The 56,471-nt window shown below is 56.9% G+C and carries 51 protein-coding genes and 1 tRNA gene (2 of these 52 running past the window's edge); 34 read left to right on the top strand and 18 right to left on the bottom strand.

The window, feature by feature from the left end:
* Positions 1-306: the 5' end (the start) of an NAD kinase gene (locus CPY64_RS12365; RefSeq protein WP_042488463.1), read on the bottom strand. It extends 594 nt beyond the left edge of the window; only the first 306 of its 900 coding nucleotides appear in the window; it begins with the start codon at positions 304-306; its stop codon lies beyond the left edge, outside the window.
* A 127-nt stretch (positions 307-433) separates the two neighbouring features.
* Between CPY64_RS12365 and hrcA the strand changes: the two genes are divergently transcribed.
* The 5 genes from hrcA to dnaJ all read left to right on the top strand — a co-directional run bounded on the left by hrcA (position 434) and on the right by dnaJ (position 6,651).
* A complete protein-coding gene (hrcA, locus tag CPY64_RS12360) occupies positions 434-1,447 on the top strand; it encodes a heat-inducible transcriptional repressor HrcA (protein ID WP_009459549.1) in 1,014 nt (337 codons plus the stop codon).
* A 63-nt stretch (positions 1,448-1,510) separates the two neighbouring features.
* Positions 1,511-2,596: a ferrochelatase gene (gene hemH, locus CPY64_RS12355; RefSeq protein WP_042488458.1), complete on the top strand. Its 1,086-nt coding sequence runs from the start codon at positions 1,511-1,513 to the stop codon at positions 2,594-2,596.
* A 116-nt stretch (positions 2,597-2,712) separates the two neighbouring features.
* Complete coding sequence (gene grpE / locus CPY64_RS12350) at positions 2,713-3,303, top strand: nucleotide exchange factor GrpE (protein ID WP_042488457.1); 591 nt, start codon at positions 2,713-2,715, stop codon at positions 3,301-3,303.
* Between the two features lie 186 nt (positions 3,304-3,489).
* Entirely contained in the window at positions 3,490-5,415 is a 1,926-nt protein-coding gene (dnaK, locus tag CPY64_RS12345; RefSeq protein ID WP_042488454.1) for a molecular chaperone DnaK, read from the top strand.
* A gap of 102 nt (positions 5,416-5,517) precedes the next feature.
* The gene (gene dnaJ, locus CPY64_RS12340) at positions 5,518-6,651 is read left to right on the top strand and encodes a molecular chaperone DnaJ (RefSeq protein ID WP_042488451.1); all 1,134 of its coding nucleotides are present in this window, start codon (positions 5,518-5,520) and stop codon (positions 6,649-6,651) included.
* An 89-nt stretch (positions 6,652-6,740) separates the two neighbouring features.
* Here dnaJ and CPY64_RS12335 read toward each other — a convergent pair whose 3' ends face one another.
* The 7 genes from CPY64_RS12335 to CPY64_RS12305 form a co-directional block, all read right to left on the bottom strand.
* The gene (locus CPY64_RS12335; RefSeq protein ID WP_042488448.1) at positions 6,741-9,590 is read right to left on the bottom strand and encodes a M16 family metallopeptidase; all 2,850 of its coding nucleotides are present in this window, start codon (positions 9,588-9,590) and stop codon (positions 6,741-6,743) included.
* Between the two features lie 172 nt (positions 9,591-9,762).
* Positions 9,763-10,215 (bottom strand): MarR family winged helix-turn-helix transcriptional regulator, encoded by a 453-nt coding sequence (locus tag CPY64_RS12330; protein ID WP_240513937.1) that lies wholly within the window; start codon positions 10,213-10,215, stop codon positions 9,763-9,765.
* Between the two features lie 84 nt (positions 10,216-10,299).
* The gene (locus CPY64_RS19030; RefSeq protein WP_123794760.1) at positions 10,300-11,346 is read right to left on the bottom strand and encodes a hypothetical protein; all 1,047 of its coding nucleotides are present in this window, start codon (positions 11,344-11,346) and stop codon (positions 10,300-10,302) included.
* A gap of 103 nt (positions 11,347-11,449) precedes the next feature.
* Complete coding sequence (locus tag CPY64_RS12320) at positions 11,450-13,534, bottom strand: collagen-like triple helix repeat-containing protein (RefSeq protein WP_226791375.1); 2,085 nt, start codon at positions 13,532-13,534, stop codon at positions 11,450-11,452.
* Between the two features lie 233 nt (positions 13,535-13,767).
* The gene (locus tag CPY64_RS12315; RefSeq protein ID WP_026483238.1) at positions 13,768-14,358 is read right to left on the bottom strand and encodes a MarR family winged helix-turn-helix transcriptional regulator; all 591 of its coding nucleotides are present in this window, start codon (positions 14,356-14,358) and stop codon (positions 13,768-13,770) included.
* Positions 14,355-16,154 carry a collagen-like triple helix repeat-containing protein gene (locus CPY64_RS12310; protein WP_042488399.1) on the bottom strand — a complete coding sequence of 600 codons (1,800 nt, stop codon included), beginning with the start codon at positions 16,152-16,154 and terminating at the stop codon, positions 14,355-14,357. Before CPY64_RS12310 ends, CPY64_RS12315 begins: the two co-directional genes overlap by 4 nt.
* Before the next feature lie 337 nt (positions 16,155-16,491).
* The gene (locus CPY64_RS12305; RefSeq protein ID WP_069833399.1) at positions 16,492-18,243 is read right to left on the bottom strand and encodes a ShlB/FhaC/HecB family hemolysin secretion/activation protein; all 1,752 of its coding nucleotides are present in this window, start codon (positions 18,241-18,243) and stop codon (positions 16,492-16,494) included.
* 683 nt (positions 18,244-18,926) lie between these two features.
* Here CPY64_RS12305 and CPY64_RS12300 point away from each other — a divergent pair.
* The 15 genes from CPY64_RS12300 to CPY64_RS12230 all read left to right on the top strand — a co-directional run bounded on the left by CPY64_RS12300 (position 18,927) and on the right by CPY64_RS12230 (position 33,454).
* A complete protein-coding gene (locus tag CPY64_RS12300; protein WP_042488432.1) occupies positions 18,927-19,112 on the top strand; it encodes a Flp family type IVb pilin in 186 nt (61 codons plus the stop codon).
* 60 nt (positions 19,113-19,172) lie between these two features.
* On the top strand, positions 19,173-19,682 hold the full coding sequence (locus tag CPY64_RS12295) for an A24 family peptidase (protein ID WP_226791374.1): 510 nt from the start codon (positions 19,173-19,175) through the stop codon (positions 19,680-19,682).
* A complete protein-coding gene (locus CPY64_RS12290) occupies positions 19,664-20,203 on the top strand; it encodes a TadE/TadG family type IV pilus assembly protein (protein WP_226791373.1) in 540 nt (179 codons plus the stop codon). The genes CPY64_RS12295 and CPY64_RS12290 overlap by 19 nt, the downstream gene beginning before the upstream one ends.
* Positions 20,200-20,688 (top strand): TadE/TadG family type IV pilus assembly protein, encoded by a 489-nt coding sequence (locus CPY64_RS12285; protein ID WP_042488392.1) that lies wholly within the window; start codon positions 20,200-20,202, stop codon positions 20,686-20,688. Before CPY64_RS12290 ends, CPY64_RS12285 begins: the two co-directional genes overlap by 4 nt.
* Positions 20,688-21,641 carry a Flp pilus assembly protein CpaB gene (cpaB, locus tag CPY64_RS12280; protein WP_042488389.1) on the top strand — a complete coding sequence of 318 codons (954 nt, stop codon included), beginning with the start codon at positions 20,688-20,690 and terminating at the stop codon, positions 21,639-21,641. The genes CPY64_RS12285 and cpaB overlap by 1 nt, the downstream gene beginning before the upstream one ends.
* 84 nt (positions 21,642-21,725) lie before the next feature.
* Complete coding sequence (locus CPY64_RS12275) at positions 21,726-23,060, top strand: type II and III secretion system protein family protein (protein ID WP_042488387.1); 1,335 nt, start codon at positions 21,726-21,728, stop codon at positions 23,058-23,060.
* A 41-nt stretch (positions 23,061-23,101) separates the two neighbouring features.
* The gene (locus tag CPY64_RS12270) at positions 23,102-24,355 is read left to right on the top strand and encodes a CpaE/TadZ family protein (RefSeq protein WP_226791372.1); all 1,254 of its coding nucleotides are present in this window, start codon (positions 23,102-23,104) and stop codon (positions 24,353-24,355) included.
* Between the two features lie 27 nt (positions 24,356-24,382).
* Positions 24,383-25,717, top strand: coding sequence for a TadA family conjugal transfer-associated ATPase (locus CPY64_RS12265; RefSeq protein WP_042488385.1), 1,335 nt, complete (start codon positions 24,383-24,385; stop codon positions 25,715-25,717).
* Complete coding sequence (locus CPY64_RS12260; protein ID WP_042488381.1) at positions 25,718-26,641, top strand: type II secretion system F family protein; 924 nt, start codon at positions 25,718-25,720, stop codon at positions 26,639-26,641. It abuts the gene before it with no gap.
* A gap of 9 nt (positions 26,642-26,650) precedes the next feature.
* Positions 26,651-27,631: a type II secretion system F family protein gene (locus CPY64_RS12255; protein ID WP_042488379.1), complete on the top strand. Its 981-nt coding sequence runs from the start codon at positions 26,651-26,653 to the stop codon at positions 27,629-27,631.
* A 5-nt stretch (positions 27,632-27,636) separates the two neighbouring features.
* Entirely contained in the window at positions 27,637-28,635 is a 999-nt protein-coding gene (locus CPY64_RS12250) for a tetratricopeptide repeat protein (protein ID WP_052363026.1), read from the top strand.
* Between the two features lie 25 nt (positions 28,636-28,660).
* Positions 28,661-29,149, top strand: a complete 489-nt coding sequence (locus tag CPY64_RS12245; RefSeq protein ID WP_052363023.1) for a DUF3613 domain-containing protein — start codon at positions 28,661-28,663, stop codon at positions 29,147-29,149.
* Positions 29,150-29,183: 34 nt separating this feature from the next.
* Positions 29,184-31,256, top strand: coding sequence for a pilus assembly protein TadG-related protein (locus CPY64_RS12240; protein ID WP_042488376.1), 2,073 nt, complete (start codon positions 29,184-29,186; stop codon positions 31,254-31,256).
* A gap of 20 nt (positions 31,257-31,276) precedes the next feature.
* Positions 31,277-32,680 (top strand): sigma 54-interacting transcriptional regulator, encoded by a 1,404-nt coding sequence (locus CPY64_RS12235; RefSeq protein WP_042488373.1) that lies wholly within the window; start codon positions 31,277-31,279, stop codon positions 32,678-32,680.
* A gap of 60 nt (positions 32,681-32,740) precedes the next feature.
* Positions 32,741-33,454: a DUF2968 domain-containing protein gene (locus CPY64_RS12230; protein WP_042488419.1), complete on the top strand. Its 714-nt coding sequence runs from the start codon at positions 32,741-32,743 to the stop codon at positions 33,452-33,454.
* Positions 33,455-33,576: 122 nt separating this feature from the next.
* Here the strand turns inward: CPY64_RS12230 and CPY64_RS12225 are convergent, their stop codons facing one another.
* Genes CPY64_RS12225 through CPY64_RS12215 form a run of 3 tightly spaced genes read right to left on the bottom strand, consistent with a single transcriptional unit; the run spans position 33,577 to position 36,218 of the window.
* Positions 33,577-34,749 carry a vWA domain-containing protein gene (locus tag CPY64_RS12225; protein ID WP_042488369.1) on the bottom strand — a complete coding sequence of 391 codons (1,173 nt, stop codon included), beginning with the start codon at positions 34,747-34,749 and terminating at the stop codon, positions 33,577-33,579.
* Positions 34,739-35,359: a GNAT family N-acetyltransferase gene (locus CPY64_RS12220; RefSeq protein WP_042488366.1), complete on the bottom strand. Its 621-nt coding sequence runs from the start codon at positions 35,357-35,359 to the stop codon at positions 34,739-34,741. Before CPY64_RS12220 ends, CPY64_RS12225 begins: the two co-directional genes overlap by 11 nt.
* Position 35,360: 1 nt before the next feature.
* A complete protein-coding gene (locus CPY64_RS12215; protein ID WP_009456767.1) occupies positions 35,361-36,218 on the bottom strand; it encodes an AAA family ATPase in 858 nt (285 codons plus the stop codon).
* 217 nt (positions 36,219-36,435) lie between these two features.
* Here CPY64_RS12215 and CPY64_RS12210 point away from each other — a divergent pair, with 217 nt between their 5' ends.
* Positions 36,436-36,792, top strand: coding sequence for a c-type cytochrome (locus CPY64_RS12210; protein ID WP_009456766.1), 357 nt, complete (start codon positions 36,436-36,438; stop codon positions 36,790-36,792).
* 16 nt (positions 36,793-36,808) lie between these two features.
* A complete protein-coding gene (locus CPY64_RS12205) occupies positions 36,809-37,177 on the top strand; it encodes a c-type cytochrome (RefSeq protein WP_042488363.1) in 369 nt (122 codons plus the stop codon).
* Between the two features lie 15 nt (positions 37,178-37,192).
* Here the strand turns inward: CPY64_RS12205 and CPY64_RS12200 are convergent, their stop codons facing one another.
* Entirely contained in the window at positions 37,193-37,621 is a 429-nt protein-coding gene (locus CPY64_RS12200) for a DUF1841 family protein (RefSeq protein WP_042488361.1), read from the bottom strand.
* 267 nt (positions 37,622-37,888) lie between these two features.
* Between CPY64_RS12200 and icd the strand changes: the two genes are divergently transcribed.
* From icd to CPY64_RS12185, 3 genes are all read left to right on the top strand, one after another.
* Positions 37,889-39,145: an NADP-dependent isocitrate dehydrogenase gene (gene icd / locus CPY64_RS12195; RefSeq protein WP_042488358.1), complete on the top strand. Its 1,257-nt coding sequence runs from the start codon at positions 37,889-37,891 to the stop codon at positions 39,143-39,145.
* Positions 39,146-39,453: 308 nt separating this feature from the next.
* Positions 39,454-40,689 carry an acyl-CoA dehydrogenase family protein gene (locus tag CPY64_RS12190; RefSeq protein ID WP_042488355.1) on the top strand — a complete coding sequence of 412 codons (1,236 nt, stop codon included), beginning with the start codon at positions 39,454-39,456 and terminating at the stop codon, positions 40,687-40,689.
* 3 nt (positions 40,690-40,692) lie between these two features.
* Positions 40,693-42,027 carry a carboxylesterase family protein gene (locus CPY64_RS12185; RefSeq protein WP_042488353.1) on the top strand — a complete coding sequence of 445 codons (1,335 nt, stop codon included), beginning with the start codon at positions 40,693-40,695 and terminating at the stop codon, positions 42,025-42,027.
* Between the two features lie 14 nt (positions 42,028-42,041).
* Here the strand turns inward: CPY64_RS12185 and CPY64_RS12180 are convergent, their stop codons facing one another.
* Positions 42,042-42,938 (bottom strand): PaaX family transcriptional regulator, encoded by an 897-nt coding sequence (locus CPY64_RS12180; protein ID WP_052363022.1) that lies wholly within the window; start codon positions 42,936-42,938, stop codon positions 42,042-42,044.
* A 147-nt stretch (positions 42,939-43,085) separates the two neighbouring features.
* Positions 43,086-43,391 (bottom strand): Dabb family protein, encoded by a 306-nt coding sequence (locus CPY64_RS12175; protein ID WP_042488350.1) that lies wholly within the window; start codon positions 43,389-43,391, stop codon positions 43,086-43,088.
* 291 nt (positions 43,392-43,682) lie between these two features.
* On the opposite strand from CPY64_RS12175, the gene CPY64_RS12170 reads away from it, so the two are divergent.
* The 4 genes from CPY64_RS12170 (at position 43,683) to CPY64_RS12155 (ending at position 47,228) form a co-directional block, all read left to right on the top strand.
* Entirely contained in the window at positions 43,683-44,180 is a 498-nt protein-coding gene (locus CPY64_RS12170; protein WP_042488347.1) for a flavin reductase family protein, read from the top strand.
* A 59-nt stretch (positions 44,181-44,239) separates the two neighbouring features.
* Positions 44,240-45,571, top strand: a complete 1,332-nt coding sequence (locus CPY64_RS12165) for an MFS transporter (RefSeq protein ID WP_226791371.1) — start codon at positions 44,240-44,242, stop codon at positions 45,569-45,571.
* A 68-nt stretch (positions 45,572-45,639) separates the two neighbouring features.
* Positions 45,640-46,686: a 2,5-dihydroxypyridine 5,6-dioxygenase NicX family protein gene (locus CPY64_RS12160; RefSeq protein WP_035272122.1), complete on the top strand. Its 1,047-nt coding sequence runs from the start codon at positions 45,640-45,642 to the stop codon at positions 46,684-46,686.
* A gap of 215 nt (positions 46,687-46,901) precedes the next feature.
* The gene (locus CPY64_RS12155) at positions 46,902-47,228 is read left to right on the top strand and encodes a tetratricopeptide repeat protein (RefSeq protein ID WP_042488340.1); all 327 of its coding nucleotides are present in this window, start codon (positions 46,902-46,904) and stop codon (positions 47,226-47,228) included.
* A 249-nt stretch (positions 47,229-47,477) separates the two neighbouring features.
* Here the strand turns inward: CPY64_RS12155 and CPY64_RS12150 are convergent, their stop codons facing one another.
* Both CPY64_RS12150 and trxB read right to left on the bottom strand, forming a co-directional pair.
* On the bottom strand, positions 47,478-48,245 hold the full coding sequence (locus CPY64_RS12150; RefSeq protein WP_052363021.1) for a Smr/MutS family protein: 768 nt from the start codon (positions 48,243-48,245) through the stop codon (positions 47,478-47,480).
* Entirely contained in the window at positions 48,232-49,188 is a 957-nt protein-coding gene (gene trxB / locus CPY64_RS12145) for a thioredoxin-disulfide reductase (protein WP_042488332.1), read from the bottom strand. Before trxB ends, CPY64_RS12150 begins: the two co-directional genes overlap by 14 nt.
* Before the next feature lie 43 nt (positions 49,189-49,231).
* On the opposite strand from trxB, the gene CPY64_RS12140 reads away from it, so the two are divergent.
* From CPY64_RS12140 to serS, 4 genes are all read left to right on the top strand, one after another.
* On the top strand, positions 49,232-51,607 hold the full coding sequence (locus CPY64_RS12140) for a DNA translocase FtsK (protein ID WP_042488329.1): 2,376 nt from the start codon (positions 49,232-49,234) through the stop codon (positions 51,605-51,607).
* Positions 51,597-52,223, top strand: coding sequence for an outer membrane lipoprotein chaperone LolA (lolA, locus tag CPY64_RS12135; protein WP_042488326.1), 627 nt, complete (start codon positions 51,597-51,599; stop codon positions 52,221-52,223). Before CPY64_RS12140 ends, lolA begins: the two co-directional genes overlap by 11 nt.
* Before the next feature lie 124 nt (positions 52,224-52,347).
* Positions 52,348-53,661 carry a replication-associated recombination protein A gene (locus CPY64_RS12130; protein ID WP_042488323.1) on the top strand — a complete coding sequence of 438 codons (1,314 nt, stop codon included), beginning with the start codon at positions 52,348-52,350 and terminating at the stop codon, positions 53,659-53,661.
* A gap of 142 nt (positions 53,662-53,803) precedes the next feature.
* Positions 53,804-55,150, top strand: a complete 1,347-nt coding sequence (gene serS, locus CPY64_RS12125) for a serine--tRNA ligase (RefSeq protein WP_042488319.1) — start codon at positions 53,804-53,806, stop codon at positions 55,148-55,150.
* Positions 55,151-55,230: 80 nt separating this feature from the next.
* Here the strand turns inward: serS and CPY64_RS12120 are convergent, their stop codons facing one another.
* On the bottom strand, positions 55,231-55,539 hold the full coding sequence (locus CPY64_RS12120; protein ID WP_042488316.1) for a hypothetical protein: 309 nt from the start codon (positions 55,537-55,539) through the stop codon (positions 55,231-55,233).
* 184 nt (positions 55,540-55,723) lie between these two features.
* Complete coding sequence (locus CPY64_RS12115; protein ID WP_042488313.1) at positions 55,724-56,134, bottom strand: hypothetical protein; 411 nt, start codon at positions 56,132-56,134, stop codon at positions 55,724-55,726.
* 301 nt (positions 56,135-56,435) lie between these two features.
* On the opposite strand from CPY64_RS12115, the gene CPY64_RS12110 reads away from it, so the two are divergent.
* Positions 56,436-56,471: transfer RNA gene (locus CPY64_RS12110), tRNA-Ser, on the top strand; it runs 54 nt beyond the window's last position.

Raw genomic sequence — 56,471 nt, 5'->3', positions numbered from 1 at the left:
AATATCGGTAATAAAACCCAGGCGGCCATGGTTAATCCCGATCAGGGGCACTTTGCTGTGGGCTAATTCGCGGGCAGCGCCTATCATGGTGCCGTCCCCGCCCATGACGATTGCCAGATCGGCGCGTTCGCCAATTTGGGCATAATCGCCGATGGGAAATTCGGTAATACCGGCATTCTGGGCGGTTGTGGCCTCAAGCAGCACCGAGCAACCAGTGTTGACCAGGGTGTTGGCCAGCGATCGGATGGGCGCATCCAAGCCGGAGTCCTGGTATCTGCCAACAATGGCAACCGTTTTGAAATGCATGGGGCGAAAACCTTATGATTAATGAAATAATGACGATCAGTGGATTATAGAGTTGCCACTCTAGGCTTGGCTGTAAGATTCTCCCCTTTATCATGCAGAGCTGGTGTTTTTAAGTGACGTACGCGACATGGATGACAGAGCAAATGCCTTGTTGAAGGTGCTGATCGAGCGTTACATCGCCGATGGTCAGCCGGTAGGGTCCCGCACCTTATCGACCATTTTTGATTTTTCCCCGGCCACAATCCGTAATGTGATGGCCGAGCTGGAAGGCCTGGGCCTGATTCATAGCCCCCATACCTCGGCGGGGCGTATCCCCACGCCCAAGGGCTACCGCCTGTTTGTGGATCGTCTCCTGGCTGCCGAGCGTTTCGAGCGGCCGGATGCACGCAACCTTAGCCAGTATCTGCCTTTTGACGAGCCTAACCGCGCGGTCAGTTCTGCCGCTTCCTTGCTGTCGAATCTGTCTCAGTTTGCCGGTGTGGTGCTGGCGCCGAAAAAAGCGCAGACCTTCAGGCAGATTGAATTCATCCGCCTGTCCGACAAGCGGGTGTTGCTGATTATCGTCACTCCAGATGGTGATGTGCAAAACCGCATTCTGTTCGTGCCGCGCGATTATCTGGAGCAGGAGTTGGTCGAGGCCAGCAACTTCTTCAATCAGCATTTCTCGGGCATGTCCTTCGAGTCGGTCAAGCTGGCCTTGTCGCAGGAGCTCAGCTCCTTGCAGGCGGACATTTCGCGCCTGATGCAACAAGCGGTGGATGTGGGTAGCCATCAGCCCGATAGTGAAGAAGCCGTGGTGATCGCTGGAGAAAGCAAGCTGTTGAACGTGACGGAAATGGTGGCGGATATGGACCGTTTGCGCCGCCTGTTTTCCCTGTTCGAGAAAAAAACCGATCTGCTGCACCTGCTGGATGTTTCCAGCCAGGCCGATGGCGTACAGATTTATATAGGCGGAGACTCCCAGCTTTTGCCTTTGGACGATGTGTCCGTCATTACTGCGCCGTATGGCGTGGATGGCAAGGTCGTGGGCACGCTGGGTGTGATCGGGCCATCGCGGATGGCGTATGATCGTGTGATTCCTATCGTGGACATTACGGCCCGGCTATTGTCCAATGCCTTGAGCCATCACTCTGCCAGTTAAGGGATGGACCTTCGGCCTGCTGTTGGGCTGAGGGCCATCTGGCTGTCTAACGTACTAATCATCATGCCCAAGTTGTTTGCTTCTCCTTATTTGCCCGAAGCGCAGGACGCCGATATGTTCAATGATCAGGCTCCGGTACGCGAGGCCGGGTCCATCGGTATCTTGCTGGTCAATCTGGGCACGCCGGACCAGCCCGATGCTGCGTCCATTCGTCGCTATCTGGGTGAGTTTCTGTCTGATCCTCGGGTCATTGAGATTCCGCAGCCGGTCTGGCAGATTATTCTGCGTCTGTTCATCTTGCCGCGCCGCCCCAGCAAGCTGGCGCCGCGTTACAAGGACATCTGGCTGCCGCAAGGCGCGCCCTTGCTGGTTTACAGCCAGGCGCAGGCAGATGGTTTGCAGGAGCTGCTGCAAGCGCAAGGTCACGATGTGAAGGTGGAACTGGGCATGCGTTATGGCAACCCGTCCATTGCCAGTGGGCTGGATAAATTGAAAGCAGCGGGTTGCGAGCGAATTTTGAGTCTGCCCCTGTATCCGCAATATGCGGCCAGCACCACGGCCACTGCGGTTGACTGTGTCGCCGCGCATCTGGGCAAACAACGCAATCAGCCTGAGCTTCGCTTCCTGAAGCGTTACCACACGCACCCGGATTACATCGGTCCGCTGGCGGCGCAGATACGCCGTTATTGGGACGAGCATGGCAAGCCAGAGCGCCTGCTATTGAGTTTCCACGGCTTGCCACGGCGCTGTGTGGAACTGGGTGATCCTTACTACCGAGATTGTCGCGAAACGGCCAATGCCTTGCGTGCCGCACTTGATGAGCCTGCCGTGGAGGTGCACATGGCTTTTCAAAGTCGCTTTGGCGCACAGCGCTGGCTGGAACCCTATACCGAATCCACGTTGCGTGAGTGGGGCAAACAGGGTGTAGGGCGTGTGGATGCCGTGTGCCCCGGCTTTTTGGCCGATTGTCTGGAAACGCTGGAAGAAATCCAGGTGGAATGCCGTGACGCGTTCCTGGAGGAGGGCGGTCGCGAATTCCATTACATTCCTTGCCTGAATGACGATCCGCAATGGATCGAAGGCCTGGGACGGCTGGCCCTGCAGCATTTGGCAGGCTGGTTGCCTAGCCGCCTGGTGCCAGCTCGTTAAGGCTAACAAAAGGTTTTTACGGGCCTGAACAGCAAAATACGAAAGCAGGTCTTGAACTGGGGGCAGATGCCCCCATTTTCATGCGATCAACGAATTCTGTAGTGGAGATAAATCGAATGGCTACACATGCCGATCCCAATAAGCCTCTGGACGGGGAAGTGACGGAAAACACGCCTGAGCAGGCACAAGCGGGCGCTGTCGAGCAAGACCAGCCAGAGATTTTGGCCCAGCAGCCCGAAGAAAGCGCGGCTGATCTGGCCACCGAATTGGCCCAGGCCCAGGAAAAAGTGTCGCAGTACTACGACCAGTTGCTGCGTGCCAAAGCCGAAGTGGAAAACATCCGCCGCCGTGCGGATGATGATGTTGCCAAAGCCCGCAAGTTTGGTACCGAGTCCTTTGCTGAAAGCCTGATTCCAGTGCGCGACAGCCTGGAGGCTGCCTTGGCCCAGACCGAGCAAACTCCTGAAGCCTGGAAAGAAGGGGTGGAAACCACGTTGCGCCAGTTGAACAAGGCTTTCGAGCGCAACAGCCTGAAAGAAGTGGCCCCGCAAGCTGGCGACAAGTTTGACCCGCATCTGCATCAGGCTATCTCGGCAGTGCCTTCCGAGTTTGAAGAAGGCGCGGTTGCCCAGCTGCTGCAAAAGGGCTACACCATTTCGGATCGCGTTTTGCGTCCTGCTTTGGTGATGGTGTCGGCCCCCAAGTAATTGAGCCAGCCTGACTGTGCCAGCAGGCTGTCCGGAATTGACGCGTGTTCAAATGCTTTTTCGGACTTGCTGCTTGCACAGTGAAAAAAATAAGGCTGTTGCTCTTGAAATGCACGCAGAGTTCCCCATATGCATTTCATCAAATAATTTGCTTTCGCAATCAATCTTTTAGTCAGGTAAAAAATCATGGGCAAAATCATTGGTATTGACCTTGGAACCACCAATAGCTGTGTATCGGTGTTGGATGGCGACCAGGTTCGTATTATCGAAAATGCCGAAGGCGGTCGCACGACCCCTTCCATCGTGGCTTACATGCAGGATGGCGAAATCCTGGTTGGCGCTCCTGCCAAACGCCAGGCTGTGACCAACCCTGCCAACACCATCTTCGCGGTCAAGCGTTTGATCGGTCGTAAGTTCACCGAAAAGGCAGTTCAGACAGACATCGACCACGTGCCTTACACCATTGTTGCCGCCGATAACGGCGACGCATGGGTGGAAGCACAGGGCAAGAAGATGGCACCTCAGCAAGTGTCTGCCGACATCTTGCGCAAAATGAAGAAAACCGCCGAAGACTATCTGGGCGAAGAAGTAACCGAGGCCGTGATTACCGTGCCTGCTTACTTTAACGACAGCCAGCGTCAGGCAACCAAGGACGCAGGCCGCATTGCCGGTCTGGACGTCAAGCGCATCATCAACGAGCCAACCGCTGCGGCTTTGGCTTTCGGCCTGGACAAGGCCGAAAAGGGTGATCGCAAGATCGCTGTGTACGACTTGGGTGGCGGTACGTTTGACGTGTCCATCATCGAAATCGCCGACATCGACGGTGAGAAGCAATTCGAAGTGCTCTCCACCAACGGTGACACCTTCCTGGGTGGCGAAGACTTTGACAAGCGCATCATCGACTACATCATCGACGAGTTCAAGAAAGAAAGCGGCGTTGATCTGTCCAAGGATGTGCTGGCCTTGCAGCGCCTGAAAGAGTCCGCTGAAAAAGCCAAGATCGAGCTGTCGTCCACGCAGCAGACCGAAATCAACCTGCCTTACATCACGGCAGATGCTTCTGGTCCCAAGCACTTGAACCTGAAGATCACTCGCTCCAAGCTGGAAGCGCTGGTCGAGGACCTGATCGAACGCACGATCGAGCCTTGCCGTGTTGCCATCAAGGATGCTGGCGTGAAGGTTTCGGAAATCGACGACGTGATCCTGGTCGGCGGCATGAGCCGTATGCCCAAGGTGCAAGAGCGCGTTAAAGAGTTCTTTGGCCGTGACCCACGTAAAGACATCAACCCTGACGAAGCTGTTGCCGCTGGTGCAGCCATCCAAGGTTCTGTCCTGTCGGGCGACCGTACTGACGTCTTGTTGCTGGACGTGACTCCTCTGTCCCTGGGTATTGAAACCCTGGGTGGCGTCATGACCAAGATGATCCAGAAGAACACCACGATTCCTACGCGTCATTCGCAAGTGTTCTCCACGGCTGACGACAACCAGCCTGCGGTGACCATCAAGGTGTTCCAGGGCGAGCGTGAAATCGCTGCCGGTAACAAGGCACTGGGCGAGTTCAATCTGGAGGGCATTCCACCAGCAGCACGTGGCCTGCCACAAATTGAAGTGACCTTCGACATCGACGCCAACGGTATCTTGCACGTGTCCGCCAAAGACAAGGGCACGGGTAAAGAGAACAAGATCACCATCAAGGCAAACTCCGGTTTGTCCGACGAGGAGATCGAGCGCATGGTCAAGGATGCCGAAGTGAACGCGGCTGAAGACCACCGTATCGCCGAGCTGGCTGTTGCTCGCAACCAGGCCGAGGCTTTGATTCACTCGACCCGCAAGTCCTTGACGGAATACGGCGACAAGCTGGAAGCGGAAGAGAAAGAAGCCATCGAAAAGGCAATCGCTGATCTGGAGGAAACGCTGAAAGAAGGCGATAAGGAAGCCATCGACGCCAAGGTGGAAGCACTGGGTGTGGCCTCGCAGAAACTGGGCGAGAAGATGTACGCCGACATGCAGGCCCAAGCCGCAGCACAGGAAGGTGCTGAAGGTACGGCCCAGCAGCCCGCCGACGAGAACGTGGTCGACGCTGACTTTAAAGAAGTCAAACGCGATCAGTAATTGCGAGCCTGAGTAAGGTTCCCTGGCCCGATCTTTGGCGGCATACGCTGGAGATCGGGCATTATTATTCAAACAGCGGCGTTTGGACGTCGTTAATCAAACATGGCAAAACGCGATTTATACGAAATTCTCGGTGTGGCCAAAAATGCGACGCAGGATGAAATCCGCAAGGCGTATCGCAAGCTGGCCATGAAGTTCCACCCTGACCGTAATCCAGATAGCAAGGACGCCGAGGAAAAGTTCAAGGAAGCCAAGGAAGCGTACGAGATCCTGTCCGACGAACAGAAACGCGAAGCCTATGACCGCTATGGTCATGCCGGAGTCGATCCCAACGCTGGCATGGGCGGTATGGGTGGCGGCATGGGCGGGGCCGGATTTGCAGACGCCTTTGGCGATATTTTTGGCGAAATCTTTGGTGGCGGCGGCGGACGTCGCGGCGGTGGCCCTCAGGTTTACCGTGGCGCGGACTTGCGCTATTCGCTGGATATCAGCCTGGAGCAGGCAGCAGCCGGTTTTGATACTGAAATTCGCGTACCCAGCTGGGAAAACTGCGAAACCTGCTCGGGTACGGGTGCCAAGCCCGGTACTTCTGCACAGACCTGCCGCACCTGCCAAGGCAGTGGCGCAGTGCGCATGCAGCAGGGCATTTTCAGCATGCAGCAAACCTGCCCGACCTGTCACGGTAGCGGCAAGGAAATTCCTGATCCCTGCGTGGTGTGTCACGGCGAAGGCAAGGTCAAAAAGACCAAGACTTTGCAGGTCAAGATTCCAGCCGGTATTGATGATGGCATGCGCATCCGCTCCAGCGGCAATGGCGAGCCTGGCGTGAACGGTGGTCCTGCCGGTGACTTGTATGTGGAAATCCGCATCAAGCCGCACGGTATTTTCCAGCGTGATGGCGAGGACCTGCATTGCGAGCTGACCATCCCCTTTACCACGGCGGCCTTGGGCGGAACGGTGGAAGTGCCTACCCTGACAGGGCGTGGCGAAATCACCATCCCTGAAGGTACCCAAGTGGGCAAGACATTCCGCTTGCGCGGCAAGGGTATCAAGGGCTTGCGCTCCAGCTACCCCGGTGACTTGTACTGCCACATTCAGATTGAGACACCTGTACGTTTGAACGAAGAGCAAAAGAAATTGCTGCGTCAGTTTGAACAGGCCTTGAGTGATGGTGGCGTCAAGCACTCGCCCAAAAGCGAGTCCTGGACGGACAAGGTGAAGGGTTTCTTCTCCTGAATCCTACAAGGGACAGCGAAATAAAAAGCCCGGTACATATGTACCGGGCTTTTTTTATGCCTGCCTGAGCAGGCCCTGGGTTTCAGCTATCAGGGCTGGGCTTCCAATGCAGCCGGAGCAGTGGGAGCCGGAGCGGGTGCCTGCCCTTGCTCTGCTTCCTGGGCCTCAGGAGCGGCAGCACCTTGTTTCTGACGCTCGTGGTCAGCGGCAATCGCCACGACCATTTCCTTGGGCTTCAGGTACTTGCGCAAAACGGCATTGACCTGCTGTGCATTGAGCTTTTGCAGATCCTGATCCATCTTCTCGGACCATTCAAAGCTGCGACCCAGATCCAGGTAATTCAACCAGGCGCTGCTGACCACGGTGTCCTGGCTGCGTGACAAGCGGCGGTAGTTCAGCAAGGCATTGACGCCTTCCTTGATCTCTTGCTCGCTAAAGCCGTCTTTCAGTGTTTGTGCCAGCACTTCGTCGATGGTCTTGGCCAGCTTGTCACTGTTGCTGGGAGCGTGGATGGCATACACCGTCCACGAACCATGGGGCTCGTAGCTGGACGCATCCACCTGGCTGCGTACGTTGTAGGACAAGCCATCTTCCACACGCACGCGGTTCCACAGGCGCGAGGTTTCAGACAGACCCAGCAAGTAGTTGGCCAGATAGACAGCGGGGAAGTCGGCATCGCTGTCTTGCAGCTTCAGGCCCAGATCCGCCAGATAGAAGGCGTTGGCCTTGTCCGGGGTGTTGATATCAAAGACCTTGGGAGCCACGGTTTGCAGTGGGTCGTCCGGACGCTGGTAGGTCGGGGCTTTGCGCCAGCCTTTCAAACCATCGGCCAAAGCCTTGCGAACCTCGTCCTTGTCAAAGTCGCCCACAGCGCTAAAGGCGACATCCCCCGTCCCGTAGAACTTTTGGTGGAAGTCACGTACCTGTTTGATGCTTACCGCCTGGACGCGCTCTATGCCTTCTTCAAAGCTGGGCGTGTAGCGGATATCGTCCTTGGGCCATGGGTTGGTATAGCGTTCAATTGTCTGGCTAGCCAAAGCAGCGGGCTCGGTGCTGGCCGATTTCAGGTCGGTAACCACGGCTTGCTGATATTTTTTCAGCTCGTCCTCGGGGAAGTTTGCGTTGCGCAGCACGTCCAGCGCCAGCGCAATGGCTTTAGGCAGGTTCTCGCGGTTCGAGGACAGGCTCAGGTACAGACGACCATTGGAGCCGCTGGTGCTGAACTGGGTTTGCATGGCGGTGAACTGGTCGGAAATCTGTTCCCGATTCAGTTTCTTGGTGCCGGTGCTCAGCAGGCTGGCGACGGCTGCAGCGGTAGCGGTCTGGTTCTTGAGTTGATCAGGTGAGCCAAACTTGAAGGACAAGCGGGCTTCCACACGTTCCGCACGAGTTCCCTTGGGCAGCAGTGCCATTTTCACCTCACCCAGATCCTTGCCCAAGGACAAGGGCTGCAGATCGGTGCGAGCCATGATATTGGCAGGGCTGGGGTCAAAGGCCTCTACCGCTTTGCCACTGTCCTTGCCGGTGTAGTCATGGACCAGCTTGGCCACATCCACCGTAGTGGCTTCAGGAGCGCGCAGCGGTTTTTCCGTGGGGATGTACAAACCATTGCTGCGGTTGCTGGCGACCAGCCAGGTTTCCAGCGCCTTTTGAACTTGGGGCAGCTTGGCAGCTTCGACCCGGTCTCGTTGCAGGAAGAACAAACGCCAGTCGCCGCTGGCCGCCGCTTCAGATAGCGCGCTGGCCAGGCGGGAGGGGTTGGCATAGGTTTGTGTCCAACCCGTCATCCACTGGCTGCGGATGCGTTCCAGATCCGTTTCTTTCAGCGGGGATTTGGCCAGGCCTTCCAGCGTGTCATTCATGGCCTTCAAGGCTTTTTGCTGATCCATATCGGGTTTCAGCTCGGCACCAAACAGGGCGTAGCCTGGATCGTGACTTTCGGAATCAAAGCTGAATACGCTGGTGGCCAGGTTCTTGTTGACCAGATTCTTGTACAGCTGTCCGCTGGGAGTGTCACCCAAGGCACTGATACCCAGGCTCAAGTCCATGTACTCCGGGCTGGCTGCGCTGGGCAGGTGATACAGCGACATGATCAGCGGTGCACCACCGTGACGGCGCAAGGTCACCGTGCGGGTGCCGTCCTGTACAGGTTCTACCGTGTACTCAGGACGCAGCGTGCGAGTGGGCTTGGGGATGGAGCCAAAAGCCTTGGCAATGTTTTCCAGAGTCTGCTCGGTATCGAACTGCCCGGTCACAAACAGCACGGCATTATCGGGCTGATAATAGTCGTGGTAGAACTTGCGCAGCTGTTCAATATCCACGTTTTCTACGTCGGAGCGGGCGCCAATCGTGGTCTTGCCGTAGCTATGCCATTGGTACGCAGCGGCTGTCAGCTTTTGCATCAGAACACGGAAAGGGCTGTTCTCACCGCTTTCCATTTCATTGCGCACCACGGGCATTTCCGCTTCCAGATCCTGCTTGTCGATCAGGGCGTTGACCATCACGTCGGCTTGCCAGTCCAGATACCATTTCAGGGTTTCGGGGTCAGCGGCGAAGCTGGCAAAGTAATTGGTACGGTCACTAGACGTGGTGCCGTTGGCTTCCAGACCGCGCTTGGAGAATTCGCCCAGCGCATTGCGCAGGGTGGGCGTGCCGCGAAAAAGCATGTGCTCCAGCAGGTGAGCCATGCCGGTTTGCCCGTAGTTCTCGTGTCGCGAGCCGACCAGGTAGGTCATGTTGACGGTGGTCGTCGGTTTGGAGTCGTCGGGGGCCAGAACAAGGCGCAGGCCATTGTCCAGAGTGTATTGAGTGACGCCTTCGACAGAGGGGCCTTGGGCCAGACCTGCGGGCAGGGCATAGGCAGCCAGTGAACTGGACAGCAGCGCAGCCCCTGCAAGATGGCGCAGGCGCAGGGCGGCAATCAGTACAGAGAGTTTCATGAACACATCCTTACGGTTTTAGCGATGAAAAAGCCAGCTAAGCCGACCAGTGTCTTTTGTAGCATGGGGCCGTTTGGCTGGGTAGGCAGCGCTCCCTGCAATTAGCGGGGCTTAACAAAAAAAGCCCACCAGGGACACTGGTGGGCAAAACAGCAAGAAAACAAGGCCGCTGCTAATTGGGTTTATGTTTCAGTCTCTCCAGCGCATCCTTGCGCAGGTGGCCAAGACTCTTGGAAAGAAAGTCGTAAAGCGCAGTTAACTGCTTGGGGTTGTAATGTGCCGTGGCATTCATGATGTGATGCGCGGGCAGATCCATATCGGCAATCAGGCGTTTGCAGCGCTCCTGGTTGGGATACAGGCTGGTCATGCGTCCGTCGCGCGGATGCGGCTTGCGCAGCAAATAGCCAGCGCTTTCCAGACGAGCGATCAGGGCTTGCGTACCACTGGGGCTCAGGTCCAGTAACTGGGCCAGTTTGCCGGGCGACAGGGGTTTGAGCTCCAGCACAAACTCCAGTGCCTTGTATTCATTCAGGCTCAAACCCGCTGCTTGTGCCAGCAGGTGTTTGTTGGCTTCCAGATAAACATCAAATTGGCGCAACATCATGCGCACAATGTCGTTTTGCATATGCCCTGACAAAACTTCGTCCCTTGCTTCTGGCTCGGTCCATTCAGTTGTCAGGGGCTGTTTATTGGGCATATGCACATATCCTTAGCGCGGGGGAGCGCCCAGCAAACCGTTAACCAGGCCTGTGACGGGGCTTAGCAGACCAGCATTGGTGGCAGCCACCGTATTGGCAGGAGGTGTTTCGGTTACGGCCGTGGAGGGATTAGCCGGGCCATTACCCAGCAGAGCCGTAATAGGGGCCAGCAAACCCTGATTATCGGCATTGCCACCACCAAGTCCGCCCGTTACGCTGCCGACCAGGTTGGTCACCGGAGCCAGTAGTCTAGCGTTTGCTTCCGTGCTGCCTGTCAGCCCACCAGTCAGGGAGTCGGCCAGATTAGTGACGGGAGCCAGAAGGCCATTCGTGCCGGTATTGCCACCAGTCAACCCGCCTGTCAGCCCATCGACCAGATTGGTGACAGGGACTAGTAAACCAGCATTGCTATGGAGTGCCGTGGTTTGAGCACCAAGCAAAGGTTGTAGCTGATTGCCGCCATTCAAGAGAGCATCGGTTGTAGCAGCAAGGCTGCCCGTTAAGTTGTTCAGCGTGGAGCTGATCGAGTAGGGATTGCTGTAAAGCAGACCTCTTGCGCTACCGACGGTGTCGCTGACTCCATGCAGCAAAGTGCCAGCTGCTTGTCCTGCGTTGAGTGGGAGATTTGTGTTTTCAATGAGACTGCCTAGGATATCGATGCCGTCTTCAGCTGTGTCGAGTGTTACTTCAACTCCACTACTATCGACTATGTGGCTTAGGTCAATGGCAGAAATAATTCGTTCTCTCAAGCGCTCCAGTATCTCGATATCGACAGCGGCTTCATCGCGAATTAGCCCAATGGGGCGGAGAGTATCTGCTATTTCTAGTGGAGCAATGTTATCTACGGCCTGGCCAATATTTGCAACACTTGTCTCGAACGGGCCGGGCGGGGTAGTCAGGACATTGATAACGCCTGGACTTTGATTGAGCTTCAAGCTGGCAGGAATAGCTAGGGCGCTATGGCTTAGCAAGTCAGCCTGTGCAGTCATGGAAACCAGACTGGCTGTCAGGCTGAGCAAAACGATCCTGCTGGATGTAAAACGTGTCTTCGTAGTCATTGACTTGCTCCATCTGAAGATCAGGATTGCTCAGGCATTTCAGAAGTTACTGAGTGAGTTTCTGGGGATAGCGGATGGGGCGGTGTCCGCCCCATCCTGTCGCTTAGCGGGGGCCGCCCAGCAGTCCACCGAGCAGGCCGGTCACCGGGGCCAACAAGCCACCGTTATTGGTGCCTGCAGCGGCTCCACCACCAGCGCTTACGTTGCCAGAGGCACCCACCTCAACCGAGGCAGTAACACCGCCCAACAGTCCACCGACCAAGCCGGTGACAGGCGCCAGCAGGCCACCGTTGGCAGCATCACCACCGCCCAGGCCGCCGGTCAAACCGCCGACCAGATTGGTGACAGGAGCCAGCAAACCACCGTTAGCGGTGTCACCGCCACCCAGGCCGCCGGTCAAACCGCCGACCAGGTTGGTAACGGGGGCCAGCAAACCGCCATTGGCGCCTTCACCGCCGCCCAAACCACCAGTCAAACCACCGAGCAGACCTGTGACGGGGGCCAGCAATCCACCGTTGGCAGCATCACCACCGCCCAGGCCGCCGGTCAAACCGCCGACCAGATTGGTGACAGGGGCCAGCAAACCACCGTTGGCGCCTTCGCCACCGCCCAAGCCACCAGTCAAACCACCGAGCAGGCCTGTCACAGGAGCCAGCAAGCCACCGTTGGCCGCATCACCACCACCCAAACCGCCCGTCAGGCCGCCGAGCAGGCCGGTGACTGGAGAGAGCAGGCCACCTTCGCCATTACCCGTCAGCCCGCCGGTCAGGGATGCGACGGCTTGGGTGGCGTGATTCAGGGTGTTGCCCAGCGGGTTGGTATTGCTATCAGTTTGGTGAACCAGTCCGCCGACCGAGGCAACTGCCTGACTCAGGTGTCCCACTACCCCGCCCAGACCCAGGGGGGCAGCGCCGTCCAGTTGGTTACCTACATTGCCCAAGGCACTGCCTACCCCGCCCAGCAGAGCATTGATGGGTTGGCCAACGCCCAGTCCATCACCCACTTGTTGAGTGACATGCGTGACTACGGCACCTACGGGAGCTACTACGGTATCCAGGGTCTCACCTACATTGCCCAGGATAGGGTTCAGGCCAATCGGCAAGATGTTGTCGACTGTCTGGCCTACGTTGGCCAGCGAAGGTTCAAGAATGGGGGCGGCATCCGTGCCGTTCAGCAAACCGCCCAGCCCCAGTTGGCCAGTGATGGGGTACAACAAACTGCCTTCACCCAGCAGGGAGTCGGTCAGGGCGGCGACACCACCAGTTGCGTGACCCAGTACCGCGGTCAATGGGTTGGGGTTGTTGGCATCCGCATGCAGCAAGCCGCCTGCGCTGCCTACCGCATTGCCCAAACCATTTAAGAGACCACCTACGCCCTGACCCAGATTCAGGGGTAGACCGCTATTGCCCAACTGTTCGCCCAGATTGGCAACGACGCCACCTGTTTGACCCAGCAGGCTGCTCACGGGTTGGCCCAGGCCAGTAGCGCCACCAATTTGTTGAGTCAGGCCAGTTGCGGTGTCCACAACAGGAGCGACTACGGTATCCAGTGTCTTGCCCAGCTTGCCGCCGGTATCTTGCAATCCGACTGGCAGAACGTTGTCGACGGCTTCACCGACATTATTCAGCGTGGTTTCCAGTGGTCCTGGAGTGCGAGTGGGAGGATTGCCGCCGTTGTCGCCGCCACCGTTGTCGCCGCCGCCGTTGTCGCCGCCACCGTTGTCGCCACCGCCGTTGTCGCCACCGCCGTTGTCGCCGCCACCGTTGTCGCCGCCGCCGTTGTCGCCGCCACCGTTGTCGCCACCGCCGTTGTCGCCACCGCCGTTGTCGCCGCCACCGTTGTCGCCGCCGCCGTTGTCGCCACCGCCGTTGTCGCCGCCGCCGTTGTCGCCGCCGCCGTTGTCGCCGCCACCGTTGTCGCCACCGCCGTTGTCGCCGCCGCCGTTGTCGCCGCCGCCGTGATCGCCACCGCCGTTATCGCCGCCGCCGTTGTCACCACCACCGTTGTCACCGCCACCAGGGCCGCCAGTGCCCGGGCCTGGGTTGGTGGGGGTTTCTCCACCGCCACCGCTACCGCCGCCGCCACCGGTCAAACTGCCGCAGGCGGTCAAGACCAAAGTGCTGGCCATCAACGTAGCCAGGAGTGTCAGGCGCAGGCCTGGTTTCTTGCTGTCTGTATTGTTATGCATTGCTTGCTCCAATAAATGATCGGGGTACTTGCTTGCTTTCTGAATCTAGTTAAAGCAATTCGCGTGCCAATTTATCGGTCCGTCTGCAAGCCGCATGCAAGCTGCATTTGGTGAAAAGTAAGAGAAAAAAAGAGGGATATTTGTTACGTGTTTTGGGCCTTGTGCGGAACGTGTTACGTAACAAAAAAAGAACCGCTGGCAAGCAGCGGTTCGGTAGAGGTAGAGCAGGGTGCTCAGGAGCTTCGTGGCACCAAGGCCTTGGCATCCAGCCAGGCTTTGGTGTTCTGCCTGAAGGTGCTCATGCTATCGACCAGAAAGTCGTACATGGCGATCAACTGGGCGGGGTTTTGATTGGCCGCTGTGTTGATGGCCTGATTGATCGCACGCTCCTTCACGGCCAGGACTTCTCGACACTTGTCCATCACCGGGTGCAGGGCGATCACGCGCTTGTCCAGAGGGTGACGGCCGCGGGTGATATAGCCCCGATGTTCCAGACGGTTGATCAGTGCGCTGACACCGCTGGCACTCAAGTCCATCAAGTGAGCCAGCTGGCCAGTTGGCAGTGCATCGAACTCCATGATGTATTCCAGGGCCTTGAAGTCATTCAAGGGGATGTTGGCTTCTTCGGCCAAGCTGGCTTTCAGGGCTTCCGCGTAAATGGTGAACTGACGACCCAGCATCTTGCCCAAATCCATCAACATCTTCTCTGACAACATGCTGTGCTCATCGTTGTGCGAGGACCAGTTTGACCGGGCCCCGGCGTTTTGCGCGCCAGGGTGAAAGTTCACTGGCAAATTAACCGGGTTCATGACTTTATTCATCATTTCCGGCCACCTCCCAGCAGACCGCCGACCAGGCCAGTGACGGGGGCCAGCAGGCCGCCATTTGCTTGTCCACTACCGGCTTCGCCAGCATTTGCCTGTACGTTGACGCCACCTGTTAAACCGCCGACCAAGCCACCGACCAAGCCGGTGACGGGTGCCAACAAGCCGCCGCTTGCCTGGCCTTCTGCTGCTGCACCACCACCAATTGCAACACTGCCTGTGATGCCGCCTAAAAGACCCGTGACAGGAGCCAGCAATCCACCGTTGGAGGCGTCGCCGCCGCCCAGGCCGCCCGTTAATCCACCGACCAGATTGGTGACCGGGGCCAACAAGCCGCCGTTCGCACCTTCGCCGCCGCCCAGGCCGCCCGTCAAACCGCCGACCAGATTGGTGACTGGGGCCAGCAGGCCGCCGTTCGCACCTTCGCCGCCACCCAGGCCGCCTGTCAAACCGCCGACCAGATTGGTGACTGGGGCCAGCAGGCCACCGTTAGCAGCATCGCCACCGCCCAAACCATCAGTCAAACCGCCCAGCAAACCAGTGACAGGAGCCAGCAGGCCACCGTTTGCCGTATCACCACCACCCAGGCCACCTAACAGGCCGGTCACGGGTGCCAGCAATCCACCACCTTCACCGCCTGTAATACCGCCCAGCCCACCCGTCAGGGAAGTGACGGCTTGAGTGGCGTGATTCAAGGTATTACCTAGAGGGTTGGTGTTCGCATCGGTCTTGTGCAGCAGGCCACCTGCCGAGGCGACTGCCTGGCCCAGATGTTCCACCACACCGCCCAGTCCCAGCGGTGCTGCGTTGTCCAGTTGGCTGCCAACATTGCCCAAAGCGCTACCGACCCCACCCAACAAGGCGTTGATAGGTTGTCCTACCCCCAGACCATCACCTACCTGTTGAGTCACGTTGGTGACGGTGGCAGCAATAGGTGCCACCGTGTTATCCAGGGCACCCCCCACATCACCCAGGATCGGGTTCAGGCCCAATGGCAGAATGTTGTCCACGGTTTGACCGACATTGCCCAGCGCAGGTTTCAGGATGGGCTCACCGCCATCCGCCAGCAAGATACCGCCCAGCCCCAACTGCGAGGTCAATGGGTGCAGCAGGCTGCCTTCACCCAGCAAGGAACCGGTCAGCACTTCTACGCCTTTGGTGGCGTGGTGCAGGGTATTGCCCAGTGGGTTGGGGTTCTTGGGATCGTTGACCAGCAGGCCGCCGACCGAACCCACGGCTTGACCCAGATGGGACAGCAGGCCGCCAGCACCTTCACCCAGATTCAGGGGCAGGCCTGTCTTGCCCAATTGATCGCCCAGATTGGTCACGACACCACCGACTTGATTTGTCAGGCCGTTGACAGGCTGGCCCAGTCCAGTGACGCCACCGACGGTGCGTGTGGTATCTGTCACGATATCGGTGACGGGCTTGAGTGCGCCATCCAGCGTTTTGCCCAGTTGATTACCCGTTTTGCTCAGGTTCAACGGCACCACGTTGTCGACGGCCTGGCCCAGGTTGCCCAGCGCATTTTGCGTCAGGCTCGTGTCCTTGCCACCTCCGTTGTTTCCGCCGTTATTGCCCCCGCCATTGTTGCCACCGCCGGTGCCGCCGTCGCCGGGGTTGGGCAGGTTGGGATCAACCACGGGTGGGCGGACCGACACATCCAGACCATCGCGCACACCGCCGCGCGAGGAGCAGCCAGCCAGAACGGCGGCGCTGATGACCAATGTAGCGACAACGGCACGTTGCAAGTTGCGTTGTACCGAGGCGTTTCTTGCTGAATTCCTTGCTTTCATGTCTAACTCCGATTTGAAGTGTAAGCACGCCCTCAAGGGGCTGTTGATAGACATGAAGCAAGTAGCGTGCCATGTTTTTTTGCTTTCCTTTTGTTTTATTTTTATCTTTATTAATCAGCGACTTATTCTTTTCTCTTATTCTTTTTTTGGTTGCTGTAGCCAAAATCAAAGAGCAATTTGAGCTTCTTTGGGGCTGTTTTTGCAGGGTGTTCCGTTCCCGTTACGTAACGTTTTTCGTAACACCTGGGGGCAAAATACGCCGGGATGGGAAACAAAAAAGGCCATCTTGCGATGGCCTTGGGGAAAATCGGCAGTAGTCGCCGCAGTGAAGCGGGCTTTAAAAACCGTCGTAAAAGAACAGAAAGTTGGTGTTCAAGCGTACTTTGCGCTTGTCGGAGTTAACCGGCAAATCGCCCAGCGGTTTGGCAACGTTGATATCAAACAAATAGTGTTTGTTATTGGACAGTCGAACCCCAATTGCCGCGGAGCGCAGGCTGCGGTTGTTATAGCTGTTGAGCCGCTCCAGGTTGTACCAGGCGCGAGCCCAGTCATACGCAATATAGGGCTGGATGTTATTGAGCCAGCTGGAGGAGTTCGTAAAGCGGCGGTTGATCTCCAGGGTGGCGCCCAAGCCCTTGTCACCCGCCAGTTCGCCTTGCGGATAACCGTAGCCATGCCGCCAGGCACCAAAAGACACCTGTTCGGAGTTCGGCAGTACATCGGAGCTGTACTGGCCACTGGCCGAGAAGCTCATGCCAAACTGGCCCGGCAAAGCCAGATTCTGTTTGAAGGACGCTGTCCAGCGAGTGAAGTTCAAATCCAGATCCGATTCGGCATCACGCTGCAAATAGGTGTTCAAGGATTTGCGGGCCCCCATGGCGTCCAGACCTTTATACACCCCGAAATTGACTTCGCGCGACTGCCGCGGCGAGGCATCGGTATAGCGTAATTCAGCTTTCAGCGCGCGCACATCTGTGGTGTTTTCAATCCAGACATTGTCCAGCGTCTTGTGGGTGTAGTCATCCAGAGAGCGGCTGGCATAAAAGCCTGCCGTGCCCTTCAGGCTGCGCTGATTGTTCAGGATGAAGGGGTAACTGATGGCTGCCCCGATACGTTCGTTGATGACCTTGCGGTTCCAGCCCTGGCTCTCCAGTACCTCGTCGCGTGGCTCAGAGCGGTAGTGATAGCCATCAATTTCCAGGTTCAAACCATTGCCGGTCAGGGGAATGGTCAGGTTGCCGCTGATGTACTTCACATCCTCAGAACGGGTGGGAATGGCGGCAGTCAGTTTCAGCTCTTCGCCTAAAGGCGTCAGGCTATTGGCACTCAACTGCACCAGAGCCTGTTTGCTGGACCCCATTTCCGCAACGCTGGCATTTGCGCTGAAGGATTTGTGCTGAGCATTGATGACCAGCTCCGAGGCGCCATCAGTGCGTACGGGCATGTCCAGCTTGGGATCGATTTTCAGGCCAGGGACGGTGCGAAGCAGATTCATGGTGCGCTCCAGCGTGCGCTGGGTAAGCGGCTTCTCATCCACCATGGCTTGGGCAATACGCTCGATGCGGGCCTGGCTGCGGCCCGGATCCCCTTCGATACGGACACTGCCTACATGACCTTCTACCACGGTGACCTTGATATGCCCTTGCGAGAAGTCCTGCTGCTGCAAGATGGCAAAAGACAGGGGGTAGCCCTGCTGCTGATACAGGGCGGTGATCTTGTTCACCTCGTTGATCAGCTGGGCAATGCTGAGCGTTTTACCGGCCAGGGGTTCCAGAATGGCGGTGATTTGCTCGAAAGGGATGCTGCGGCTGCCGCTGACATCAAAGCTGCGCACCACCAACTGCAGTTGCAGCTGCTGTTGCAACTGACTCTGGGCTGCGGCGGGAGGAATGTTCAGAGACGGGGCGCGGGTGCTCGGTGCCGGTGCATTAATGGGCGGCAAAGAATCAACCGGGTTCCCCCGCAACGGGGCGTCCGCCCAGCTTTCTGAACCGGTCGTGGCCAGACCCATAAATAATCCCAAGCTCACCATCAGGCTGGGATTTTTTTTTCTAAGGAAGGCCAGTGACAAGTGGTGCTTGGGATTCATATTCATTAATCGTTATTCGCTAGAAATCGGGCGCTTTTTTCTACTGTGCCGTAGTTTATCTTCGCTGTCACTTTTTGCTGTTTGAAAGCGGGGTATTTCTCTATAGCGTTTTAAAAAGCGTTAACTATTACATTTTGAAACGCAAAAAAAATAGGCCTGATTTAACTCGTTGGCAAACAGTCCTTTACAGCCGTATTCATGTGCACTTGGGCTTACAGGGGTTTTCCCTTGTACCCGGCAATAAACTGAAAGAAATCCACTTTCTTTCAAGTAATTAAAGTGGCTGTTCGACAAGGATTCTGCTGTCGGGAGCAGGAGCTTGTGTTGCATTCTGAAATGATAAAAATAGTAACATTAACAAATTTAGACACAATATAGGTAAGTAAAGATTTCAAATTATCCGTTTTTTGGTGTTTTCCCATGAGAATTTGGCTGTTGTAAATACACAATCATGCGTTTTTCGTATCTTTGGGATAGAATTCGTTTGTGTATTTGATGTCTGTTACACGTAAACCCTAGTAAAAACATGGACATACATGGGTTTAAGATGATTTCAACTGAAAAATACAAAAATTGATAACAGTTAGCAGTGGAAGTTGCCAAAGTTGGCAAAGTGTTGTGCCCCAAGGGGCCTTGAATCCTCGCTGTTGAGGGTAATTTTTTCTTTTTGAATGGGGACAGTCATGAAGACTCAACTTCAGCAATTCTGGAACGATGAAGACGGTGCAACGGCTATTGAGTACGGCCTGATCGCAGGGCTAGTTGCAGTAGCGATCATTGGGGTTTTGGGGCTCCTAGGTGATGGTTTGAAGGGGTTGTTTACCAGGGTAACTGGTGAATTGAATACTGCTTCCGAGGTAAGCGAGTAGGCTCTTTGTTTGAGCATCAGCCAATTCAAGTCTGGCTGAGCCTTTTAGCTTGAATGGCTGATGCTTATGCCCGTTTTAATTAAGCTTTCTTTTATTTTTATTCTGCTTTTCTTTTCCGCTCAGATTATCTATAGCGATCTGAAGCTCCGGAAAATCCCGAATTCTTTACTTGTTTTTTACGGTGTAACGGTTCTGCTGCACAAGGTTCTTGTCAGTGTGTCCTATGGCCTTCCCTGGGGATGGGTGGCGGGCTGGGGAGACTCCCTGATCGGTTTTGCAGCCGCCTTGATTGTGTTTTATCCAGTCTGGTTATTGCGTTTGATGGGCGCCGCCGATGTGAAGCTGATGGCTGTGCTGGGCCTGGCCCTGGGGTGGAAAGAAGCAGGCATGGTGGTGTTGTTTGGCACGGTACTGGCCGGTTTGCATGCCTTGGTACTGGTGCTGATCCCATCCTTGGAACGTAAGTACGGATTTGCTTTGCCGGGAACCCGCGTCAAGGCACGTAGTGTGCCCTTAGGGGCCTGGTTATCCCTTGCAACAATGGGGTGGGTATGGATTCAAAATCAATAAAGCCCCCACGAGAGGGCCAATTAGCAACACGGCGTGGCGTAATTAAAAAGTACCAACAAGGGGCTTACGCGCTGGAGTTTGCATTGGTCTTTCCTTTGTTGTTTCTCTTCATGTATGGCTTGCTGACTTTCGGTCTGATCATGACCGCGCAGCAGTCCCTGAATTTTGCTGCCGAGTCCGGCGCCCGTGCTGCCTTGATTGAGCCAGGGGCCGGGCAAGATGGCCCCATGCTCAGCCCGGACCGTTTGCAGGCACGTGCGGCTCGCGCCAAGGAAGTGGCGGCCGATCAGGTGCAGTGGTTAAGCAGCTGGGTGGGCAGTGAGCATGTACGTATCACTACTGATTTGCTCAGTGACGAGCTGCGTGTCGGCATTGTGTACGACTACCTGCAAGCCCCGCTGATTCCGCGTTTTGCACCCGACACCTTGTTTGCGCTGGTTGTGCCTGAGCAGTTAAAGGGCCATGCGCAGATCAATCTGCTGGTTGCCGGCGAAGTGGGCGCCACGGGAGGCACGCCATGACTCGCGTCACCCAATTCACTCCTGCCGCACAACGCCAGCAAGGCGTTGCCGCTATCGAGTTTGCCTTGATGGTGGGGATTCTGTTGCTGATCTTCAGCGGCATCATCACTTTCAGTTCCTTGTTTCTGGCCAAGCAAAAAATGGATCATCTGGTCGGTGACCTTTCTCGACAAGCGACGATGCAGGTCAAAAACGCTGATGAGATCGCGCCCTTTGTCAATCAGGAACTGGCCAAGAACTATGGCAGGGGCCAGGCCAAGAGCGATGCGTTCTTGCACTGGTTTGGCGACCTGAGTGCGGATGTTCAATCTCAGGCCTGTGCCTCGGAGCCTCAGTACGACTGCGCCCAGCTTTCCCTGAAGCTGGAGATTGAACCCGGAATTCTTTCTACAACCCTGGATCTGCTCAGACCGCAAGAGGAACAGGCAGATCAATTGCGCAGCTTAAGCGCCAAGACATTACTCGTACTCAGGAGACCAAATTAATGAGCGGCATCATGAAGGGGGCGGCAGTCCTTTTATTGCTGATCGCAGCCGTACTGGTTGCGTTTGCCTTGTACCTGGGCATGAAGCCCAAACCCGAGGTGGTCCAGCCTGTAGTCAGCACGCAAAGCACAGAACCAGCGGCGACCTTGCAGGCAGTGGTCCTGGTCAAACGAGATATGAAAGCCGGGGAAACCTTGCAGGCTGATGCGCTGGAGCTGGCGCAATGGCCGGCAGCACCCGCTCAGTCTTTCAATACATTGGAAGCCTTGACCGGCAAAACCTTGCGTTTTGATCTGGGCCAGGGCCAGCCTGTGCTGAGCAGTTTCATCGCGAAAAGCCTGGCGAGCTATCTGGAAGATGGCGAGCGGGCCGTCACCATTCCTATTGATGTGATTACCGGCGCCAGTCACCGGGTGGAGCCGGGTGATCTGGTGGATATCTTCATTACCTTCAACAGCGGCAACGAGGTCAATGACACACAAGCCCGTTTGTTGATGCCGCGGGTGCGCGTGCTGGCTTATGGCGGTGCCTCCTTGTCCGGGCCAGATCCGGCAGAAGCCAGTGCCACCAATCGTGCTGAAACCCAGGCGCGCCATGCCATGCTGGCCGTCCCTGTGGAGTCGGTCAATGAGCTCTTGCTGGCCAGCCGCGGCGGCAGCCTGCAACTGGTCTTGCGTGCGCCCAAGGACGAGAACTTGCCAGACGCTTCTTTATTCCCCGAATTTGCAGGCTTGATCCCGGCACGTGCTGGGCTGGACGCGGATCAACGCGACGCCTTGAAGTTGCCGGAAAACCGTGCCATGGCCGGTTTGGGCTTGCGTGAATTTGCAATCAGCCAGACTGAAAAAGAACAGGTGCAGGCACGAGCCAAGGCCAGTGGTGAACCGTATGCTGCGCCACCGCGCCGTACGGAAGTCATCCGCGGGGGCCGGTTAGAGGTCATTCAGTACTAAGCAATACAGAGCTTGTTGTGGGGACGGGTCAGCCTGCGTGTCTGGGCTGACGGGAAGCGACGCAAGGCAGCATGGATTAAACACATGAGACAGAAAATCAAAAAAGCGGGTCTGGGTTTGGGGTGCTGGTATGCGCTCTGCTTGTCGGGTCTGGCGCCGGTGCCAGTCATGGCGCAAACGACGCAGACCAGTGCCAGTCAAAAGGTGATACGCCTGGTGGCCAACGATCAGGATATCTTGCGCTTGTCGCAAGTCCCGCAGCGTGTGGCGATCAGCGATGAAAGCGTGGCGGATGTGCAAATCCTGTCCGCCTCGTCCGGGCAGCGGGGCGAAGTCCTGCTGATCGGCAAGCGCGCCGGTACGGCCGATTTGCGTGTGTGGATGCCGGGTCGAAGCAACCCGGATCGCTGGACCATCGAGGTGACCAGCCAGGTGCAGCAGCAACTGGCGCAATCGGGCAGTCCCATGTCGGCGCAGGTCTCCAGTGCGGGACAGCAGCCTTTGATTACCGGGAGCAGCCCCTCCTTGCTGGATCACCAAAATGCCATGGCCGCTGCACGCTCCGGCGCGGGGCCGGATGCGGCTGTGCTGGACCTGTCCGAGGTCAGCGCCAGCGGCATGGTGCAGGTAGAAGTCAAGGTGGTGGAAGTCTCCCGCGAAGTGATGAAGGACATTGGCTTGAGTGCCAATGCCATTGGCGGCAAGCCCTGGTCGGGCGGTATGAACCTCTTGCCCCAGGCCTTGAGCGGTGGCCTGAGCCTGGCGTATAACTCGCGCAACTTTAGTGCGGCTTTGAATCTGCTGGAACAAAACGGCCTGGCCCGTGTGTTGGCCGAGCCGACCTTGGTAGCCATGTCTGGCCATAGCGCCAGCTTTCTGTCCGGTGGCGAAATCCCCATCCCCAGTTCGGGCGGATTGGGAACGACTACGGTGGAATACAAGCCTTTTGGTATCGGTTTGACGGTAACCCCGACGGTGCTGTCTCCCGAACGTATTGCCCTGAAGGTCGCCCCTGAAGCCAGTGATCTGGATTATTCGCGTGTGGTGGAAATGCCCGGTGGCGGCGTGATGCCTTCCCTGCGCACCCGCCGTGCCGATACCACGATCGAGCTGGGTGATGGCGAGAGCTACATCATCAGTGGTCTGGTGTCGCGCCAAACCGCCGCTGCCGTCAAAAAGATTCCCTTCCTGGGTGATTTGCCGATCTTGGGCAGTTTTTTCCGCAACGTGCAGTACAGCCAGAAAGAGCTGGAACTGGTCATTGTCGTCACTCCTCGCCTGATCAAACCTATCCAGAAAGGCGCCACGATTGCCTTGCCGGGGGGACGTCAGGAAAAGCTGGATGACGCACCCAATGCCTGGGGCTACTTCTTGCTGGGCCGTCATGGTTACGAGCAGATGCCGGGGTTTTCGCGCTAAGCGCGTGGAGTGGTGACGTGCAACGATACCGGGAATATCTCTTGTGTACAGAGCACCCCGAGCTGGCTGTGATGATCAACACGGCAGCCGCTGGGCTGCTGACGGTAAGGGCGATTGAGCCTACGCCCGAGAGTTTGCGTCGGGAGCTGGCCAAGCAAGCGGAACCCTTGGTGTTTTTTGACTTTGTTCATGGGCAGCATGGGGAAGAGAACGGACAGATAGTGACCTTGGTGCGCAGTTTGGCTCGGCTCGATGCCAGTGTGCAGCGTGTGGCGGTGGGACGGGCTTCGGTGCCGCAGGGCCCGGTGAATGCCTTGCGCGCAGGCGCCAATGAGTTCCTGAATCTGGATACGAATGAAGATCTGCATCATCAGTTGCAGGTGTTGATTGAAAAAATGGGCCAGACCCAGCACAGCCCCTTGCTGGATAAACCCTTTCGCAGTGTCTTGTTGTTGGGGGCGCGTATTGGAGTCGGTTGCAGCACCACCGCCAGTAGCCTGGCCTGGCTCTTGCAGCAAGAGATGAACCGCATGGGCAAGGAAGTCCGTGGTGTGTCCTCGGCCAAGCCCCTGCCGGTTGAGCTGGTGCCGCTGTCCGAGCGAGTCGGTTTGCTGGACCTGGGCGCACCGACAGGGGACTGCGCCTTGTACATGGGCCTGGGTTCGAATTTTGATTTCATTCAGGCGGCCTCACAGCGTCATCGCATGGACGACACCATGCTGCATTCGGCATTGGCGCAGCACAGCAGCGGTTTGAACCTGCTGTCTTTGCCAGCCGACGTGAATACCTTGAATCAAATCAGTCTGGAAGATTCGCTGGGTCTGTGCAGTTATTTGCGTGAACGCATGGGCTGTCTGGTGATTGATGCTGGTGGTTTTCCCAACCCGCGCTTTCTGGTGGAACTGGAATCGCTGGTGGACGAGGTGCTGGTGGTAACTGACCAAAGCATGGGGGCCCTGGTGTCCCTGGCCGAATTCATGGCCTTGCGCGCGCAGTTCGATGCGTTGGCCAATGTGCGTCTGGTCGTGAATCAGTTTGATCCGGCTTACGGCTTTTCAGGGCAAGCCATTGCAGAGCGCTTTGATCTGGATTTGGCGGCCGTGCTGCCTGATCGGCGTCTTGGGCATATGCGCAGCGCGAGCCTGGGCAAGATTCTGGTGCAAGTTGATGAGAAGGACCCGTATACCCGTGCCTTGCAAAGTCTGGCATCGGGTTTGGCGGGGCGCAGGCAGGGGCTGTCGCAGAACAAGGTCAGTACGGTTCTGGGGCGGTTGAAATTCAGGTTCGGGGGCTGAACAGGCCCAAGCATGGAAAAGTAAGGCATGAACAATACTTCATTGCTCGGTGGGCGTCCCGACCTGATTCAGGTCCGGGAACAGGCTCATGAACATTTGCTGGCCCGCATCGAAGAGCTGGGGGCCGAGTTTGGCCGCTGGACACGGCAGGCCATACAGGATTTTGTTGGCATTGAACTGGCCAGCTTTGTGCGTTTGAAACGGGTGCCCGTCAACGAACAGGAAGTGCGCGAGATCGTGCAGGCGCTGACCCGTGAACTGGCGGGCCTGGGGCCGTTGGAAGACCTGCTGGAAGATCCGGCGGTTGAGGATATTTTGATCAACGGCTACGACAAGCTGTTTGTGTCGCGCGGCGGCGTGCTGGGCCAAGAACCCAGTGGGTTTACGGATGACCAGCACGTGCTGCGTATCGTGCGCCGTATTCTGGCTCCGTTGGGACGCAGACTGGACGAGTCGGTCCCGATGGTGGATGCCCGCTTGCCCGATGGTGGCCGCCTGAACGTGGTCATTCATCCCCTGGCGGTGGATGGTCCTATGGTCTCCATCCGTAAGTTCCGCAAGGACCCCTTAAAACCCGAAGACCTGATGCGTTTGGGTGCATTTGACGAGCCGGTGGACCGCCTGCTGCAAGCCGCGGTGAGATCGCGTTGCAATATTCTGATCTCTGGAGGAACCAGCTCGGGCAAGACGTCCTTGCTCAATGCCTTGGCTTTTTACATCCCCAAAACCGAGCGCGTCGTAACGGTAGAAGATACCGCCGAACTGGCTTTGAACCACCCTCACGTGGTGCGTCTGGAAGCGCGTCAGGCCGGGTATGACGGCAGTGGTGAAATCTCGATCCGCGAACTCTTGCGCAACAGCTTGCGTATGCGCCCAGACCGCGTGGTCGTGGGTGAGGTGCGGGGAGCCGAGGTCATCGATATGCTGCAAGCCATGAATACCGGCCACGAAGGCTCCATGGCCACTATCCACGCCAACTCGCCACGCGAATGTGTGTATCGCGTGGAAATGCTGGCCGGTTTTGCGGGTTTTCAGGGTAGTGAAGACAGCTTGCGCAGGCAGATTGCCAGTGCGCTGGACTTCATTATTCAGATTGGTCGTTTGCCCAATGGCAAGCGCCGGGTGCTGTCCATTACCGAAATCACCGGCATGGGCGATGGCGTGATTGCCATGCAGGAGCTGTATCGCCACGAATCCTATGTGCTGGACGACGGCACCGAACAGGATCGCTGGGCCAGCCTGGGCATTCATCCACATACCCGCAAGTTGATGCAGTACCGCGATCAACTGGCTAACGAGCAGGTTCAGGCCCAGGAAAACACGCCTAAAGAGGGTGGTGGTTTCTGGGATTGGAGACGCTAAATGATGGCTTTGTATATCGCACTGGCGGCTGTGATTCTGATGCTGGGCGCTGTGCTGCTCTGGGCCAAAGGCGCGCAGCGTCAGCAAGCCCAGCGTTCAGCACAGGTGCTGGAACAGCAGTTGGCCTTGCGTCCGGCGGTACAGAGCAGCGTAAGAGCCCAGCCCAGTCCCCAGGATGCCTGGCTGGGGGCGCCCAAGGGGTGGCGGGAATTCATGCTGCGTACCGGCATTCAGCCATCGCAGCGTTTTTATCTGACTCTTTTGCTGGGCATTGTGGTGCCGCCTGCCGTATTGCTGGCTTTGGTCGGCCCCGTGGCGGGGGTCGCCATGCTCATCGCGACGGTGTTGGGAGCCTATACCTTTTTGTGGTTCCGCAGCGATAAGCGTCACCGCAAAATCGTGTCGCAAATTCCTGACTTTCTGGATCTGATGGTGCGACTGATCACCATTGGCAACAGTATGGGCGCTGCCTTTTTGAATGCTGCGGACAACACGCCGCAACCGTTGGGGCAGGTGTTGCAGGACGCGAACTCCCTGCATCGTTCGGGGCAGGATCTGGATGTGGCCTTGCGTGCGGTGTCGCGTCAGCATGGATTGCACGAGCTGTTTCTGGTGGCTGCCGTGATCAGCGTGGCCATGCGTTTTGGTGGACGCAGTGACCAGACCATGGAACGTATGGCGGGCTTCATGCGTGACCGGGAAAACGCGCGCAGCGAGCTGGTGGCTTTGTCAGCGGAAGTGCGTCTGTCTGCCTGGATTCTGGCTTTATTGCCGATCCTGATCGGTGTCTACATTCTGATTTTCAATAACGAGCTGTTTCTGACCATGTGGAACGACCCGGTGGGTTTTCGCATGCTGCTGTTCGCAGCAGTCCTGCAGTGTGTGGGTTGTTATTGGCTGTATTGGATGGCACGCAATGTCTAGGAGCAAGACATGATGGCCTTGGAAGCACAAACCGTTCTGGTCTGGGGAGCCGTGGCTTGCGCTCTGGCTGGCCTGATTCTGTTTGCCTTGTGGTTTCACAACCATTGGCAGCAGCGTCAGCAAGCCATGCGCTTGAGCCAGGTCGTTGATGAACGCCTGAAGGGTGCGCCACATACGTCGCAAGCGCCCAGCCAGTCTCGTCAGACGGTGGAACAGATCAAGATCCAGGCAGGCAGTCTGGGGGAGCGCTGGCTGAAAGGGCGCTTCGGCTCCAGTCTGCTTAGCGAAGAGGACCGCGTGCTCATCATGAATGCCGGCTTCAGGCATATTGACGTGGCGCGGCAGTATTTCGTCTTGAGTCGAGTGGGGCTGAGCCTTCTCCTGATTGTTGTGTTCAGCTTGCTGCCCATGACTCGCAGGCTGAATGAATATGTGCCGTTTGTGTCCGTATTCATTGGCTTTGCCCTGGGCTGGATGCTGCCCAAATGGTGGCTGGCACGCCGAGTCTCGCAGCGTCGTCTGCGTATCGCTGCCGAGCTGCCCCTGTTTGTGGACCTGCTGCGTTTGCTGCAAGGCGTGGGCCTGTCCATGGACCAGACCTTGCACACCATTGAGCGCGAGTTTCACGACGTGATTCCCGTCATGGGTTCCGAGCTGACGATTGCAGTTGAGCAATATGCCCGTGGCCGTACTCGTGAACAGTCCCTGGAGCGCATTGCCAGCGGCTTTACCAACGAGGATCTGGCCGTGATTTGCCGTCTGATTGTGCAAGTGGATCAGCACGGTGGCGCGATGCAGGAACCCTTGCACCGCTTCGGTGTGCGTCTGCGAGAGCAGCGCCGTCTGGAACTGAAAGCCAAGGTGGGCAAATTGACTGTGAAGATGACGGGCGTCATGGTGCTGACCTTGTTGCCTGCCTTGTTGATCATTACTGCAGGGTCAGGTTTTCTGGCCTTGTTCCGTGGCTTGAGCCAAGTGGCCGGAGGATGACTTTGATGAAAACGTCGAGATGGATTCGTCCCGTGATGCGCTGGGCCGCACTGGGTTTGAGCAGCACCTTGCTGGTGGCGTGTTCCACCACGGATTCGGCTTACGAGCTGGTGCGTCAGCAACAGGAGCAGGAAGCCTTTTTGCAGAGCAAGGAAATCGAGCATTGGGAAAAACGCAAACCCACTGACAAGCAGATGGCGGTACGCATGCTGCAAGAGACGCAAAAGCAGGGACGTTACTTTGCGTCCCTGGCCTATGCCGAGGCCATGGAAAAAGAGTACGGAGCGGATCCCGAAGTCATGGTGTTGCGGGCTGAAGCGCAGCGTCAAACCGGGCAGCTGGAACAAGCTGCCCAGACCTTCAAGGCTTTGCTGAACACGCCAGTCGCCGGCCAGGCCTATCAGGGCTTAGGCTTGATTGCAGGGTCGCAACAGCACTTTGATCAGGCCGCTCATTTTCTGAAGCAGGCGGCGCAGCAAGATCCGACCAATGCAATTGTGCAAAGTGATCTGGCCTATGCCTACTTGCGTTCCGGTCGCCCTCAGGAGGCACGTCTGGCCCTGGGCAAGGCGGCCGAACTGGCTCCGGACAACCCCAAGATCTTGAGCAATATGGCCTTGTATTTGCTGGTCAGCCAGGAAACGCAACGGGCTGGCTTTGTGATGCAGCAAGCGGGTATGGACGCCGCAACCCAGCAAGCCATTGTGCAGATGGCAGAACAAATTGGACAGGATCTGGAGCAATTGCACGCCCGTCAGCAAATGCAGAAACAACAAGAACTGCGCATGGCAGCGGCTGCAAAGGATGAGCAGGCCAGAGCTCAGGCGGTGGCATTGAGTCCGGCAAGCCCGGCGCCAATGGGGCAAGTGGTCTTGAATCGATCCGCTCAGGCTCAAAATCCGGCGGTGGCTCGTCCAGCAGCAGTCGTAGTGTCGTCTACGCAAGCGGGCTTGAATCGTCCCTTGCTGGAAAGTCTGGGCCCTGTGTCCTCGTCAATGAATTGATTGCCGTTTTTTCAAGGATATCGCAATGAACCGATCCCGCATTTTGGCCTGCTGCACCTTGTTGATGGCTAGTAGTGCCTGGGCGCAGACACAAGCTCCGCTGACTGGAACCATGGTTTCAGGCACCAGCACCTACCCGGTCAGCACCAGCCCGGCAGCAGCCAGCAATCAGGGGGTGCATACACCGGCCGCTCCGGCGGCGGAAACAGTTCCCGCTGAACGTCAGCCTTACGAGAAGTACCGCTTGAGTGATGAGGAAGTCCACCCTTGGCCTGAAGTGGAAGGCCTGCCTGTGCATGTACAAAACGAGCGTCGTCATATTCCGCCACGTATCGAGGTCGGCCCGGATACCCGCAGCCTGCTCAGCATGCAGGCGGATCCGGACCGGGAAGGCAAGGTCTTGCCCGTGCATGGTGCGGCAGCGAATCTGGCCTGGGAGCGTTACTTGAACAGTTTCAAGCATCCCATCCCCGAGTACATGAAAGAGCGCATCAAAACAAACGGTAGTGATTAAAGCCCACAGGGCTGGAGCGGGTCAGGAGAGCGAGATGAAATGGGGAAGAACTCGAACCCGGAACGAGCAGGCGCACAAGCAGCAAGGTTCCATTATTGTGCCTGCGGCCGCCGCGTTGCTGGTGGGGCTGGTGTTGCTGGGTGCGGCGCACCTGGGACATAACTTCCATGTGAAGCGGGGGCTGCAAAACGCGGCTGACCTGGCTGCACTGGCGGGGGCGCAGGCTTTGGGTTCCGGGGATGCGCTGGGCTGCCAGCAAGGTGAAAGCATGGCCAGGTTCAGCCTGAACAGCCAGCCCGATTCGCCTGCTGCGGGTTTGACAGGCGATGGCGCCAAAGTCCTTTGCGGTAAATGGAATAGTAGCCACAGTGATCCGGCCCAGCGTTTTGTTTCTGCCTTGCCCGCTGATTCCGTGCGCGTGCATTTGAGCTATCAGCCGCCTTCCTTGTTCCCTTTCTTTACTTCCTCGGTGATTGAGGCGGTTGCCACCGCCAAGAACAGTGAGCCGGTTGCGACCTTCTCCGTGGGCAGTCGCCTTTTGTCCTTGAAACGCAATGGCCTGGTCTATAACCTGCTGCGTGGCGTGGGCCTGCGTCCCGATCAATTGACGGTGCTGGATTCGGCCGGTCTGGTCAATGCCAAGATCACGCCTTCCGGCTTGTTGAAAGCCTTGGGGCTGCCTGCAACGGTGATCGCGGGTGTGGGTACGCCGGAGGAGTTGGCGCGACTGGAGCAGCTGACTTTGGCGGATCTGCTTAGCGCCAGCCTGGATTTGCTGGATCAGCAGAAAACGTTGGGCCTGGATGTGGGGGCCTTGCAGGAATACATCCGCTTGCTGCTCGGTGTTGGCCCTCTGGATCTGCCCGTCAAGCTGCTGGGTGATGGCGGTATTCTGGCTTTGATCAATGGGGTTGATCCCTTGTCGGCCTTGAATGTGAATCTGGACGTGCTGCAACTGGTCAATACCGGCCTGGTAGTGGCCAACGGCCAGAACTTGATTGATCTGAATCTGACTGCACTGCCTTCCGGCTTGACCAATATGTTCAATAACGCACTGGATCTGCGAGTGCGGGTTGTGGAACCGCCCAGTATCGCCATGGGCGGGATAGGCACCAAAGCGAACTCGGCGGGTGTGCGTGTCTATCTGAATCTGGACACGTCCAAGATTCCATTGGCAGGCCCGATCCTGAAAGTGCTGGGAACCGAAGTCAGCTTGCCAGTCATTATTGAGCTGTCCCAAGCCACGGGTGAACTGGTCAATATTTGCCGTGCACCGATTGCCGAGAATCAGGCCACGATTGCGGTCAGCTCCTCGTTGGTGAACGTGTGTCTGGGCAAGTTCCCGCATTCGGATTTCTTTTCGACCAGCAATAGCTGCAAGGATGAATCCTTCGGGCAAATTCAGCGCCATCGTGTCATCAATGTGCTGGGTATCCTCCCGTTGACAGCCAAGGTCACCTTGCCCTTGATTGATACCAAAAACCCGGTGCATGTGACCCTGACCGCGCCTCCGGGCGAGCCGTCAGAGGCAACTGTCAACGCGACTCAGCTGGACTTGTCCCGCAGTGTGCGCCTGCTCTCTGATGCGGTTCTGTCGGGCATTTTGGGTGACTTGCTGAACACACCCTGGAGTGGTGCATCCGGCAAGCGTCAGATGGCAGAAAGTCTGGTGGGCGATGGGGCAGGTCGCTCAGTGTCGGCTGTTGTGAACGAGATGAACTGGTCCAAGGAGCGCATGGAGCAATTGTCTCGAACCATGAGCCAGAACGGCTTAATTGGTGTGCTGGGCGGAACTCTGGGCTTTGTCGATAATTTGCTGACAACCCTGCTGGGCGCGCCCTTGAGTGATCTGGCCTGCGTGATCGGTGGTATTGGTGGTCAGCAAGCGATGCGCGAGTGCCGGACGGGTGCGGTTGAGGTATTGGTCTTTAAAGACTCGAACCTGGTTGGTGCCGTATTAAGTCTGGTTGTCGCTTTGCTGGACCCTGTATTGCAAGGCTTGAGCGCGCTGCTGGAAGAACTGTTGAAGCTGCTGGGCCTGAGCCTGGTCGAGGCTGATGTGAAACTTCACGATGTGCAGTGTGGTACTGCCTATCTGGTGCAATAGGGCGGGAGGCGAACACAGCAATGAGTGTCAGCTTTATGGGTAATGAACCTGTTTTATACGTCTGGGAGGGCAGCTCCGATCTGGTGACGCGCGCTGAGCGCGCCATGGAACCCAGCTCGGTAGCGGTCATGCGCGTAGAGCCTTCCCTGGTGCTGGATGCCGAGCGTCATCCCACGCGCCATGCGGTTGCACTGGTGTCCGTCAGTGTGATGGCGCAAGGGCGTTTTGAGCAGCACCAGTGGCTGGTCGAGCACGCCATTCCGGTGATCTGGGTGGCCTCGGAAGATCGGGGCTACGATCCGCGGTTTTACCCCTCGGCCTACTCCTATACCTTGCCCCTGTCCTTTAGTCAGGCTGAACTGCGCACCCTGGTCGCCAAGCTGGCCGGACTGACCGCGCAGGTCGAGCGCGAAGGGCAGGGCGGCCCCCAACCATTAGTAGCCGTATCGCCTGTGATGCGGGCCCTGATTGCTGAAGCCGATATGTATGCCGATAGCGGGGCCAGTGTCCTGATTCATGGCGAAACAGGTGTGGGCAAAGAGCGCATTGCTCAGCTGCTGCACGAGCGCTCTTCACGTGCTCAAGGTCCCTTTGTTCCTGTCAACTGCGGGGCGGTTCCGGAAGGTTTGTTCGAGGCCCATTTCTTCGGCCACGCAAAAGGGGCTTTTACGGGTGCGATTGGTGCCCATAAAGGCTATTTCGAGCAGGCAGATCAAGGGACCTTGTTTCTGGATGAGATCGGGGACTTGCCCTTGCACCAGCAGGTCAAGCTGCTGCGGGTGCTGGAGCAGCGTTCGGTAACGCGCCTGGGATCGACACAACAGATCCCAGTAGATTTTCGTATGGTGGCTGCCACCAACAAAAACCTGTTGGGGCTGGTGCAACAAGGCCAGTTCCGTGCAGACCTGTATTACCGCCTGGCCGTGGTGGAACTGCTGATTCCGAATCTGGAGCAGCGTGGCTCCCAGGAAAAAATCGCTATTTTCTGCGCCTTGCTGGAACAGGCCTTGGAGTGTGATGTCGAGGATATCCCTCAATGGGTACTGGATGCGGTGGGCAGCATGCGCTTTAACGGCAATGTGCGCGAGCTGGCCAATCTGGTTGAGCGCGTTGCTGTCATGAGCAAGCAGTTTGGGGCTTGGGAGTCAGTGCAGTTGCGACAGGTGCTGGAGCGCTTTAATGCCCCCGTTATGGCACCCGCCCTGGCCTTGCCTGATGATGCGCCTATTCTGGAGCGGCCCGAGCCCGTCATCAGCCTGAGTGCACAGGAGCAGGAAGAACGTGCCCGTATTATTTCGGTTCTGGATACACAGAACTGGCGACGTCAGGATACCGCTGCCGTATTAGGGATTTCTCGTAAAGTATTGTGGGAAAAGATGCGCAAATTCAACATAAAGGCACAAGATGCGACAAGCCGCGTTTAGAATACGGGCTGATTCTGTGTATCAAGCTAAACACAAAAAATTGATTATCAAGGGATGGGTATGGTGAACCTTAGTCAGAAGACGGCGGTGTTGCTGTCCATGGGAGGACTTCTTTTATTGTCAGCGTGCAGCTCGGTGTCTTTGGTACAGGAACCAGAGCGGCCCGTGGTGGCGCAAACCCAAGAGCAAGAGGTTGAAGAGGTAGCCCCGGTTGCGGCTCCAGCAGCTGCGCCTGCGCCCGCAGCGGCCCCGGCTTATCACAACACCACTGTGGCTCAGCTGCAGCAGCTGATTCAGGCCCGTGCCGTACAAGAGCTGCGTACCTCCTATAACGGCCGCTTTGGTGCCAGCCTGTTGTTCTCCGCCGAAAGCATGACCTATTACGTGGCCCTGTTCCAGCAGCGTGAGTTCTGGCGCGTCTTCAAGACCACCGACGAATCCCTGGCCGAACGCATGTACACCCAGTACCGTCAGGACACGGTGGACTACGCGGCCGCCGATCTGGAGCGCATCAAGCTGCAGGCTGAAGTTGCCAAGGCTGAAAAGCAATTGAATGAAAGCGCGGACCAACTGACTGTGTTGCAGAACGATCTGGCATTGCAGCGTCAGCAGGAAGCCTTGGCCATCGCCCAGCGCGAGGAGTCCCGTCGCGAAGCCCAGGCGCTGGCTGAACAAGAGCGTGAAGCCCGAGAGCAGTTGCGTGAATTGCAGAGTCAGATCAAGGATCTGGAGCGACAACGTGCCGGGATGTTGCAACGTCAGAGAGGTCGTTAATCGCTGCAGTAGCAAAGCCTGATGGAAAGCCCGCACAGTCGCAAGATTCTGCGGGTTTTTTAGTCGTAAAAAAAGACCCGAAATTCGGGTCTTTTAATTTCCTGCTTGATAGAAGTCTGACGCTACCGCGACAAGTACCGCATCGCCTCTTCCAGCCCTGCACTGGTGACGGGGTACATGTGGTCGGACATCAGGTTCTGGATGATGGCGATGGATTGGCGATACGGCCAATAAGCCTGCGGCTCCGGGTTGAGCCAGGCAATACGCGGCCAATGGTCGTTCAGGCGTTGCAGCCAGGCCGCGCCAGTTTCCTTGTTGTAGTGCTCGACGGAACCACCTGGAGCCATGATCTCGTAAGGACTCATGGTGGCATCGCCCACGATGATGATGCGCCAGTCCTCGTTGTACTTGCGCAGCAGATCCCAGGTTTCCAACCTCTCGCTTTGACGGCGCGAATTGTTCCGCCAGACTGATTCATACACGCAGTTATGGAAGTAGTAGGCCTCCAGGTGTTTGAATTCGGAACGTGCGGCCGAGAACAAGGATTCCACCTGAGCAATGTGGTCATCCATGCTGCCGCCTATATCCAGCAGCATCAGCACATTGACGCGGTTTTGTCGCTCGGCCTGCATTTGCAGGTCCAGCATGCCCGCATTGCGAGCCGTCTCGCGTATGGTGCTGTCCAGATCCAGCTCGGTGGGAGCCCCCTGGCGCGCAAAGCGTCGCAGGCGTCGCAACGCCATCTTGAAGTTGCGTGTGCCCAGTTCCTGCTGGTCGTCGTAATCCACGAACTCGCGCTTTTCCCAGACCTTGATGGCGGTACGGTTGCCCGCAGAAGGGCCGCCGATACGGATACCTTCGGGGTGATAGCCGCCGTGTCCAAATGGGGATGAGCCGCCCGTGCCGATCCACTTGTTGCCACCTGCATGTCGCCCTTGCTGCTCTTTCAGACGCTCTTTGAACATCTCCAGCAGTTTGTCCAGACCATGTTTTTCCAGCGCGGCTTTTTGTTCCGGGGTCAGGTTACGCGTCAGGGTTTTGCGCAGCCAGTCTTCGGGCAAGGTTTTATCTTTGGCCAGTGCTTCCAGTTGCGGTTGATAGAACTCGCCAAAGGCCAGATCAAAGCGGTCGTAAAGCGTTTCGTCCTTGATCAGCACCAGTCTGGACAGATGATAGAAGTCGTCCAGCGTGGGGGGCATGATCCCTTTGCACAATGCGTCCAGCAGCGTCAGGTGTTCCTGGATGGAAACCGGCAGACCGCGTTCGCGCAGGTGGTAGAAGAAATCAAGCAACATGGCCGTGCTGCCTTAGTTTGTCCAGCAAGTGGGCACGGGTATCGGGCCACTCGCCTGCCATCAGGCTGTAGAACATGGTGTCACGTATCGTGCCGTCGCGACGGATGGCGTGGTGGCGGACCCGCCCGTCAAAACGCGCCCCCAGACGGGTGATGGCTTGCTGGGACTTGAAGTTCAGGTGGTCGGTGCGCCAGCCTACGACTGCGGCTCCCAGGGTGTCGAAGGCATGTTGCAGCAAGAGCAGCTTGGTCGCAGTGTTGACGTGGCTGCGCTGGGCGCTGCGGGCGTACCAGGTGTAGCCTATTTCCAGGCGGGCCAGCGGCGTGACAATATCGTGATAGCGTGTCGTGCCGACAGCCCGGCCTGTGCGCAGATCGCGTACAAGAAAGGGCAGCATATGGCCTTGTCCCAGTCCGTCCAGAGCTTTTTGTACATAATCCTGAGCCTGACCGGGGGCGGGCACGCTGGTCACGCGCACATTCCAAAGTTCGCCATCGGCAGCGGCGGCTTCCAGCAATTCCACATGCGCCAGTTGCAAAGGCTCCAGACGTACGTCCCATCCTTCCAGCGTCAGGGGGGCCAATGGCTGGGAGAAAGCGCTTGTTTGCATATCAGCTCCGGCGCTGGCTGCGTTGGCTCATGGCGGCCAGACGCTGCATCAAGGACAAGTCCTGTTCGTTTTTCAGCAAGGCTCCGGCCATGGGGGGCAGGCCTTCATCCAGCTCGTGCAGGGCATCGGCAGGAATGTCGTTGGCCAGCAGCAGACGCAGCCAGTCCAGAAACTCCGAGGTGGACGGCTTTTTCTTCAGACCGGGGACATCGCGCAGGGCAAAGAAGGTGTCCAGGGCGCTGGACAGGATGTCGCTGCGCAGATTGGGGTAGTGCACGGCCACGATCTGTTCCATGGTTTCGCGCTCGGGAAAGCGAATGTAGTGGAAGAAACAGCGGCGCAGGAAGGCGTCGGGCAGGTCTTTTTCGTTATTGGAAGTAATGATGATCAAGGGACGATGGCGCGCCTTGACGGTCTGGCGAGTTTCGTAAACATGAAACTCCATGCGGTCCAATTCCTGCAGCAAGTCGTTGGGGAACTCGATGTCGGCCTTGTCGATCTCGTCGATCAGAACAACAGTGGGTTCCTCGGACTCAAAGGCTTGCCACAGCGTGCCCTGCACAATGTAGTTGCCAATGTCGCGGACTTTTTCATCGCCCAGCTGGGAGTCGCGCAGGCGCGAGACAGCATCATATTCATACAGGCCCTGATGCGCCTTGGTGGTGGACTTGATATGCCATTGCAGCAGGGGGCGCCCCAGGGCGCGAGCCACTTCCAGAGCCAGCAGGGTCTTGCCGGTTCCCGGTTCGCCTTTGATCAACAAAGGACGTTGTAGCGTCAAAGCGGCGTTGACGGCCAGCTTCAAGTCATCGGTGGCAACGTACTGGTCGGTGCCTTCAAAACGGGTCGTAGTAGTCATAAATCGGCTCAAACTTGTACTTAAAATGTTGATCTGTCAAGAATAGAAACTCGGGTATAAATACTAGTATCAGTCATCCTTGGCAATTATCATACAATCGACTCAGTACTCGTCGGTCAGCATCACAGAGCCAGGTGTCGCGTTGATTCACCTTTTGCTGCAATAGACGCAGAGCCTGACCCGGACCGTTTTCAACTCCACGACAAAGCGAATAGCGATGATGAAGTTGCAAATGAAGCGGTATGTCTCTTTCTTTCTTCTGGCCTCAAGCTCCTGTCTGCCCTGGGCAGCCCAGGCGCAGGATTCCGAGCCGATCAAGGCCAATCCCGAGGCGGCGCGCGACAAGATCTCCATGTGCATAGGCTGTCATGGCTTGCCCGGTTACAAGGCCAGCTTTCCCGAGGTCTATCACGTCCCCATGATTGCCGGGCAGGGGGCTGCTTATATAGAAGCAGCACTCAAGGAGTATGCCAGCGGCGCTCGAACCTTCCCCACCATGCAAGCCATTGCGCTGAGCTTGTCCGAACAGGACATGGCGGATATTGCCGCGTACTACGCGGGCAACAAACCTTGAGGACGGGGAGGCACGTATGAGAAAAACAGTCTTGCTGGTGGCAATGGGGCTGATGGCCGGGGTAGCCGGTCAGGCAATGGCCGCTGAGGATCTGGTCAAGGCAGGCGGGGAAGCCTGGAAGAATCTGAATTGCGCATCCTGTCATGGCGACGATGCGAAAACGCCCTTGAATCCGGAATATCCCATTCTGGCTGGCCAGCATGCGGATTATTTGCGGCAGGCCCTGATGGCCTATCAGCGCGGTCAGGCCGGAGCGCCGGCTACCGCCAATATTCGCAAGAATGCGGTCATGGGGGCGATGGCCAACACCATGAGTCAGGCTGATATCGACAGCATCTCGGTATGGCTGTCGCGTCAGCCCGGCCCGTTGAGCAATAGAAAATAGAGCAGCTCGCGGCGTCTAGTCGCGTGTGCTGTGGCGCAAGATCAATTCGATATAGCGCTCATTGTTCAGTGGTGTGCCCAGACGTTGTGCTTCCCAGATCACCTCGCCCAGCGCTTCCATGATGATATGCGCTGCGGCGTGCTGGTCGTGCGTGGTCAATAAGCGCTGATAGGCTCCCTTGATGCCCGGAGGCTGGTCAATGGACAGTTGCTCGTTGATGGCCAGGTGCATGGACAGGTGCAGAAAAGGGTTGCTGCGCCCTTGCTCCACCGAATAGTCCTGGTTGACGGCGTCGGCGTTGCGCAAATCGTCGTGGTACTCAGGGTGCTGTTGTACCAGATCCACCGCCATGGTTTCCAGAGCGGTCAGCAGATGACCACTTTGGTGCTTGTCCCAAGCTTCAATGAAAAATTGGCGAACCTGCTCGCGAGAGGGGTTGAACATGGTGGAATCGAGAAAAAAATAGTCAGAAAATGCGAATCTTTGGCGCGCATTTTACGGGAAACTGTGGGGGCGTCTGGCCGGCACAAGCCGCAAGCGTGGCCGTGTAGAATGGATAAGTTGTCAAGAATGCAAGCATTTTTGGCAAGCTTTGAGTTTACAGGTGCCTGAATACGCGCGAATTAAGTTAAACTCTTATATAAGACTTCGGAAACGCAAAAGCGTTCCGTGTTTAGCTATCCCTAATATTGGAGCACAACTGGAGCATCCATGTCCTATCAGCATATCAAGATCCCCGCGTCGGGGCAGAAAATTACAGTTAACGCGGATTTTTCCCTGAATGTTCCCGATCAACCCATTATTCCTTACATCGAGGGTGATGGTACGGGCGTGGATATTTCGCCAGTCATGATCAAAGTGGTCGACGCTGCTGTTGCCAAAGCTTATGGCGGCAAGCGCAAGATCGAATGGATGGAAGTGTTCGCCGGTGAAAAATCCACCAAGGTGTACGGTTCCGACGTGTGGCTGCCAGAAGAAACGCTGGATGCCGTTAAAGACTACGTCGTATCCATCAAAGGCCCTCTGACGACTCCCGTTGGCGGCGGCATCCGTTCCCTGAACGTGGCCCTGCGTCAGCAACTGGACCTGTACGTCTGCCTGCGCCCAGTGCGCTACTTCAAGGGTGTTCCTTCGCCTGTGCGTGAGCCAGAAAAGACCGAAATGGTCATTTTCCGCGAGAACTCCGAAGACATTTACGCCGGTATCGAATTTGCTGCTGAATCCGAAAGCGCCAAGAAGCTGATCGACTTCCTGCAAACCACTCTGGGCGTGAACAAGATCCGCTTCCCCAATACCTCCGGTATCGGTGTCAAGCCTGTTTCCCGCGAAGGTACCGAGCGCCTGGTGCGCAAGGCCATCCAGTACGCCATCGACAACGATCGCTCTTCCGTGACCATCGTTCACAAGGGCAACATCATGAAGTTCACCGAAGGTGGCTTCCGTGATTGGGCTTACGAACTGGCTCAAAAAGAATTCGGCGCTGAATTGATCGACGGCGGTCCATGGTGCAAATTCAAGAATCCCAAGACCGGTCGCGAGATCATCGTCAAGGATTCGATTGCTGATGCCTTCTTGCAACAGATCCTGCTGCGTCCTGCCGAGTACGACGTTATCGCCACACTGAACCTGAACGGCGACTACATCTCCGACGCTCTGGCTGCTCAAGTGGGTGGTATTGGTATCGCCCCCGGTGCCAACCTGTCCGACTCCGTGGCCATGTTCGAAGCCACCCACGGTACCGCTCCCAAGTACGCTGGCAAAGACTACGTGAACCCAGGTTCGCTGATCCTGTCCGCTGAAATGATGCTGCGTCACATGGGCTGGACTGAAGCTGCTGATCTGATCATCTCCAGCATGGAAAAATCCATCACCTCGCGTAAAGTGACATATGACTTTGCCCGTCTGATGGAAGGCGCTACTCAAGTGTCCTGCTCCGGTTTTGGCGATGTCATGATCGAAAACATGTAATGAAAACAGGCTGTTAAAGCCGGTTCTCTACATGAAAAACCGCCGACCTTCGGGTCGGCGGTTTTTTTTCGTCTCATGCTTTGGCGGGCTGGTCTGCTCCCGTCTCTTTCTTCTTTTTTATGCTCAAATTATTTGTGATCGTTAGTTTTATGCAATTTAAAATAAAGAGAATTGGCGATTTTTACTAGGTGAAAACCCGGATAAATCCAATAATACAAGCAGTTTTGACGGTTTCTATAATTATTGATATTGCGATTATCTAACGATAGCTATAAATTTGCCATATCAAATAATTCTAAGGAGCAGTTATGGCTATCACAGGAGCTACATTGGTCGCCGAGCGCGAGCGGGTCACCGTCACCCAGGCACCATCCCGTCAGGAGACCGAGGAGATTGTGGGGCGCATTCACGAAATCGGCCCGTTGCTACGCGAGCTGGCCCCTCAGGCAGACCGTAATCGCATGTTGTCGGATGAGGCGGTTCAGGCTTTGGAATCCACCGGGGCCTGGCGCATTTCGGCCTTGAAGCGCTACGGCGGTTACGAGGGTGGGGCGGACATGCTCTTGCAGTGCGCCAGCGCCGTGGGCTATTACGATCCGGCGGCCGCCTGGTGTGTAGTGATCTCGAATGGCTCGGTGATGTTGGCCAACCGCTTTAGCGATGCCATGCTCGATGAGGTGTTTGCGGATGGCCCTATCCGTGCCGCGTCCATTTTTGCCCAGCCGCAAGGTACGGCAACGCCGGATGGTGATGGCTGGCGCATTACGGGCAAGTGGCCTTTTGCCTCGAACAGCAACCACTCGGACTGGGCATTGGGGATTCTGTTCATCAAGGAAAGCGAGCTGGTCGAGCCTACCGTGGGCTTTGTGCTGATGCGTCGTGATGAGTTTGAAATTCAGGACACCTGGTACACCATCGGCATGCGCGGTTCAGGCTCCAACACCATGGTGGCTGAAAACCTGTGGGTGCCCAAAGAGCGTCTGATCACGTTTCAGCAATTGATGGGTGATGTGCAGGAGCAAGATCCCTTGGCTACGTTTGGCCGTCGTTTGACGCCGCACCTGACCATGTCGACCTGCATTCAAGCACCATCGTTGGGAGCGGCTCAAGCTGCCGTGGATTTCACCAGTGGCGTCAGTGGCAAACGCGGCATTACCTATACCCATTACAAGAAACAGTCGGATTCGGGGGCATTTGTGCAGAACCTGGGCACGGCCAGTATCCAGATTGATGGTGCCCGCTTATTGTTGGAACGCGCTGCGGCTCAAATTGATGCTGCTGCCTCTGGCACAGTGCCGATGCCCTTGGAGCTACGCGCCCGCCACCGCGCCGGGATCGGCCATGCCGGACACGAACTGGTGGATGCCGTGAATAATCTGTGCTGGTTGCATGGCACGGCCTCCTTTGCGGAAAACAGTCTGCTGGGCCGCATGTGGCGTGACATTAATACAGGTACTCGCCATGCCTCGATTACTGCGCCGATGGGATACGAGCTGCACGGCAACGGCATGACCGGTACGCCTTATATTTCCAACAAGCTCTAAGCCATGACGGCGACATTGCTGATCAATGCTCCCTCGCGTCGTTGTCGCGCTGATGGCGTAGAGGTGCAGGCCTGGTATGGCCTGCGTTACGCCCAAGGCACGCGCCGTTTTGAAGCGGCGCGGGCGACGACGGGTCGGGTGGCAGCGACATCGCTGGATCAGGTGCCTGTATTTCCGCAGCGTCCCAGCCGCCTTGCTGCAGTCATGGGCGCAGGCAGTGCCAATCCGCAATCTGAAGACGCTTATTTTCTGAATGTGTGGGCACCCGCCCAAGCGCAAGGTCTGCCCGTGCTGTTCTTTATCCACGGCGGTGCCTGGATGAGTGGCGGCGCTTCTTTGGATTGGTATGACGGCACCCGCCTAGCAGCGCAGGGCATGGTGGTGGTCAATGTCAATTATCGTCTGGGTGCCTTGGGACACTTGGGTGATGCACAAGCGAACGACTTGCCTTTGCCAGCAGCCGACCTGCTCTTGGCGCTGCAGTGGGTGAAGGATCGTATCCATGCCTTTGGTGGCGACCCGGACAAGATCACCTTGATGGGGCAATCGGCAGGTGGCTGGTATGCGCATTTGCTTAGCGTGCTGGAGTCCACACGAGGCTGGATTGACCGTGTGGCTTTGCTCAGCATGGGAACGCGCACGCCGTGGTCGCCCGAGCAGCAAAGAAAAACTACGGAACGCGTGCGACAAAGCCTGGGTGATCAATGGCTGACGGCGGACGTGGATACCTTGATGCAGCACGGCATGGTGGCCTTGGAAAAAGAGCCGCCACGTTTGGCTTATGCTCCTTCGGCATTCTTGCCGGTGGCCAGTGCGGAGATGCCGCCGGATTTATTGAATCCTGACTGGGCGGCGCAAGCCTGCCATGCACAGGCGGTGTATCTGCGCTGTACAGCCCAAGAGTCCTCGGTGTTCTTTTTTGATGTGCCTTTTCATCGGCAGGCGACGCAAGAGCAGGTCGATCAGGCGTTGAGTGTATGGCCTGTGGAGGATTTGCCAGACTGCCTGCTGCGAAATGGGGCGTATCAGGGAGTAGAGTCGGGCCTGACGCCGTATCAGCAAGTGGTGGCAGCTTCGTCCTGGTTGCAGTTTCAGCGTTTTCCCACGCAGTATGCGGCCAGTTTGAAGGCTGCGGGGCATTCTGTGGTTTGGAATGACTTCACGGAACAAAGCCCGCTTGAGGGGGTATTTAGCGGGCATTGTTTTGATTTGCCGTTTCAGTTTGGCAACCTTCAGGCCTGGCAGGATGCACCCATGATGCAGGGGGTGACGCAGGAGCGGTTTGAACGTATCGCCCAGGACTTGATGGGCGACATCGCTCGCTTTGCAGGGGCGTAACGAAAGGAGAGGGCTTACTCCGTGCCGCGAGCCTTCCAGTTTGGAATGGCTTGCTGCACGTGTTGCGAGCTCAGGGGGCTAAGCAGTCGATGCAAGTCACCAAACAGTTTGCGGGCCGTATTGCCTACCCAGTTGTCAGGCAATAGCTCGGGGGCCAGGCCAGGATCCAGAAAGGGCAGTCGGCGCCAGCGTGTCACCATGGGCATATAGAGTCGGAAGGCTTCCAAAGGGTCGCCCGTGCCCTGGCGCAAAGCGGTTTGCCAGACTTCAACCTCGTGCTGATACGAGTTCAAAAAGGACTGGTACTCATTGGCCAGCTTGTCCCAATTCCACCAGCGGGAAATCTTTTCCTGAATATCGCTCAGGCCACTGGGTTCACAGGTGAACAGCTCAATATAGGGCCAGAGCTGGTGCTCGCGTATGTACTCGACAGCTTCCGCCTGCAAGCGCGCCGGGCCTATATACAGGCCCGCATTCACCGTGCCAAAACCCATGCGGGCCAAGCCCGTACGAATCTTGTGGCGATGTTGACGTTCGCTTTCCGGAACGGAGAAGGAAACCAGCAGCCAGGGATCCCGAATATTCATGGAGGGTGAAGAGAAAATCCGCTCGTCACCGGCTTGCATATGCGGTTCCAGCTCGGCGGCCAAGGCATAGCCCTTACCGGAGGCGGCTTGCTGGCTGACCAGCACACCTTTTTTCTTGAGTCGGGAGATGGCGGATCGCACGCTGGACGGTTCAGCTCCCAGATCGGCCAGCAGTTGGACCACGCTGGCCACGGGAATGATGACGCCGGTGGGGCGGGCGAACAGGCCGTAAAGCGTCAGAATGTAGTGATGCGGGGCAAGTTGCTCGTGCTCGCCATGGTCTCGGCTGGCGATGAACTCATCAATCGCGACGCTTGCTTTCATTCTGTTTTCCGGTGGTGGGGCTGATTGCTACCCATTTTTGATAGTAGGTTTGTAGCGGGCCATTTTACCGTGCGTGCCCCGGCGGCGCTAGCGCGGCCGCATGGGGGCTTGTTACGTCTTGTGTGCCTGGGTGGCGGCTGGGATTTCTCAGGGCAGGCTTTCCTCCAGCACGCTGTCCAGTACCACGATGTCTTGAATGTGTGGAGCGATGGCATCCAGCATGGCCTGATGGGCATCGCTTTCTCTGTAAGCATCCAGAGCATCCTGGGTGCGGAATACAGACAGCAGGGCATGGCTATAGCGCGCAGAGCTGCGCGACAAATTCGGCACCCATTCAAAGCGCTCTATGCCTGGGCACTCCTGGCGTATGCGGATAAAGGCGTGGTCCAGCTTGGGGGCCAGCTCCGGGCTGAGCGGGGTGTGGGGCGCCATCAAAACGATATGTAGATACATGTTTTCCTTTGGGCTTGAAAAGGGGGCGTTAGCCTATTTTTATTGCAAATAAATAATGACGAAAGATAATATGCAATAAAATTTAGGTGAATTGTATAGGTCTATAGCTTTTAAAACGACGATTTTTCATAGGGTTAATACCTAAAATCAACAAAAAACATCCTTGATTGACGTTTTTGTTATTGCAAATAAATGACGATCGAAACAGAATTGAGTCCAAGCGAGCAAGCGGTAAAAGAGCTCGCCTCATTTTGGGTTTTGGGTCTTTAACGCCTGAGCAGAGTCATCGTCATGAAAGAAAACATAAGTGGGTTGGGAGCCAGGGCGGTACGCGAAGCCTTCGGACACTTTCCATCGGGGGTAGCGGCCATTGCGGCTGTGCTCGATGGCAAGCCGCAAGTCATTGTTGCGTCCAGCTTCTCCGTAGGGGTATCGCTGGATCCGCCTTTGGCCGCCTTTTTTGTGCAGAAAAGTTCCTCGACCTGGGCGCTGCTGTCTCGCGCCTCGCGTCTGGGGGTGTCAATTTTGAGTGCTGAACATGCGGCTATTTGTCGTCAGTTGGCCGGGCCGGACAAGGACAGCCGCTTCAGCAATATCGAGGTCGAGCTGACCGAGGAGGGGGCCGTCCATATCCAAGGGGCATCAGTCTGGTTTGACTGCAGTGTTTTTCAAGTTCATCCGGCCGGGGACCACGATGCCGTGCAGTTGCTTATCCACGATGTGCAGATCGAGCGCGAAATCTCGCCACTGATCTTTCATCGTTCTCGTTTCACGCAGTTGGTGGCCTGAGCCGCCGTATCAAAAACAATAAACAAGAAGCATAACTATCACAGTGAAGGGGACATCTCTTGGACGCACATACATCATCTTTGCGCGAGCAGCCCATGATTGCCGCGCAGCGTCGACGCGTTATTTTGGGGGTTGGGGCGGGTAACGCCCTGGAATGGTACGACTGGACGGCTTACTCGATTTTTGCTGCCTATTTTGCCAAGCAGTTTTTTCATAGCGAGGACCCACTGGCTGCATTACTGGGCACGCTGGCGGTGTTTGCCGTGGGTTTTTTCATGCGCCCCTTGGGAGGCATCTTTTTTGGCTGGTTGGCCGATCGCAAGGGGCGACGTTTCACCATGACCCTGTCCATGCTGGTGACAGCCTTGGGCAGTCTGGTGATTGGTATTGCTCCTACTTATGACATGGTTGGCCCAATTGCCGCCCTGTTCTTGTTGATGGGACGTTTGCTGCAGGGAATTGGTCACGGCGGGGAGGTGGTTTCTTCCTTTACCTATGTCACCGAAATGGCGCCCGCTCACAAGCGTGGGCTGTGGTCCTCATCCGTTTTTGTCTTTGTCACGATAGGGGTGCTGGCCGCCGTTCTGCTCAGTGCCTGCCTGACCAGCATGCTGGGCGAGGATGTAGTCCGAGCCTGGGCCTGGCGCGTTCCTTTTGTTCTGGGCGGTGCCTTGGGGGTATATGCGCTGTATCTGCGCAGAAAGCTGGATGAAACCCCCATGTTCAAAGCCCGTCAGGCCGCAGCGCAAGCGGCAGGCAAAACGGCACGCCCGGGTGCACGCGTGTTCTGGTCGGAGGTCTGGAAGTATCGCAGCGCTTGCTTGCGCGTATTTGCCTTGTCGGCTGGCGGCACCGTGCTGTATTACGTTTGGGCCATCATGGCGCCCACCTTTGCCATCACCTCCCTGGGCATGCCTGCTGCCAAGGTGATGTGGGTGGGGGTAGGGGCCAATCTGTTCCTGATTCTGTGTCTGATTTTCTGGGGCGCATTTTCGGATCGTTTTGGTCGCAAGGCGAACTGGTACTTCTTTTCTATCGGCTCCATCATCAGCATCATCCCGCTGACCATGGTGTTGACCGGCGGCCAGGGCGAGATCTGGCGTCTGGTGGTGTTCATGGCAGGCGGCATGCTCTTGATCTCGGCACCCACGGCCATCATGCCCGCCTTTTTCCCCGAGCAGTTTCCGACCCGTATTCGTGCGGTCGCCATGGGCTTGCCCTATTCGGTCGCTGGTGCCCTGACGGGCGGGACCGCTCCCTATTTGCAAGCCTGGCTGCATTCCATCAATCAAAAGCAGGTTTTTGACTGGTATCTGATTGGCCTGTGCGTGCTGGCCTTGTGGGCCACCATTGCCTCGCCCGAGACCAAGGGCAAGGACTTGCACGACTGATGTGTACAGGCGCTGCCCAGCTGAAAAAGCTGTGCAGCGCCTTTTTTGAATTTTCTAGGAGTAGTGAGATGTTGCGTGAGCATATTGAAGGCAAGTGGATTGCTGATTTTGTAGAAGTGTTTGGACTTTGCAAGGTGCAGCCCGGCGAGATGGCCGTTGTGCTGTCCGAGACGCAATCGCGCTCCGTGCTGGCCGAGCTGGCCGAGTTGGCCCTGACGCAAATGGGCGCACGGGTTTGCCATGTGAAACTGGTCTCGCCACGACTGAAAAGCAATATTGCCTTGCGCTCGACCGGGACTTCTTTGGCCTTGGAGGGTATGGACCCGATTGTTCAGGCTTTGGCAGGCAGCCAGTTCATTGTGGACTGCACAGTAGAAGGGCTGCTGCATTCGCCCGAGCGTGCGGCTCTGCTGGCCAAAGGTGCCCGCATCATGATGATCAGCGACGAGCATCCCGAGATTCTGGAGCGGGTCAAACCCAGTCCTTACTTGCAAAGCAAGTGCGATATTGGCGGCAAACTGATTACCGACGCCAGCGTCATGCACATCAGCTCCGAAGCCGGTACGGACCTGACAGTCAGCCTGGCGGGTGTGATCGGGCGCGGCAGTGCCGGGATAGCCGACAAGCCGGGCAGCTTTGGGTATTGGCCTGCTGGCCTGTGCATTTGCTATCCCAGCAATGGCAGTGTGAATGGCACGCTGGTGCTGGACAGTGGAGATGTGAACCTGACCTTCAAGCGCTATTTGGAATCGGCGGTGACCCTGCGTATCGAAAATGATTATGTCGTGGCTATTGAAGGCAAGGGCGTGGATGCCGATTTGATCCGTTCTTATTACGCCAGCTGGAATGACAAGGATGCCTATGCGGTCAGCCATGTGGGCTGGGGTATGGCTCCGGCGGCTCGCTGGGACTCCATGGCCATGTATGACAAGCGCGATACCAATGGAACCGAGTTGCGCGCCTTTGCCGGTAACTTCCTTTTTTCTACCGGCGCGAATCCGGCGGCAGGCCGTTTCTCCGATTGCCATTTTGACTACCCAATGCGCAACTGCACGGTTAGCCTGGATGGCCGTGAAGTTGTCAGCAAGGGGGTGTTGCAAGGCGATCTGGCCTAACGCGCTAACAAGAGCGGTACCCGCAGGGGAATGGGCCTACAGAGCCTGAGCTGCTGGGGCCGCCCTTTGATATTCCGTGGTACAAAACCAAGCTCAATGGTTGATGGCTATACGGTTTTATAGTCATCAGGCTGTTCAGGCTGGTCGTTGCCCTTATTCAACTGTGTTTGAAAGTGGCGCGACCCAGCCTCGCTTTGTTTTCAAGGGTACGGTTTATGCGTGAAGGTTTGGAAAAACTATTGGCTGCAGGCAAGGATAATGCCTTGCTGCGCTTTGGCCTGGGCAATGCCTGTATGGGCGAGGGCGATCTGGAAGCGGCCCGCGAGCATTTGTCCAAAGCCGTGGAAATGAATCCGCGTTACACCGCTGCCTGGAAGCTTTTGGGGCGGGTGCTGGTGAACCTGGAACAATTCAAACAGGCCAAGGAAATTCTGGAGCAGGGCTTGGTGATTGCCCAGGAGCAGGGCGACAAGCAGGCTGAGAAAGAAATGCAGGTGTTTTGGAAGCGGGCCGTGAAGGCTTTGGATCAGGCCGCGGAATAAAGGCGGCGAGTGGGCGACTGATATTTTCTTACCATGCGGGTATCAGTGCATTCCCTAAGTGTGACAGCTTTATAAATGGGGCACAATACGTTTCATGCAGGTGAGGAGACATAGCCCCGCAAAGCTGGGCAATAAAGACCGAAATAAAACGGTCACTATTATAAAAGCAATAGGCAGTACAACATAACAACAACAAAAAAAAGGCCAGCGAAAGCTGGCCTTTTTTACGTCTGTACCCCATGAAGAAAATCAAACACCGGGTTCGGACCTGGCTTGCAGCACCAGTTTGACGGCGCCTTGCCCACCTTCATTGGGCGCGCATTCCATATAAGCCAGAACGCTGGGCAACTGGGTCAACCAGCGACGTACGGCATGACGCAAAACGGGTTCGCCATTGCGCGAGCCGTAGCCCGTGCCATGGACAATTCGTACACAGCGCACACCGTGCTCCAGACAGGAGCGCAGAAAGTTGTCCAGCCGCTCGCGGGCCTGTTCCAGATCCGAGCCATGCAAATCCAGGCTGGACTCAATGGGCCAACGGTTGCGTTCCAGATCGCGCAAGACATCGGTGCCACAGCCGGCACGCAAATGTCGTAGATCATTGCTTTCGCCTTGCACGCTGACATATTGGTCAGAGGCCTGGGGCAGGGCAGGCGTACTGATGGGCGCACCTACCGCGTGGCGACGACGTTGCTCCAACTGTTCCGGGCTGGCCGCAGGGCGGCTCATGACTGCGCTTTGACCGCGCTTTTTCAAAGGGGCGACGTCACGCATGGACTGGCGTAGCCAAGCCCTGTCGCTGGGGTCCAATAAGGAAACGGGGTCTTGGGTCGCTGTCGCGTTACTGGCAGGAGCCAGTTTGGCTGGCTTGCCACCGGGATCCGGTGGACGGGGGCGCTTGCGAGCCTGGGGACGGGCGGGGGCCGGCGGCGGATTGAGATCCTGGCGGACCTGACCTTGCAACTTTTTCAGGTCTGCCAGGCTACGGCCTACGGCTTTGGGCTTACTTGTTTTCATCCAACCAGCGCTGTGCGTCCAGGGCGGCCATGCAACCGCTGGCTGCACTGGTAATGGCCTGACGATAGATATTGTCTTGCACATCGCCCGCGGCAAACACGCCAGGAACGGAAGTCATGGTGGCCATGCCTTTCAGACCGCTACGGGTGGTGATGTAGCCGTCGTGCATATCCAGCTTGCCTTCAAAGATCCCGGTGTTGGGCTTGTGGCCGATGGCGATAAAGGCGCCGGTCACAGCCAGGTCTTCCGTGGCCTGGGTCTGGTTATTGACGATGCGCACACCGATTACGCCAGAAGCGTCACCCAGCACTTCCTGCAGTTCGCTGTGCAGTTTCAGGCGGATATTGCCGTTCTGGACGCGATCCATCAGCTTGTCGGTCAGGATGGGCTCGGAACGGAAGGTATCGCGACGGTGTATCAGCGTCACGGTCTTGCAAATATTGGACAGGTACAGGGCTTCTTCCACGGCGGTATTGCCACCACCGACCACGGCCACGTCCTGGTTCTTGTAGAAGAAACCGTCACACGTTGCGCAGCCGGACACCCCACGGCCCATGAATTCCTGCTCTGTGGGCAGACCCAGGTACTGAGCCGAGGCGCCTGTCGCAATAATCAGCGAATCGCAGGTGTAGACTGTGCCACTATCACCATTCAGGGTCAGTGGGCGGGTGGACAGATCAACCGAGGACACCATGTCAAAGATTAATTCTGTTTCGAATCGTTCCGCATGAGCCTGGAAACGTGCCATAAGATCAGGTCCCTGGACGCCTTGGGCATCGGCTGGCCAGTTATCTACATCCGTGGTGGTCATCAGTTGGCCACCTTGCTCCATGCCAGTGACCAAGACGGGGTTGAGGTTGGCGCGGGCTGCGTAGATCGCTGCGGTATAGCCGGCCGGGCCTGAGCCCAGAATGAGTACTTTTGCGTGCTTAGTAGTCGACATCACAGAAAATCCGAAAAAGACGATCTCCAATTATAATGAGTCCATGGCAAGAATACCTGCAACATCCCCTCGTTCGTCCCGGTCATCCAAAAATGTGCGTAATGGGCCTTCAGCCCTGCAACAGCGCCTGACAGGACTGCTGCGCGAAGCACGGTGGATTATCTTCGCTGCTCTGGCAGCCTGGCTGGGCCTGGTACTGGCGACCTGGGATCCGGGCGATCCCGGCTGGTCGCACTCCGTACATTCGGGTCTGACCCAAAACGGCGGCGGCATTTTTGGTGCCCATATCGCTGACTTCCTCTTGTTTCTATTTGGTTTGACGGCCTGGCTCTGGGTGGTGCTGCTGGTGCAGCGCGTGGCCGTGGGCTTTTATCGTCTGACCGCTTTGCTCTTGCCCAGCACCAAAAACGAGGATGTTCTGCCTCGGGTGCGCTGGGAAATTGGCATAGGTTTTTTCTTTTTGTTTCTGGGCAGCATGGGCCTGGAATCGCTGTTTTTTAAAGACCTGGGCCAGCAATGGCAGCTCCCGGCGGGGGCTGGCGGGCAGTTAGGCCAATTATTATCGCAACTATTAGTAACTTCGATAGGCTTTGGCGGTGCCACTTTGGTGCTGATGGGCCTGCTCGCTGGTGGGGCCAGTTTGTTCTTTGGTTTCTCCTGGCTGACGCTGGCCGAACGCCTGGGTGGCTTCATTGAAGGGGCGATTCGTCGGGTGATGACTTTGTGGTCGGCTCGTCAGGATCGTCGCGTGGGCGAGGTCAAACGTGCCGAGCGTACGGAAAGTGTGGTCGCCAAGCAGGAGCAACTGGTACATGAACAGCCTGTTCGTATCGAACCTGCTTTTGTGGCCGTGCCCAAATCCGAGCGCGTCGAGAAAGAAAAGCAGCAGACCTTGTTCAAGGCACCTCGTCAGGCGGGCGAAGCTGGCGATTTACCACCGCTGTCCCTGCTGGACCCCGCTTCTGACAATGTAGAAACGGTGTCGCCGGAAACCATTGAGTTCACTTCGCGTCTGATTGAAAAGAAATTGTCGGACTTTGGTGTTTCGGTAACGGTGGTGACTGCCCAAGCCGGTCCGGTCATTACGCGCTACGAGATTGAGCCTGCTACCGGCGTCAAGGGCAGCCAGATCGTGAATCTGGCCAAAGACCTGGCCCGTGCCTTGAGTCTGGTCAGTATCCGGGTGGTAGAAACCATTCCTGGTAAAAACCTGATGGGTCTGGAACTCCCTAACCCCCGTCGCCAAATGGTGCGTCTGGAAGAAATCGTTGGCTCGCAAACCTATCACAGCAGCGCCTCTTTGCTGACCATGGCTTTGGGCAAGGATATTGCCGGCAAGCCCGTGGTGGCGGATCTGGCCAAGATGCCTCACTTGCTGGTGGCCGGTACAACCGGCTCCGGTAAGTCCGTGGGGATTAACGCCATGATTCTGTCGCTGCTCTACAAGGCAGACCCGGCAGATGTGCGCCTGATCCTGATCGACCCCAAGATGCTGGAAATGAGTGTCTATGAAGGCATTCCTCATTTGCTGGCGCCGGTGGTCACGGACATGCGTCTGGCATCCAACGCCTTGAACTGGTGTGTGGCCGAAATGGAAAAACGCTACCGCTTGATGAGCAAGTTGGGTGTGCGCAATCTGGCCGGTTACAACGCCAAGATACGCGAAGCGCAAAAGCGTGAAGAGCCTATCCCCAATCCTTTCTCCTTGACGCCAGATGCGCCCGAGCCGCTGTCTGTTCTGCCCATGATCGTCGTCATTATTGACGAGCTGGCTGACCTGATGATGGTGCAGGGCAAGAAGATCGAAGAGTTGATTGCCCGTTTGGCTCAGAAAGCTCGAGCAGCTGGTATTCACCTGATTCTGGCGACGCAGCGCCCTAGCGTGGACGTAATTACGGGTCTGATCAAGGCAAACATTCCGACACGTATCGCTTTCCAGGTGTCCTCCAAGATCGACTCGCGCACCATTCTGGATCAGATGGGGGCGGAAACCTTGCTGGGCATGGGCGATATGCTCTATCTGCCTCCCGGTACAGGCTTGCCCAAACGGGTACACGGCGCTTTTGTCAGCGACGAGGAAGTTCACCGCGTGGTTGAGCACCTGAAAGAACACGGCGAGCCCGATTACATAGAAGGCCTGCTGGAAGGTGCGGTCGAAGGCGAGTCGGGTGACGGCGTCAACCCGGCGACCGGCATGGCAGACGCTGAAGCAGACCCGCTGTACGACCAGGCTGTTCAAGTCATTATCAAGAATCGTCGTGCTTCGATTTCCTCGGTACAGCGTCATTTGCGTATCGGTTATAACCGGGCAGCCCGATTGCTGGAACAAATGGAGCAGGCCGGTTTGGTATCGGCCATGCAGCCCAACGGTAACCGTGAAATTCTGGTCCCAGCAGGAGGTGCCAAAGATGAAGATTAAGACACTGCTGGCCAGCATGCTGCTGGCCGCTACACCTGCTTTGACCATGGCCACTTCGGCCAGCGAGCAATTGCGCTCTTTTGTGCAAGATGTGCGCGCTGCAAAGGGCGAGTTTTCCCAGCGTACGGTCGATAGCAACGGCCAGTCCAAAGGCGCGCCGCAATCCGGGCAATTCGTGTTTCAGCGCCCTGGTCAGTTCAAATGGCATGTGCAGCGTCCTTATGAGCAGTTGATCGTGTCTGACGGCAAGTTGCTCTATCAATACGACCCGGATCTGGCCCAAGTCACCGAGCGTGGTGTGGACCAATCCATCGGCGCTTCGCCTGCTGCGATCCTGTTTGGTACTGGCAATCTGGAAGACTCCTTCCGTCTGGTTGAACAAGATGCACGGGATGGATTGGAGTGGATCCGAGCCACGCCTTTGCAAAGCGATGCCGGCTTTTCCTACGTGGATATCGGCTTCAAGGATCGTGAGCCACGTCGTCTGGAATTGCAGGACTCGTTCGGGCAAACCACGTATATCGACTTCACCGGCTTGGAACCGAACCCTCGGATTACCTTGGGTACCTTCACGTTCAAGGCTCCTGCCGGAGTGGATGTCGTCTCCATGCCTTGAGGCACATTCTGTTTTTGTGCAGCTATCGTCAGGATCAGCACTTGGCTGGCTCTGACAAAACAAGTTTTCAATACAGACCTGGTCCGCTTGGCCAGGTCTTGCCATTTTAGGAAGGGCGATCGCCATGCGTGATTTGTTCGCTCAGGAACCCGCCGCACCCTTAGCCGAAGCACTGCGCCCCAAAACTCTGGATCAGGTGGTAGGGCAGTCTCATCTGCTAGGCGAGGGCAAGCCACTACGTTTGGCTTTTCAGTCCGGCAAACCGCACTCCATGATTTTCTGGGGACCGCCGGGCGTGGGCAAAACCACGCTGGCGCGTTTGACGGCCAGTGCATTCGAGTGCGAGTTCATCGCCTTGTCTGCCGTTTTTTCGGGCGTGAAAGATATTCGTGCTGCCATGGAGCAGGCCCAGCAGAATCTGGCTATGGGCAAGCACACCATCCTGTTCGTGGATGAGATACATCGCTTCAACAAGTCCCAGCAAGACGCGCTGCTCCCTTATGCCGAAAGTGGCCTGGTGACCTTTATTGGTGCCACCACAGAAAACCCGTCGTTCGAGGTTAACTCGGCCTTGTTGTCGCGCGCTCAGGTCTACGTGCTCAAGTCCCTGACGGATGAGGAGCTGAAGCTGTTGCTGCGCCGTGTACAGGAGCAGAACGCGCTGGATGGTCTGGAGTTTGAGGATCAAGCCGTTGACACCCTGATCGGCTATGCGGACGGTGATGCTCGCCGCTTCTTGAACCTGCTGGAGCAGACCAATACGGCCGCCAAGACCTCCGGCACCGAGCTGGTCACGACAGATTTCCTGCAAAACGCTCTCACCTTGAATTCACGGCGTTTTGACAAGGGGGGCGACAATTTCTACGACCAGATTTCTGCTTTGCATAAATCGGTGCGCGGTTCCAACCCGGATGCCGCCTTGTATTGGCTGACCCGGATGCTGGACGGCGGGGCTGATGCCCGCTATTTGTCGCGCCGCATCATACGCATGGCTTGGGAGGATATCGGTTTGGCCGATCCGCGCGCCATGCAAATTGCCAACGATGCAGCCTTGACCTTCGAGCGCCTGGGCAGTCCTGAAGGCGAACTGGCGCTGGGACAGGCCGTGATTTATCTGGCTATCGCAGCCAAGAGCAATGCCGGTTATATGGCATACAACCAGGCCCGCGCCTTTGTGAAGCAGGATAAAAGCCGCGAAGTGCCCGTGCATTTGCGCAACGCGCCCACCAAGCTGATGAAAGAGCTGGGCCACGGTCATGCGTATCGCTATGCGCATGACGAGCCCAATGCCTACGCGGCGGGAGAGACTTACTTGCCGGACGGTATTCCCGATCCGCATTGGTATCAGCCCGTGCCCCGTGGTCTGGAAATCAAGATCGCTGAAAAAATGGAGCGCCTGCGTCAGCTGGACGAGCAGGCCGGTAAGAAAGATACCTAAGACAGGACAGGCGCCTGCTTGGCCTGTCACCTCCGTATTTCCCGATATCTCGCTACGGCTTGCGCTGTGCTGCGCTTGTGGTGGCTTGTGGTTAAAATCACCAGATCAATCGGGATTGAACCATCACCTATATGGCTATTAAATGTTAGATCTGAACCAATTACGCAAAGACTTGGAGCCGCTGGTACAGGGCTTGGCGAAACGTGGCGTGCAATTTGACACCGAGCGTTTCCAGCAGCTGGAAGCCCGCCGCAAAGCGGTACAGGTGGAAACCGAAACCTTGCAGGCCGAGCGCAATGCACTGGCCAAGCGCATCGGCCAGCTCAAGTCCAAGGGCGAAGACGCCAGCGAGGCATTGGCTCAATCCCAGCAAATTCCTGTGCGCCTGAAGCAGCTGGAGCAGGACCTGTCCCAAGTGCAGGCTGAGCTGTCCTCCTGGTTCGCTACGATTCCCAACCTGCCACATGAAAGCGTGCCGGTGGGCGAGTCTGAAGAAGACAACGTCGAAGTACGTCGCTGGATTCCCGGTCCTAAAGATGATCAGGGCAAGCCTGCGCACATCACCTTTGAGCCGCGTGATCACGTGGACCTGGGTGAGCAGTTTGGTCTGGATTTTGAAGCAGCCCGCAAGCTGGCTGGTGCCCGTTTCATGGTTCTGCGTGGCCCTCTGGCCCGTTTGCACCGTGCTCTGGCTCAGTTCATGCTGGATACCCAAGTGGAAGAGCACGGCTACACCGAGTGCTACACCCCTTACATCGTGAACGCGTCCACCTTGTATGGCACAGGCCAGTTGCCCAAGTTCAAGGACGATATGTTCTGGGTCACCAAAGGTGGTCAGGACAATGAGCCAGCAGATCCTGCCGAATCCAAGCCTGAAGACCTGTACCTGATCTCCACCTCCGAGATCAGTTTGACGGGCATGGTGCGCGACGAGATTCTGGCTGGTGATGCGTTGCCTATGCGTCTGACTGCCCATTCGCCTTGTTTCCGTTCGGAAGCCGGTAGCGGTGGTCGCGATACCCGCGGCGTGATTCGCCAGCACCAGTTCGACAAAGTGGAAATGGTGCAGATCGTTCACCCTGAACAATCCTACGAAGCATTGGAGTCCATGGTCGGTCACGCCGAGCATGTTCTGCAGGCTTTGGAGCTGCCGTATCGTGTGGTTCAGCTGTGTACCGGCGATATGGGCTTTTCCGCCGCTAAAACCTACGATCTGGAAGTGTGGTTGCCTGCACAGGACACGTTCCGTGAGATTTCCTCGGTCTCGAACTGCGAGGCTTTCCAGGCTCGTCGTCTGCAAGCGCGTTTTCGTGCCGACAGCAAGGCACGTCCGGAGTTTGTGCATACGCTGAACGGTTCCGGTCTGGCCGTAGGCCGTGCTTTGGTCGCCGTGCTGGAAAACCACCAGCAGGAAGATGGCAGCGTGATTGTGCCCAAGGTTCTGCGTCCTTACATGGGCGGTCTGGAACGTCTGGTGCCTGCGAAGTAACGCCTCGGCTTGAATAGCAAAAGGGCTGATGACCTTTATGGTCTTCAGCCCTGTTTTATTCCTGGTTCCGTAATGAGGGATTAGTCATCATCCCAGTAGCGCTCCTGCTGCTTGCGCCAGCGCTTGTGCGCGCGTCGCTGTTCCTTGCGCCATTCCTTGTTGGAGCGACCATATTCCACGTAGCCGGGACGATAGACATAGCGTGGAGGGTGGTAAACCACCGGGGGTGGAGCGACATAAACCGGGCGTTCCACAACATGAGCGGGCGGGTAGTAGATCGGTCCGTAACCGATACCGGGAATACCGACATTGATGTCCACATTCACACCACCTGCAAAGGCAGTGCTGGTGCCCAAAACCATCAAGCCGGCTAATAGTAGCTTTTTCATATGCTGCACCTCTCGTGACTCTAGCTGCAGCGATTGTTGCTCGAAACTCGAGCCTCAAACGTTAGGCAATCCTGCCAAAGCACTTCCAAACGCAACATGGCTCGTATGAGCTATGCCAGAGGTTTACCTTTCTTAACACATGTGTCTCCCTGCCCGGCAGGACAGGGGAGGCACATGAGCGTGTTTAGAAGGTATGGCGTTCAACCTGACGATGGCGGATTGGGCGACGGTTGTAGTTCGCATGTAGCTGTCGACCGTGCACAGAATCCAGCTGTTTGTTCAGGTGAGGGGCATGGCGCGGCTTGCGTTGTGGCGGCTCTGCGCGAGGCTTGGAGTTGACTTCCAGAAACCAGAGACAGAGAGCGGCCCAGAAGAACAGCGACAGGATATTGACCAGCCCGCCTCGCAGGGAAGCGTAGCCCGTCGCCTCCGAGGCCTGAATACGCAATACATCAGACAGGACCGGGATAGAGCCCAAGGTTTCAACCACCAGACTGCCTGGTATCCGGAAAGCCCAGCGCAAAGTCTGGAGAATCTCATTCAGGCTGTATATGCCGTCGCCGTTGGCGTCGATAATCCATTGGAAGGTTTGCATGACAATTCCTTTTATCAAGTCCGGCAAGTTGCGCCGGAATTACAAGGACTGCCTTAAAAAGGGCAGGGCTGCGATGCATCAATGTGTGCTTCCAATATAGGCCTGCGGCTCAGGGGGAACAAGAGAAATAGGTCAAAAAGAAGGGTAAACCCTTGATTGAAAAGCATTCTTTGGCTTGGCTTAAGGGGGGCTATCCAGAAACAGTGTTCTTTGACGCCAGTGCTATACGTCTTTAGTGCTTGTCAAAGTGTGTTCTTTCATCTATATTTATGGGCTTGCTTGTAACCATATAAGCAATCGCGGACAGGTGGCAGAGTGGTCGAATGTACCTGACTCG

Source organism: Alcaligenes faecalis (assembly GCF_002443155.1).
Classification (GTDB): Bacteria; Pseudomonadota; Gammaproteobacteria; order Burkholderiales; family Burkholderiaceae_B; genus Alcaligenes; species Alcaligenes faecalis.
This window is presented reverse-complemented; position numbering and strand designations above follow the sequence as displayed.

Bases quoted from the DNA above. Each gene is read 5' to 3' on its own strand.
- CPY64_RS12275 (WP_042488387.1), top strand. From the start codon at position 21,726: ATGAGACAGAAAATCAAAAAAGCGGGTCTGGGTTTGGGGTGCTGGTAT.
- hemH (WP_042488458.1), top strand. From the start codon at position 1,511: ATGCCCAAGTTGTTTGCTTCTCCTTATTTGCCCGAAGCGCAGGACGCC.
- CPY64_RS12210 (WP_009456766.1), top strand. From the start codon at position 36,436: ATGATGAAGTTGCAAATGAAGCGGTATGTCTCTTTCTTTCTTCTGGCC.
- CPY64_RS12225 (WP_042488369.1), bottom strand. From the start codon at position 34,749: ATGTTGCTTGATTTCTTCTACCACCTGCGCGAACGCGGTCTGCCGGTT.
- lolA (WP_042488326.1), top strand. From the start codon at position 51,597: ATGAAGATTAAGACACTGCTGGCCAGCATGCTGCTGGCCGCTACACCT.
- CPY64_RS12115 (WP_042488313.1), bottom strand. From the start codon at position 56,134: ATGCAAACCTTCCAATGGATTATCGACGCCAACGGCGACGGCATATAC.
- CPY64_RS12335 (WP_042488448.1), bottom strand. From the start codon at position 9,590: ATGAAACTCTCTGTACTGATTGCCGCCCTGCGCCTGCGCCATCTTGCA.
- CPY64_RS12305 (WP_069833399.1), bottom strand. From the start codon at position 18,243: ATGAATCCCAAGCACCACTTGTCACTGGCCTTCCTTAGAAAAAAAAAT.
- CPY64_RS12285 (WP_042488392.1), top strand. From the start codon at position 20,200: ATGACTCGCGTCACCCAATTCACTCCTGCCGCACAACGCCAGCAAGGC.
- trxB (WP_042488332.1), bottom strand. From the start codon at position 49,188: ATGTCGACTACTAAGCACGCAAAAGTACTCATTCTGGGCTCAGGCCCG.
- CPY64_RS12120 (WP_042488316.1), bottom strand. From the start codon at position 55,539: ATGAAAAAGCTACTATTAGCCGGCTTGATGGTTTTGGGCACCAGCACT.
- CPY64_RS12260 (WP_042488381.1), top strand. From the start codon at position 25,718: ATGATGGCTTTGTATATCGCACTGGCGGCTGTGATTCTGATGCTGGGC.
- CPY64_RS12185 (WP_042488353.1), top strand. From the start codon at position 40,693: ATGACGGCGACATTGCTGATCAATGCTCCCTCGCGTCGTTGTCGCGCT.
- CPY64_RS12330 (WP_240513937.1), bottom strand. From the start codon at position 10,215: ATGCAAAACGACATTGTGCGCATGATGTTGCGCCAATTTGATGTTTAT.
- CPY64_RS12190 (WP_042488355.1), top strand. From the start codon at position 39,454: ATGGCTATCACAGGAGCTACATTGGTCGCCGAGCGCGAGCGGGTCACC.
- CPY64_RS12155 (WP_042488340.1), top strand. From the start codon at position 46,902: ATGCGTGAAGGTTTGGAAAAACTATTGGCTGCAGGCAAGGATAATGCC.
- CPY64_RS12315 (WP_026483238.1), bottom strand. From the start codon at position 14,358: ATGATGAATAAAGTCATGAACCCGGTTAATTTGCCAGTGAACTTTCAC.
- hrcA (WP_009459549.1), top strand. From the start codon at position 434: ATGGATGACAGAGCAAATGCCTTGTTGAAGGTGCTGATCGAGCGTTAC.
- CPY64_RS12290 (WP_226791373.1), top strand. From the start codon at position 19,664: ATGGATTCAAAATCAATAAAGCCCCCACGAGAGGGCCAATTAGCAACA.
- CPY64_RS12180 (WP_052363022.1), bottom strand. From the start codon at position 42,938: ATGAAAGCAAGCGTCGCGATTGATGAGTTCATCGCCAGCCGAGACCAT.
- CPY64_RS12240 (WP_042488376.1), top strand. From the start codon at position 29,184: ATGAAATGGGGAAGAACTCGAACCCGGAACGAGCAGGCGCACAAGCAG.
- CPY64_RS12220 (WP_042488366.1), bottom strand. From the start codon at position 35,359: ATGCAAACAAGCGCTTTCTCCCAGCCATTGGCCCCCCTGACGCTGGAA.
- CPY64_RS12170 (WP_042488347.1), top strand. From the start codon at position 43,683: ATGAAAGAAAACATAAGTGGGTTGGGAGCCAGGGCGGTACGCGAAGCC.
- dnaJ (WP_042488451.1), top strand. From the start codon at position 5,518: ATGGCAAAACGCGATTTATACGAAATTCTCGGTGTGGCCAAAAATGCG.
- CPY64_RS12130 (WP_042488323.1), top strand. From the start codon at position 52,348: ATGCGTGATTTGTTCGCTCAGGAACCCGCCGCACCCTTAGCCGAAGCA.
- CPY64_RS19030 (WP_123794760.1), bottom strand. From the start codon at position 11,346: ATGACTACGAAGACACGTTTTACATCCAGCAGGATCGTTTTGCTCAGC.
- CPY64_RS12215 (WP_009456767.1), bottom strand. From the start codon at position 36,218: ATGACTACTACGACCCGTTTTGAAGGCACCGACCAGTACGTTGCCACC.
- grpE (WP_042488457.1), top strand. From the start codon at position 2,713: ATGGCTACACATGCCGATCCCAATAAGCCTCTGGACGGGGAAGTGACG.
- CPY64_RS12235 (WP_042488373.1), top strand. From the start codon at position 31,277: ATGAGTGTCAGCTTTATGGGTAATGAACCTGTTTTATACGTCTGGGAG.
- CPY64_RS12300 (WP_042488432.1), top strand. From the start codon at position 18,927: ATGAAGACTCAACTTCAGCAATTCTGGAACGATGAAGACGGTGCAACG.
- cpaB (WP_042488389.1), top strand. From the start codon at position 20,688: ATGAGCGGCATCATGAAGGGGGCGGCAGTCCTTTTATTGCTGATCGCA.
- CPY64_RS12265 (WP_042488385.1), top strand. From the start codon at position 24,383: ATGAACAATACTTCATTGCTCGGTGGGCGTCCCGACCTGATTCAGGTC.
- CPY64_RS12320 (WP_226791375.1), bottom strand. From the start codon at position 13,534: ATGCATAACAATACAGACAGCAAGAAACCAGGCCTGCGCCTGACACTC.
- CPY64_RS12295 (WP_226791374.1), top strand. From the start codon at position 19,173: ATGCTTATGCCCGTTTTAATTAAGCTTTCTTTTATTTTTATTCTGCTT.
- CPY64_RS12175 (WP_042488350.1), bottom strand. From the start codon at position 43,391: ATGTATCTACATATCGTTTTGATGGCGCCCCACACCCCGCTCAGCCCG.
- CPY64_RS12200 (WP_042488361.1), bottom strand. From the start codon at position 37,621: ATGTTCAACCCCTCTCGCGAGCAGGTTCGCCAATTTTTCATTGAAGCT.
- CPY64_RS12140 (WP_042488329.1), top strand. From the start codon at position 49,232: ATGGCAAGAATACCTGCAACATCCCCTCGTTCGTCCCGGTCATCCAAA.
- CPY64_RS12150 (WP_052363021.1), bottom strand. From the start codon at position 48,245: ATGAAAACAAGTAAGCCCAAAGCCGTAGGCCGTAGCCTGGCAGACCTG.
- icd (WP_042488358.1), top strand. From the start codon at position 37,889: ATGTCCTATCAGCATATCAAGATCCCCGCGTCGGGGCAGAAAATTACA.
- CPY64_RS12230 (WP_042488419.1), top strand. From the start codon at position 32,741: ATGGTGAACCTTAGTCAGAAGACGGCGGTGTTGCTGTCCATGGGAGGA.
- serS (WP_042488319.1), top strand. From the start codon at position 53,804: ATGTTAGATCTGAACCAATTACGCAAAGACTTGGAGCCGCTGGTACAG.
- CPY64_RS12310 (WP_042488399.1), bottom strand. From the start codon at position 16,154: ATGAAAGCAAGGAATTCAGCAAGAAACGCCTCGGTACAACGCAACTTG.
- dnaK (WP_042488454.1), top strand. From the start codon at position 3,490: ATGGGCAAAATCATTGGTATTGACCTTGGAACCACCAATAGCTGTGTA.
- CPY64_RS12205 (WP_042488363.1), top strand. From the start codon at position 36,809: ATGAGAAAAACAGTCTTGCTGGTGGCAATGGGGCTGATGGCCGGGGTA.
- CPY64_RS12245 (WP_052363023.1), top strand. From the start codon at position 28,661: ATGAACCGATCCCGCATTTTGGCCTGCTGCACCTTGTTGATGGCTAGT.
- CPY64_RS12160 (WP_035272122.1), top strand. From the start codon at position 45,640: ATGTTGCGTGAGCATATTGAAGGCAAGTGGATTGCTGATTTTGTAGAA.
- CPY64_RS12250 (WP_052363026.1), top strand. From the start codon at position 27,637: ATGAAAACGTCGAGATGGATTCGTCCCGTGATGCGCTGGGCCGCACTG.
- CPY64_RS12255 (WP_042488379.1), top strand. From the start codon at position 26,651: ATGATGGCCTTGGAAGCACAAACCGTTCTGGTCTGGGGAGCCGTGGCT.